Below are 55,975 nucleotides of genomic sequence, written 5' to 3'. Positions count from 1 at the left end.
AGGTGCTCAACAGCAAGGTGCACCGCCAGCTTGAGGTCGAGTACTTGCAGGAGGGTTCTCCTGAACCCGAGACCGAGCACCGCAGGGAAGAGCTGAACGAGGAACTCGATGATAGAGACCTCCTGGACGAGGCCTCCGTCCAGGCGATGGGAAGCTCCGCGGGAAGCGGTACCGGACCCGCGCAGGGGGCATCACACGACTTCGGAGCTTCCAATGCCGGAGATGCTGATCAGCGCAGGTAGACGCTGACCTCTGCCGACTTCACGCTGAAGAATGCCTCCACTCCGGGCTCCACATCAAGCTCCGCCGCCGATGCCGTGGTGATTTCCGCGCTCAGATGACCGGCCCGCACGGTCGTCCGGGCTCCGTGTTGCTCGAGGTCGGTGATCGTCACAGCCAGGACATTGCGCGGGCTGCCCGTTGGCCGTGCCCGGTGCACCGCCACCGCCCGTGGACTGAAGATGGCAGCGGCTTCCTCCCCGAGGGGAAGTTCCTCGTCCATCATGGCGGCAAGATGCAGGCCGGTGGGTGTGAGCACACCGTCGGGGACCGTCGTGCCCGTTATCAGGTTCACGCCCGCCAGACTCGCTGCGAAACTGCTTCTGGGCCGTTCCAGGACTGATCGGGTAGGCCCGTCCTCCACAATGCGCCCCCCGTCAATCACGATCACCCGGTCCGCGAGCAGCAGGGCGTCCACCATGTCATGCGTGACGATGATCGCGCTGCGACCATCAAGCACCCGTCGCAGGGTCCTGCGCAGCATGGGGGCAACCGATATGTCCAGTGCAGCCAACGGCTCATCCAGGAGGAGGAGCGAAGGTTCGGTCGCGAGCGCGCGCGCCACAGCCACCCGCTGTGCCTGCCCGCCGGAGAGGCTCGCCGGCCGGCGGTCGGCGAGTGAGGCGGCATCGACCTCGCCCAGCCAGCGGTGTGCCCTCGCACGGGCCAGCTTGCGCGGGACACCTGCGCACCTCGGCCCGAATGCGACGTTCTCCAGAACGGAGAGGTGCGGGAAAAGCAACGCCTCCTGCGCCAGGAGCCCGACCCCGCGTGCATACGGCGGCAGCGACGCGCCGCCGTCGTACAGGGTTTTTCCATCAAGCACGGCTGAGCCGTGATCGGGGCGGACAAGTCCCGCCAGTACACCGAGGAGGGTCGACTTGCCGGCGCCATTGGGACCCATCACCGCAACCGTCTCGCCTGTTGCGACAGAGAGGCGTACGTCAACGTTGCGTGCATCGATCCTCGCGCTGCACTCAAGGCTCACGGGCATCGCCCTCCTGAATACGGTGTGCCAGAGCGACCACTATGACGGCGACAGCCACAAGCACGAGGGACAGTGCGACGGCGGCATCCGCATCCGTCTCACGCTGCAGGTAGATCTCAAGCGGCAGGGTGCGGGTGACGCCCTGCAGGCTGCCGGCGAAGGTCAGCGTCGCTCCGAATTCACCAAGAGCACGGGCAAAAGACAGCACCGCACCCGCGACGATACCTGGCCCTACAAGACGAAGGCTGACCCGGAGGAGGACCGTGGTTGGACGTGCGCCTAGCGTCGCTGCGACTGTTTCGTACCGGGTGCCGGCTGTGCGCAGGGCTCCCTCCAGACTGAGCACGAGGAAGGGCAGGGCGACGAAGGTCTGGGCGAGCACGACGGCGGTCGTGGAGAACGCAATGTCCACACCGAGGACGCGCAGTGACTCCCCGAGCAGGCCCTGGCGCCCGAAGGTGTACAGCAACGCTATGCCTCCGACCACCGGCGGCAGCACCAGGGGCAACAGGACAAGCGCACGTAGCACGCGCTGGCCCCAGAAGCGTGTTCGGGCGAGGGCGAAAGCCAGGGGAACGCCGAGAAGCACACACAGCACGGTGCTGGTTGCCGACGTCTGGAGGCTGAGGAGCAAGGCAGCGGTGGAGGAGTCGGACGTGATCAACTCACCGAAGCGCAGCCACTCCACCCGGAGCACGATGGCTGCGAGCGGCAGGACCAGGAACAGGGCTCCAGCTGCAGCGACGGCGATGAGCCACCGGGGAACGCCGGAGTAGGCTGCATTCACTGTTTCTGGTTCCCGAAGCCATAGGCGGAGAGAACATCCCGCCCGCGCTCGCCGGCTACCAGGTCCGCGAATTCCGTCGCCAGGTTTCCCGGGCGGACCACCGCGATGGGGTACAGGTTCTCGGCCTGCTTTGCTTCATTGATCGGCACCGCATCGACCGAGTCTTCGGCAGCCTTTGCGTCGGTGACGTAGACCAGACCGGCGTCGGCCTGGCCGGAGGATACCTTTCCAACCACATCGGTGACGGAGGACTCCTCACTGACGGGGTTGAGGGAAACGGCGGCCGCCTGTTGCAGTGTCTCCGCCGCGCTGCCGCAGGGCACCTGCGGGGCGCACAACACCACGGAGACTGCTGGATCGGCCAGCGAGTCCAGGGAGTCGATGCCGAGTGGGTTCCCCTCGCCCACGACGATCGTCAGCACATTCGTAGCGAAGACCCGCGCAGGGGAAGCGAGCAGGCCCTCGTCGGAAACGCGCTCCATAGTGGCCGGATTGGCCGAAGCGAAGACGTCCGCGGGCGCCCCCGCGATGATCTGCGTCGCAAGATCACTTGAACCGGCGAAATTCAGCTGCACGCTCACCCCGGGATTACTGTCTTCGAACTCCGATGCGAGGTCAGAAAAGGGGGCCTGGAGGGAAGCCGCGGCGTAGACGTTCAGAGTCTTCCCGGCCGCCGGTGCGCTACTGCCGCACCCGGTCAGCAACAGAACGACGACGGCGCTTACGGCTGTGGAGCGAAGCGGTCGCCTCATCGCGCACTCCTTGGTGAACGAGGCTCGAGGATCGCCTCGATGGGGGTTTCCACGATCACGTTGGTGGCCTTGACGATGGCGACCGCGACGACGCCCGGCTCTATACCCAACTCCCGCACCGCCTCAGTGCTCATCAGGGAAACAACCCGGTGCGGGCCGCACTGCAGCTCGACCTGGGACATCACCCTGTCACTCACCACACCCGTCACCAGACCGACAAAGCGGTTGCGGGCAGAGATCGCCACACTGGAGGGGTCCGAGGGGAGAACAGCGCGATCACGCGCCAACTGCGCCAGTTCCAGCCCGTCCACGGAAAGCACTCCCGAGGAGCGTGTGGCGTGGAGAGTCCCATCATCGATCCACCGACGCACCGTGTCCGAGCTGACCCCGAGGAACTGCGCCGCGTCGCGTACACGTATTTGAGCCATAATGGTAATCTTACAGCCGCGGATGCGTCGCCGTGCCGACTTTTCCGACCGATTCGTCCTGGTGGCGTGAGCCCATCGGCGAGTGAGTTTGGGGCGGGGCTTCGTTTCGGGCTAAGATGGTTCGTCGGTCATATGTTCTACAGGAGTTTTCATCAAAAGCGATCTCAGTTCGCCCCTGGTCTTCAGTGTCAGGGATCTCGGGCGTAGCCCGGGAACCATGCGGACAGTCGAAGAACATGTGCCCGCACCGAAGGATTTTGGTGTGGCGCTCATCGGCGTTCAGGCAGGTTCCGACATGGAGCTGGACCTGAGGTTCGAAGCTGTACACGAGGGAATCCTGGTATCGGGAACCGTGGACGTCGAAGTATCCGGCGAATGCGGTCGATGCCTTGATCCACTCAACTACGGCAGCAGCGTCGATGTGCAGGAACTCTTCTACTACGACGCCCCTGAGTTGGCGGAGGATGAAGAGGAGGATGTGCAGCGCGTGGTTGAGAACGATTCGATCGATCTCGAGCCTGTGCTGCGGGATGCGGTAGTGACTTCACTGCCGTTCCAGCCGGTTTGCCGGGAGGACTGCCAGGGTTTGTGTGCCGAGTGCGGCGCACGTCTGGAAGAGGACCCCGGACACCAGCACGAGATCCTCGACCCCCGCTGGGCTGCTCTGACAGGGTTGGCCGGCGCAGCCGCCGGCCCTGAGGCAGCGGAACCAGAAGTTAAGACAGAGTCAGACAAGAGAGAAGAGAGTTAGTCGTGGCTGTTCCCAAGCGGAAAATGTCCCGCTCGAATACGCGTGCACGCCGGTCCCAGTGGAAGGCTGTTGCTCCCAAGCTGGTGAAGACGGTAGAGAACGGTCGCGTCACCTACAGCCTTGCCCACCAGGCGAAGGTTGTCACCGACTCCGCAGGCACCGAGCTGTTCCTTGAGTACAAGGGCCGCAAGGTAGCCGACGTCTAGATGCTGACGGCACCGCCCTGCGGTGCTGCCTGCAACGATCGCGAAAGCGTCGACCGCGTGGAGAATTCCGAAGATCTTTTGAGGCGTCTCGGTGTCAGTATTGACACCGAGACGCTTCGTCTTGCCCTGACACATCGCTCCTACGCCTATGAACAGGGCGGCATTCCGACGAACGAGCGACTCGAATTCCTGGGAGACGCCGTCCTCGGTCTGTCCGTGACGGACGCTCTGTATCGGGACAATCCGGACCTGTCGGAGGGTGAACTCGCCAAGCGGCGTTCCGCCGTCGTGAGCACCCGCGCCCTCGCCGAGATTGCCCGCGGACTCGACCTTGGAAAACACATCCTCCTGGGACAGGGGGAGAAACTGACCAATGGCTGGGACAAATCGTCCATCCTCGCCGACACCATGGAGGCCATTATCGGGGCCACCTACCTGAGCAGCGGCATGGAAACTGCTCGCTGCCTGGTCATGCGGATCATCGGCCCCGTGCTGCAGGATGCTGCTGCCCTCGGAGCCGGGACGGACTGGAAGACCAGCATTCAGGAGATCGCAGCCGCGCAGCGCATGGGAGTGATCGATTACCAGGTCACCGGCTTCGGTCCTGACCACGACCGCCGTTTTGAGGCGATCCTGATCATTGGAGGATCCGCCTACGGTTCAGGATCCGGAAGGTCCAAGAAGGAAGCCGAGCAGGAGGCTGCAGCAGCCTCCTGGAAGCTGCTGCAGGCGGCGGGCGCCGACGCTCAGGCGGGCGTGGATCAACGCCAGTCCACGTGACCCCAGGCCTGCGCCATGCCTGAACTTCCTGAGGTGGAGGTAGTCCGCCGTGGGCTCGCGCGGTGGGTGCGCGGACGCCGTATCGAAGCGGTCGACGTTCTGGATCCACGTTCTATCCGCCGCCACGCAATGGGAACCGAAGACTTCATCGGCAACCTCGTGGGTGCCTCAATCTCGGATGCCGTCCGCCGCGGAAAATTTCTCTGGCTGCCGCTCACCGGCCCGGATGATGGCGCAGCCCTCCCTGACATCGCCGACGACGCCGAATCGGACGCAGCATTGTCGAGTGGCTTGCTTGCCAGCGGGCAACGGCACGGCGGATCCGCCGTTGCGTTGATGGCTCACCTGGGTATGAGCGGCCAGCTGCTGGTCGAGGATTCCCACCAGCCCGACGAGAAACACCTGAAAGTACGCCTCACGCTTTCGTCCACTGGCGGAGCCGATCCGCTGCCGGAAGAACTCCGCTTTGTCGACCAGCGAATCTTCGGGGTTCTCTTTGTCACCAGCATGGTGACGACGCCGGATGGTTTTCCCGGCGGACTGGGGGAGGACCCGGCGCCGTTGGTGCCTGTTGAGGCAGCACATATCGCCAGGGACCCGCTGGACCCGGCTTTTTCCTTCGATTCCTTCTTCGGCAAACTGCGCGCCAGGCGTACCGGGCTGAAACGCGCGCTCCTTGACCAGACACTTATCTCCGGTGTGGGCAACATCTATGCCGACGAATCGCTCTGGGCCGCAAAGCTTCATTATGCGCGAGCTACGGATACCCTTCGCCGGGCGGAGGCGTCACGGTTGCTTGAGGCGTGCCGGAGCGTCATGAGTCGGGCATTGGATGCGGGGGGAACCAGCTTTGATTCCCTGTACGTCAACGTGAATGGAGCATCCGGTTACTTCGCGCGCTCGCTCAACGCGTATGGCCGGGAGGGTGAGCCCTGCCGAAGGTGTTCTGCGAGCGGCCTGGAGTCGCGAATACGGCGGGAAACGTTCATGAATCGCTCCTCCTACACGTGCCCCCGGTGTCAGCCCAGGCCGCGCAACGGGCGCTGGTGAGCGTCACAGGACGTGACAAAAGTAAGTAAGCTGACTAGATTCGAAACCTGGGTATCCGACACGTCAGGAGAATCGCAATGAAGAACAAGTTGGTATTTGCGGCAGGCATGGCGGCAGGCTACGTCATGGGTGCGCGGGCCGGTCGCGCGAGCTACGAGCAGATCAAGGTCAAAGCGAATGAGCTTTGGAAGAGCCCGAAGGTCCAGGACAAGGTCTCTCAGGCATCCGAGACGGTAAAGGCGAAGGCTCCGGAGGTGCAGGCGCAGGCTGAGCAGGTGTTGAAGAAGGCGCAGTCCGCAATGCATCGCGGCAACGATCAGGACGCTCCCAAGAGCCCCACCGACGAATACAAGATCTGACGCTAGGGCCCTGTAGGGCACGCGGGAATGGCCTCTCTGTGATCGAAACGTGACAATTCAACCAAAGGAATGTAACGTTATGGATACGCCGGGTTCAAAAGCCCGGCTTCCTTCTGGTGGATTTGCCTAATCCTGCCGCCGCTGGAAGGTCCGTTCGCTACACATCGCGGCAGGAGCGGGGGAACCAGATAGTGGGCTTCTTCAGAAGTCCTAGGGGTGAAGACGAATCGGCCTAAGGCTGATTGTCCGGGTGGCTCCCATCCGAATCCGACAGCTAACTCCGCAGGCATTGGGAGAGGCAATTTCCGTGTCCAAAAACCGTCATATCGCGCGCCACCGTGCAACTTCGCCCAGCACCATGCAGCTTGTGTCCAAGGCCGTCAGCGCTCACGCTGGCACCGTTGGCCGGCCTGCGGCCGTTGTTGTAGCAGCTTCCGGAATTCTCTTCGGAGCTGCACTCCCGGCAAGCGCGGGAACCACCACCACTACTACTTCGGCTGCAGTCCAGGCGCCTGAGGTCAGCGTTCAGGCGGCGTCCGCCCCCGTAGCGCCGGCTCCTGCTGCACCGGCCCCCGCCGCTGCGGCTCCGACCCACACGGTCAAGTCCGGCGACACCCTCGGCTCGATCGCTGCCAGCTATGGTGTCAGCCTGGACGCCGTGTTCGCTGCGAACGGCCTCGGCTGGGATTCGATCATCTACCCGGGCCAGGTCATCAGCCTGTCCGGTAGTGCTGCTGCGGCTCCGGCCCCTGCTGCGGCTCCGGCTCCTGCTGCTGCTCCTGCACCGCAGGTTCAGGCTGCTCCGGCTCCCGCCCCGGCTCCTGCTCCGGCTCCTGCTGAGAGCAGCACGATGAACATCACCACCGCATCCTCGACCAAAATTCAGGTTGCAGAAGGCTCGGGCAGCGCCACCGGCGCAAGCATCCTCGCTTCGGCTCGGGCCCAGCTCGCGGCCGGTCTGATCCAGGACTGCACCGTCCTGCTGGAGCGCGCACTGGGAACCGGCGACCTCGGCCCGGCACAGTTCGCCGCCTACGGCACCCCTGTCAGCACCCCGGCACCAGGTGACATTGTCATCAGCGCCGGACACGTGGCCGTCTACGCCGGCAACGGCCAGGTCATCAGCAGCGGCATGAACGGTGCAAACCTCACCATGCAGCACCCGCTGAGCGATCTGGGCGCAGTGTCCTTCTACCGCGCGTAGCAGGCACCTGCGGCCACTGTGGCTCGCACCGCATAGCTGTTCAACATAAAAGGGAGAACCGGGAATCCGGTTCTCCCTTTTGTTTCCCACGTGTATTTCCGCCGTTCTGCCATCTGCCAGCATTGCCGTTCGGCTCGCCTGTGCCGTTGAGCGAGGCGGGATCCTCACGGTGGGACGAGGATCAGATGGCAACACCGTAGTGGTCAGCCAGCCGTGCAAAGCCCTCGTCGAGGCTTACCTCAGGGGTCCAGTCCAGAAGCTTCCGGGTCTGGCGCTGGTCAAACCAGTGCGCCGTCGACAGTTGCTCGGCCAGGAAACGGGTCATCGGCGGTTCACCGTCGGCGTTGGATCCGCGCCAGAACGTCTCGACGGCGCTTCCGGCAAGTCGGCCAACCCAACTCGGGACAGACATCCTCGGTCCAGGAACTCCGCCTGCCGCGCACATGCGGGCAAGGAGTTCGCCGATGGGGCGTGGTTCACCGTTCGTGACCACCAAAGCCAGGCCCCGCACATGATCGATCCGGTGCAGAGCGGCCGCAATGGCGGACGCCGCATTGTCCACATAGGTTGTGTCGACGAGTGCTGTTCCGCCGGCGAGGAGCGGAAGCCTGCCGGCACGGGCGCGGCTCAGGACGCGCTCCACCAATTGAGTATCTCCCGGTCCCCACACGATGTGAGGGCGGATGGCAGTGACCGACATGCGATCGTCATTCGCGCCAAGGGCAAGGATCTCCGACTCAGCCTTGGTCCGGGCATAGGATCCCCTTGCTTGCCGGGGATCTGCCGGTCCGGCCGCAGCACCGACCAGTGGCTTTCCGATGTGCGCAACCGAGGGCGAGGATACGTGCACGAACCGACCGATCCCTGCTGTCCGGGCAGCCCTGAGAAGATCAGCTGTGCCGGTGACATTGACGCGGTGGAACTCCGCCGGATCGCCGGTGAATGAAACCTTAGCCGCGAGGTGAACGACCGCGTCCATGTCCGCCACAGCGGTCTCAAGCGTCCTTCGGTCGGTTAGCTGACCGGTCACATCCTCCGCGCCCAGTACGCCCGAAGATCGGCGCTGCAGGGTCCGGACGGTATGTCCGTTCTGCACCAGTAGGGAGGCGACCGCTCCACCCAGCATTCCGCTTGCACCGGTCACCAGGACCTTCACGGTCTTTTCCTTCCGCGTCCCTCGAGCGCCGCGGCAGCCCATTCGGCCACCGCAGAACGGTCGATCTTCGCGTTGTGCCGGATATCAGTGGGCAGTGCGGACACCGTCAGTACGGCAGCCAGTTGCTCACTGCCGACCGCTTGCCTGACGGCGCTGGCCATGGTTGTCGGTGCGAGGCTGATTGCTCCTGCACCGTGGGCGGGCTCCACAACGGCAACCACAGCCTGTGTGCCGGCCGGACCTATTCCAACCACGGCCGCCTGACGAACGTCGTCGAGTCGCTCGATTGCCTGCTCCGGCCCTACGGGCGTCAGGATGCCATCGGCGGATGTGATCAGGTGTGTGAGCCGTCCTTCTACCCACAGCCGCTCCTGAGCGTCGAGGTGTCCGACGTCGCCGGTGCGGTGCCAGCCGGCAGTCCGGGAGGATTCACGTTCAGTCAACCATAACCGGAAATAGCGGTCCTTGACGTGGGGAGCGCGGACGAGGATTTCTCCCGTCACGCCCGGCTCAGCTGTGGGTTCACCCGACGCAACGCCGTCGCGGTCAAGCGCACTGATGCGGATCTCCGCTCCCGGAACGGGCGCCCCGACGCATACTCCGTTGCGGGCACCCGAACACCTCGAGGCTGCTGACTCCCGGATCTGGCCCAAATCGATGTCAGTCACCGGCAGTGCTTCGGTCATGCCGTATGGCGTGTGCAGGACAGCGTTGGGAACAAGGGGCTGTAGATGCTCCAGAAGAGTGACGGGAACGGGGGCCCCGGCAGAGAGAAGCACCTCTATCCGCTCGAGCGCCGCCTTCCCGCGGTCCGAGACGTCGGCGGCTGTAGCCAGAACGTTGCGAAGTGCAGCCGGGGAGGCAAAGACCGTGGTGGCGTCGATGGCGGCTGCAGCATCGGAAAGTGCCCGCGCTGTCAGTGTCCGTGGCGCGGTGACGTCCATATCAGGAGTTACCGACGCCGCACCAAGGGCCGGACCGAGGAGCGCGAAGGGAGCGAAGCCGGCGACCAGTGCACTGCCCGGTGCCAACTGCAGGGTGGCGGCAAGCGTGTCCCGCATGGCCGACAACTGGCGATGCGTGTACACAACGCCTTTCGCCGGCCCTGTTGAACCGGACGTAAAGAGAATCGCGGCGTCGGAGTCAGCGTCGGGATCGGCGCCGTCGTAGGCATTCCCCTCCGACAGGAGATCCTCCAGGCGGTACCTCACCTCCAGCAGTCGCCCCCGCAGGGGGGAGACTGCGCCGGCGCTGATGCGGACACCCGGCCACCCGAAAAGGCGCGCTGCCGCCAGCGCACGTTCGATACCGATCAGGAAGTTCGGGACTGTGCCGCGTACAGCCCGGCTCAGCCCCTTCGGTCCCAGCCCAGCGTCGGCAACCACGATGACGGCGCCGAGTTTGAGACAGGCGTAGATCAGGACGGTCAGGTCAATGCCCGGTGGGACCATCAGGCTCACTCTGCTGCCTGCCGTCACCCCTATCCGGTTCAGAGCCGCAGCGAGGCGGCTGACCCGGGAATCCAGTTCCTGCCAGGAGAGTGAGGCGGCCACGGAACCGTCCTGTCCCATGTCAGCTATGGCGAGCGTCTGCGCTGCGGGACCGCGGCTCCTCTCGCGGATCTGATGCCAGAGCGGTGTGGTTGCCCCGGGAGCCTCGCTCTCGTCGTCGTCCGAGGAGGCACGCACATTTAACCAATCGAAGATCGGCGCGGCGATGTCCCGGTCTTCGGCGACCAGATGGCTCGCGCCTTCGAAGCGGTGCACGTCAGCGTGGGGGAGCCGGCGGATGAGGTCATCAAGATAGGTGTCGGAGAAAATCGGGTCACGCGGCCCCCACAGCATCAGTACGGGTACGTCCAGGGTGCGTATGCTCTCCGCGATCCTCGTCAGTTCGGCATGGGACGGGTGCCCGGGACCGACGGGGATGTCGGCGACGAACTGTTCGATGCCTCGGCGTCGGTCCGCGGTACGGTACGGAGCACGGTAGGCGGCCCGTACGTCGCCGGCAAGTCTCGGCCGCGCCAGGGCGAGGGTCGTGTCGAGGAACGCCGTCGTCGTCGACGTCCCCAGGCGGTGGATTGCTCCGTTGAGCGCCAGTCTCAGCGGAGCGGGTATGGGGGAGCCCGGATCCTGGTGGATGGCAGTATTCGTGAGAATGACCGCGAGGAGGTCGGAGCGGTTCCGCTCGGCGAAACCGAGGCTGACTACTCCGCCCCAATCGTGTCCGACGGTGACCAGCGGGCCCCGGACCCCGGCGGCTGCCACGAAATCATCAAGGTCGGTAATGCGATCAGCGAGCTGCCGTTTCCGGCCGGTCCTGTCGGAGAAACCCATCTCAAGTTGATCGACGGCGACCACGCGCCAACCATGTCGGGCCCCTGCGGCCAATACGCTTCGCCAGAGGTAGGACCAGGTGGGGTTGCCGTGGACACACAGCAGTGTTCCGCGGACCTCCCCGGCTATGGACGGGAGGTTGTCGAGATAGTGCCAGCGGTTGACGGTTCCCTGGGGATCCACGCCGGCAGTTGACGGCACGTCGAGATAGGCCGACCACGCTGGGTCGACGCCGGGAAGTTCTACCACTCAATCTCCAGCATCGCGGTGTTGAGTCCAGAACCCACGCCCATGCACAGCACCCGGTCGCCGGCGGTGAGGGTCTGGGCTTCGGCAGCCAGGGTCATGGGCAGCGACGCCGGCCCCACGTTTCCCCAGCGGGGGAAGGTCTGTGGGACTTTGGCGGGATCCAGATTGACGGCCTCGATGATCGCCTTGGTGTGCGTGGTGCTCACCTGATGGGTGACGTAGCGGTCCATATCCGCCCAATTCCAGTCCTGCTGAGCCTCTGTCCAGGCATCGACCACCAACTCCAGGCCTCCGTCGAGAAGTCCCTGGGCATCCGTATACATGCCGTCGATGCCCCCGACGCAGAGTTCGTGGTGTTCGGTTCCGGCACGGGCAACGCCGCCCAGGACGCGGTGGGATCCGGGGTGGGCGTCCGCCGGCCCGAGAATTGCGGCCGCTGCCCCGGAGCCCAGCGTCAGCGTTGCGAACTCCTGCATGAAGCTTTCCCTGGTTGCCCCCGGCTCGTTAAGTCTGCGCAGGGTTGCTTCCTGGGTGGCCTGTGCGTCTTCGCCGTTCACCACCATCGCGTACTGGATCTGACCTGCCTCGATCATGTTCGCCGCCAACGTCATCCCGTTGACGAAGCCGAGGCACGCGTTCGCAACGTCGAAATTCATCGCTGAGGAGGGAAGTCCAAGTCCGTTGTGGATCTTCACCGCGACGGAAGGCTCGAGATTGGTCCTCGAGACCGACGTGTTGATCAGCAGCCCAATCTGAGAGGCTTCGATCCCCGAAGACGCAAGCGCTTTGGCGCCGGCTTCAATGGCACCGTCCTCGAACCCTGTTCCGGCCGCCCACCAGCGCCGTTCCGTGATTCCGGCGACGCGCTGCAGGAGGCCCTTGGAGAGCCGCAGGCGTTTTAGGGCTGGCGACAGGATGCGATCGAATTCTGCTGAGGTAATGATGACCGGTGCCTCAACACTTTCCACCCCGAGGAGCGCGGTGTTGTGATGTCGGAAGTTGGAATTACCGGTCAAATTTCCTGCCTTGTGTCCGTCTACCCCTTACGGGGCGATCCGCTGGTCCGCTGTTCGCTGCACCGGAACCGATAGCGCTTTGCCGGCAGTGGATGCCAATCTGAAGATGATAAGCATACTTCGGTTACTAACGATCCTGAGGAAAGCCTAGTTCCTCCCGCAGATAACGGCACCTTGGCACGACGACGGAAGGGTTGGGTATGCCTGTGCATATGCAGCTGAAACCGGCGCGAACACAGTAGATTGTGGGGTAACAACCCTGATCGGAGAACCCGAGACCCGTGCACCTGAAAAGTCTTACCGTTCGAGGCTTCAAGTCTTTTGCCTCTGCAACGACATTCGACTTTGAACCCGGAGTAACCGCCGTCGTCGGTCCCAATGGGTCCGGCAAGTCCAATGTCGTCGATGCCCTCGCCTGGGTGATGGGTGAGCAGGGGGCCAAGACGCTCCGCGGCGGGAAGATGGAGGACGTGATCTTCGCCGGAACGTCCGGCAGGCCGCCGTTGGGCCGGGCCCAGGTCTCGCTGACAATTGACAACGCGGACGGCGCATTGCCGATCGAGTATTCGGAAGTGACTATCTCGCGCACCCTGTTCCGTGCAGGCGGCTCCGAGTACGCAATCAATGGAAGCAATTGCCGCCTCCTCGACATTCAGGAACTTCTCTCCGACTCCGGGCTTGGGCGTGAGATGCACGTCATCGTCGGGCAGGGCCAGCTCGACCGGGTTCTGCACGCAACCCCCGAGGACCGGCGCGGGTTCATCGAGGAAGCCGCCGGGATCCTCAAGCATCGTCGGCGCAAGGAGAAGACTGTCCGCAAACTTGAGGCGATGCAGGCGAACCTCACACGGCTCACAGACCTCACGGGCGAGCTCCGCAGGCAACTGACGCCGCTCGGCAAACAGGCCGACATTGCACGCCGCGCCCAGCAGGTGCAGTTCGAGGCGCGGGATGCACGCGCCCGCCTGCTCGCCGACGATCTGGTTCAGCTCACCACTTCGTTCGAGCAGGAGATCGCCGATGAGACCGCGCTGAAGCAACGTCGGGCGGAGGTGGAGGCGCTCCTTGAAGCAGGGCGGGCCAGGCAGGCCGAGCTCGAACGTCTCGCGGCGGAGGCGACCCCACGGCTCAACGCCGCGCGTGATGCCTGGTACCGCCTCTCATCCACCCGGGAGCGCTTCCGCTCCCTGGGCAGCCTGGCGGAGGAACGCCGTCGTCTGCTGGGTTCGGTGGATACAGCAGCGGATACAGGCCGTGATCCAGACGAGCTCGACCGGCAGGCGAAGCTTGTCCGGGCGGAGCAGGCTGAACTGGAAGAGCGCATCGTTGAACGGCATGACACGCTCGAGGATGCCCTGGAGCAGCGCGCAGAAGCCGAGGACGCGGCCGCCGCCGAGGAACAGCGGCTCGCGTCCCTCCTGCGTGCAGCCGCGGACCGGCGCGAGGGCCTGGCCAGGCTTTCCGGCCAGGTGGGGGCGGCGCGGTCGCGGGTCGAAGCGGCAGAAGCCGAGCTCGGGCGGCTCCGCGACTCTGTGGTCGAGGTCGCCGAACGCCGTCGCCGTGCACAGAGTGAGTTCACCGCCCTCGAATCGCAGGTGGCAGGTGCGGAGGAAGGCGAAGAAGGACTCGACGCTGAGTATGAGGAAGCGGGCGCTGCGCTCGAAGCCATTCTCGAATCGTTGGAGGAGCTGCGGGAGCAGGAACGGGCGGCCGAACGCGAACGGGATGCCCTGCAGGCCCGCATCGAGGCTCTGCGGTTGGGCCTGGAACGCAAGGACGGATCCAACTCGCTGCTCGACGCCGGTTCAACCGGGGTATTGGGACCGGTAGCCGAGCTCCTGACGGTTGCGCCGGGCTTCGAGACCGCCATAGCGGCTGCGCTCGGCCCGCTCGCCGAAGGAGTCGCTGTCGATTCGCTGGAGGCTGCCGGCGCCGCCCTCCGTACCCTGAAGGACGACGACGCCGGACGGGTCGGGCTGATGGTGGCCGGGTCCGCTGCCGGGACAAAGGACCTGCCTGCCCTGCCCGACGGCGCGCGTGCGGCCTCCTCCCTCGTCACCACCCAGGACGCACTGGAGGGCGCGGTTCGAACGCTGCTCGCCGGCGTCGTCGTCGTCGCTTCGCTCGCTGACGCGGCAGAGCTGGTGCGCGCGCATCCCCAGCTGACCGCCGTGACGCGTGAGGGTGACATCTACACAGCCGTGTCAGTGCGCGGCGGTACCGCCGCGGCGCCCGGAACCCTCGAAGTACAGGCCGCCGTCGACGAGGCTACCGACGCCCTCCGGGCTGCCACCGAACGGCACGAGCGCGCGCGCTTCGGGATCTCCGCAGCCACAGCGCAACGCCAGGCCGCCCAGGAGCGGGCGGACGCTGCCTTGGAGCGGCTGCACGAATCTGATGCCCGGCTTGCGGCCGTGGCGGAGAAACTGGGCCAACTCGGCTCGATCCTGCGCTCCGCCTCGGGGGAGACAGAGCGGTTGACCCGCCTGGCGGAAGCGGCCGAAAACAATCTCGCCGCTGAGCAGGAACGTTTGGCGGACATCACTCATCGGCTTGTGCAGGCGCAGGAAGCTCCCGCGGAGTCGGAACCTGACACTCAGACACGCGACATGCTGGCGCTCGCCGCCACCCATGCCCGGCAGGCCGAGATGGAAGCCAGGCTCGCTCTGCGCAGCGCCGAGGAACAGCTGAGGGCAACCACGAGCCGGGCCGAATCACTTGAGCACGCTGCGCAGACGGAACGTGCCGCGCGTGCGCAGGCTGCCGAGCGGGCGAGGATCCGCCGGCTGCAGGGCGCGAAGGCGGCAGCGGTAGGGCAGGCAGTCCGGCAGGTGCTCGCCTTCCTCGACGTCTCGGTCGACCGTGCAGCCCAAGCCCGGGACGCCGCCGAGGAGGTACGTGCAGCCTGGGAGAGCGAGCTGGCGACTGTCCGTGGCGGAAACGAGGCTCTCACGGCCGAGCTTGCGGAGTTGACGGACTCGGTGCATCGGGATGAACTGGCCCGCGCACAGCAGAAACTGAGGATCGAGGCCCTGGAGAACCGGTCCATCGAGGAGCTCGGATTGACCGCTGACCATCTGGTCGCCGAGTACGGCCCGGACCAGCCTGTACCGACCGCCGCCACATCTTCCGACAAGTGGGCGGAGCTCCGCGTGGCAGTCGACGACGACGGCAACCCCGTGCGTGAGGGCGTTCCGTTCGTGCGTCAGGAGCAGGAGAAACGCCTCAAACGGGCCGAACGTGACCTGTCGGCACTGGGAAAGGTGAATCCGCTCGCGCTCGAGGAATTTGCGGCACTGGAGGAAAGGCACCAGTTCCTCAGCACTCAGCTCGAAGACCTCAAGGCGACCCGTAAGGATCTCCTCGACATCATCCGCGAGGTGGATGAGCGTGTGGAGCAGGTCTTCAACGCGGCTTACCGGGACACCGCGGAGCAGTTTGAGCGGGTGTTCGGGCGATTGTTCCCGGGCGGCGAGGGCCGGCTGGTGCTGACCGAGCCTGACGACATGCTGAACACCGGCATCGAGGTTGAGGCACGACCCGCGGGCAAGAAGATCAAGCGGCTCTCACTGCTCTCCGGCGGCGAAAGGTCACTGACCGCCGTCGCGCTCCTGGTGGCGATCTTCAAGGCGAGGCCGTCACCGTTCTACGTGATGGACGAGGTTGAGGCAGCCCTGGACGATACGAATCTGGGCCGGCTCATCACCATCTTCGAGGAACTGCGCGAGTCCAGCCAGCTGATCGTCATCACCCACCAGAAGCGAACCATGGAGGTCGCCGATGCGCTGTATGGGGTAACCATGCGTGGCGACGGCGTGTCGACCGTGATCAGTCAGCGGCTGGTGGACGCCTGACCGACTTCACTGGGTCAGCAAGGGTCTCGCGGGCCATCGTCCACATCAGGATGGCTGCCAGGGCGGTCACACCGGTCAGCCCGAAGGCCCAGCCGTAGGAGAACGTGTCGACGAGGAGCCCGGCGAGGATCGGCCCGAAGATGGCTCCCGTGTCAGTGCTCATCTGGAACGTGGCAAGGACCTTGCCGCCGCTGCGGTCATTGCCGACGACGTCGGCCACTGCCGCCTGCTGGGCAGGATTCAGGATGCCTGCTCCGACGCCTGCGATGACCGAGACGACAAGGAAGGTCACGACGTCGCTGGTCAGTCCCAGGCACGCCATCGCGGCACCGTTGACTGCCAGTCCTGTCAGCACGAGCGGCTTCCGGCCCAGTGAGTCGGCGAGGCGTCCCGACACGGTAAGGGCCAGGGCAGTCCCGCCGGCGAAAAAGGCCAGCGATATGCCCGCCACCTCCGGACCGGCGCCCAGCACTGCAGCGGCGAACAGGGGAACCAGCGCCATACGGACGCCGAACGATGCCCAGCCGTTGGCGAAACCTGAGACCAGCGCCGCGCGGTAGGCAGAGTCCTGCATCGCTTCCCGAACGGTCAGCACAGGTTGGGAGGCGGCACCCTTCCGGTGACTCAGCGCCGTGTCCTTGAGCTGGAAGAAGACGACGGCGGCGGCCACCAGCAGTGCCCCGGCATACGCAAGAAACGGCACACGCAATCCGAATCCGGCCAGCAGGCCGCCGAGAAACGGACCCGCGATACTTCCGAGCAGGAACGCCGATGCGTAGGCGCCGGTGACCCGCCCGCGCATCCCCGCCGGGGCGAGCCGCACGATCAGTCCCATCGCCGAGATGGTGAACATGGTGGAGCCGATGCCGCCCAGGCCCCGGAAGATCAGAAGCTGCCAGTAGTCCGCCGCGAATGCGCACGCGGCAGTCGACAGCGCGACGATCAGCAGCCCGGCAACATACACAGGACGCTCGCCAAGGCGCTCGACGAACTTGCCGCCGGCAGGTGCGAACACCAGCCGGGTGAACGCGAACGCACTCACGATCACCGCTGCGGCTGCCGCCTCCACACCGAAGCTCTGCGCGAACTGGGGGAGCACCGGCGCCACCAGTCCGAAGCCGATCGCGATGACGAACGCCGCGGCGATCAGAACCTTGATCTCGCGCGGAAGGCGGAGCCGTGCCTCCGGGCTGGAACCCGTCTGAGCACGTCGGGGAAAGTTTCGAAAAGCAACCACGATTCACGATTCTCCCAGCTTCCGCATGACCTTCGGGCCAGGCAGCCGTGTGAGAAGCTTGGGAGCGTGAATGAGATCCTCCCGATAATTATTTACATACTCGTTGCCCTGGGCGTGCTCGGGTCGCTCGCGGCCCTCCTGGTGCGGTCACGCCGCACCCCGCCGGGCACCTACACCACCACACGTGACGCCGACGACGACGGCGGCATTACCTCGCGCGGGGTAGGCACTGACACCCTCGAAAGGCCAACCGGCCGCGATACGATGCCCGACGTCGTCGTACCCGATGACCTGCGGGATCTCGAGGAAGCCCCCACCGGTGTCGAGACCATACCGGTTGAAACGCCGGATCCGGTGCAGGGCCGGCTTGCGCGTCTGCGCGCCCGCCTCGCCAAGTCGAACAACGCACTGGGCAAGGGCCTGCTGGCCCTCCTGTCGCGCGACCGTATCGATGAAGACGTGTGGGACGAGATCGAGGAGACGCTCCTCCTGGCCGATCTCGGCACCGCACCGACCGGGGAACTCGTGGACGCGCTCCGCGCACGGGTGAAAATTGCCGGAAGCCGGACTCCCGAAGAGGTCAAGGAGATGCTCCGGGAGGAGCTGGTCAAGCTCGTCGACCCCGGCATGGACCGTTCGCTGGCCACGGACCGCCACCTGGACCGGCCCGCAATCGTCATGGTCGTCGGCGTCAACGGCGTGGGCAAGACCACCACGGTAGGCAAGCTCGCCCGCGTTCTCGTGGCCGAGGACAAGGACGTGCTCCTGGGAGCGGCGGATACCTTCCGTGCCGCCGCTGCGGAGCAGCTCGCCACCTGGGGGCAACGCGTCGGCGTACCCACCGTGAAGTCAGACGTCGATGGTGCTGATCCCGCCTCCGTTGCCTTCGAGGCCGTGAAGGCAGGAATCGAGGGTGAGGTCGACGTCGTCATGATCGACACTGCGGGCCGTCTACAGAATAAGGTCGGCCTGATGGATGAACTCGGCAAGGTCAAGCGGGTCATCGAGAAGCAAGGCACCGTCGATGAGGTGCTGCTCGTCCTTGACGCCACGACGGGTCAGAACGGGCTGAACCAAGCGAAGGTCTTCGCTGAAGTCGTGAACATCACGGGAATCGTGCTGACCAAGCTGGACGGCACGGCCAAGGGCGGCATCGTCGTCGCCATCCAGCGTTCACTCGGGGTACCGGTGAAGCTCATCGGACTCGGTGAAGGGGCCGATGACCTTGCACCCTTCGACGCGGAAGACTTCGTTGACGCGCTGCTGAACTGACAGCGCCGAGTCGAAGGTGAACCCGTAGTCACCGCCACGCCCCGCAAAGGAAGCAACCTACAGCGGGGCGTTCGGTTTTAACAGGGGCCTCCGGCATTTATCGGGTTGCGAAACACGACTGAAATCCGCCGGATATGCATTCTTTACGTCAGTGAACTCGCCGTAACGTCCCGGCAACACAATTCCCAAGGCGACGAAACACGCCGTTGCGAGACTTTTTCCCAGCGGGAAGTGCCCGCCACTCGCGAGAGGACGTAAAAGATGGATCTGACAGCAGGTCACGTCTGGGTCATGGTTTCCGCCGCCCTGGTATTGCTCATGACCCCCGGACTGGCATTCTTCTATGGGGGCATGACCCGCGCCAAGGCAGCCCTGAACATGATGATGATGAGCTTCATCGCTGTTGGCCTGGTGGGCATCGTGTGGGTGCTCTGGGGTTACTCGATGACCGGCGGCGACGGCGTCGCCCAGCTCTTCGGCAACCCATTCGCCTCATTCGGGCTTGAGGGTCTCATCGGAACCGAAGACATGATCGGCGCTGGCTACGGGGTGACCTTCGCGATCATCACGGTTGCCCTGATCAGCGGTGCCATCGCGGACCGAGCCAAATTCGGCGCCTGGTCACTGTTCGTGCCGATCTGGGTGACGGCCGTGTACTGCCCGCTGGCCTTCATGGTCTGGGGCGGCGGACTGCTCAGCGCAGAAGGAGCCATCGGTAGCGCAGTCGGCGAAGCCATTGACTTCGCGGGCGGCACCGTCGTCCACATCAGTGCGGGCGTTGCGGCCCTGGTTCTTGCGATCATCCTCGGCAAGCGTCAGGGCTTCGGCAAGGATCCGGCACATCGTCCCCACAACGTCCCGCTTGTCATGCTGGGCGCTGCGCTGCTCTGGTTCGGGTGGTTCGGTTTCAATGGCGGCGCCGCCGGCACTGCTGAAGAAGCCGGCCTGATCTGGGTGAACACCATGGCGGCTCCTGCTGCAGCGATGGTTGGCTGGCTCGTCACCGAACGCTTCCGCGACGGACGTCCCACTTCCCTCGGTGCCGCCTCCGGTATCGTCGCTGGTCTGGTCGCGATCACTCCGGCCTGTGCAAGCGTCAGCCCGATCGGTGCCATCGGCCTCGGACTGGTTTCCGGAGCCGTGTGCGCCCTGGCCGTGAGCCTGAAGTACAAGCTTGGCTTCGATGACTCGCTCGACGTGGTGGCTGTTCACCTCGTGGCTGGCACGCTGGGAACGGTAGCCATCGGCTTCATCGCCCTGCCCGTCGACGGTGAGGGCGGCGGTCTCTTCTACGGCGGCGGCGCCGGCCAGCTCGTGGCCCAGGTGGTCTCCGTGCTCGTGGCAGTCACCCTCTCCGCGGTGATGACGGCCCTGATCGGCCTCGCGATCCACAAGACCATCGGTTTCCGCGTCACCCCCGACAACGAGGTATCCGGTGTTGACCTGTCCGAGCACGCAGAAACTGCCTACGAATTCGGCGGGCTGGGAGTCGGAGGCCAGTTCCAACCATTCCACCAGTCCGCCCAGGCACCCGCAGCCGAAACGGCACAGCAGAAGGTGAACTCATGAAGCTCGTTACAGCCATTGTTCGTCCCGACAAGCTGGACAACGTCAGGGGAGCCCTCGAGAACTACGGGGTTCAAGGACTCACCGTCAGCCAGGCGAGCGGTTACGGTCGCCAGCGTGGACACACTGAGGTCTACCGGGGCGCCGAATACACAGTCGATCTCCTCCAGAAAGCCAGGGTCGAGGTTCTGGTGGCGGACGCGGCGGTCACCGACATCGTCGATGTGCTCGTCTCCACTGCCAACACGGGCCGTGCAGGTGACGGCAAGGTGTGGGTTCTTCCCGTCGAGGACGCCGTCCGTGTACGGACGGGTGAGCGCGGGGACGCGGCGCTCTAAGGCTATGAACTCAGGAACGGGCCACGTGGTTTACACGTGGCCCGTCCTTCGTTTTGACCATTGACCCCGTTTGACCATTTACTGTCTGACGATTGACGACATCACCAGTTCGACGGTCCCGCCGATCCGGCCGCGTACTCGTCCATTGGCACGTCGTTCCGTTTCCATGCTTCCAGCACGGGCTCCACAATGCGCCAGCAATCTTCCGCAGTGTCACCGCGAACAGACAGGGTGGGGTCTCCCGACAAAACGCCGTCAAGAACTTCGCCGTAGGGGAGGAGTTCCGAGGCATTCAGCTCCGCCTGCAACGTTGCGCGATCCAGACAAAACACGTCACCGGGACCATTCACATCGATGTCCAGCGCAAGGGTGTCCGGCCCGAACCCGATCCGCAACCGGGTAGGCGAGTCGACGCCGGTGAAGCCCTCGGGGAGATGGTTCACCGGTTTGAAGGTGATCACTGCCTCCTTGCGCGTTCGGCCAAGCGACTTCCCGGACCGCAACCGGAAGGGCACGCCCGCCCACCGCTCGTTATTAATCGAGACGACAATTTCAGCCAGAGTTTCAGTTCCCCGCGAAGGATCAACCCCGTTCTCATCCACATAGTTGGGTACCGCCTTGCCGTCGATGGTCCCCGCGCTGTACCGGGCACGTCGGGTACTGGTGCTGAAGTCGGGGTGTACCGAACTGGCCCGCAGCACGGTCCCAATGTGATCGCGAAGGTCTCTCTCGTGAAGGGTCGATGGCGCGTTCATGGCGATAAGGGCCATGACCTGCAGCAGGTGGCTCTGAATCATGTCCTTCAAGGCACCGGCGCCGTCGTAATAGCGCGCACGGTTCTCGAGCGTGAGCTTCTCGTCGAAGATGATGTCCACAGAATCGACGTGCAGGCTGTTCCACACCGGTTCCAGCAGCCGGTTCGCGAAACGCAGCCCAAGAATGTTGAGGACGGTCGCCTTGCCCAGGAAATGGTCGACGCGGTGAATGTGGTCCTCCGGTACCAGCCGGCTGAGGATGGTGTTCAGCCGTGCTGCAGATTCCCGGTCCGTGCCGAATGGCTTCTCGAGGACGAGCCGCGAGCCGTTGGGCAGGTCGCCGGGCTCCAACGCCGCGCACGCCTTTTCGCTGACCGCCGGCGGCAGCGCGAAGTAGATGGCGACCGGCCCTTCGAGCCCTGCAAGCAGCTCAGCCAGCGCGCCCTGTGCCGTTACGTCCACTTGGTGATAGGTGCTGGCGGCGCAGATCCGGCGCAGGGCGCCGCCGTCGTCCTGTGCACCGGAGACGGGTGTCGCGGCAGCGAACGAGGTTGCCAGGCGAGACTGCCAATCCTCGGCTGTCCACGGATCGGAACCAGCTCCCACCAGCGTAATTTCCCCCGCTTTGCCGTGCCTGATCAACCGGGCAAGACCCGGCAGCAGCAACCTGCCGGTCAGATCGCCGGAGGCACCGAGAATCAACAGCGTACGGATTGCCTGTCCCCGGAACTGGTGCCCGGATGCCTGTTCATCAATCGCATGAGTAGTCACCCCTACACCCTGCCACTGTCAGGGGGCGGCTGTCTGCTGCCCTCCGGGGGTGAAGCCAGTTGATACCCTAGATAGTTGAATCCACTCCGCTCGAGGAAAGCAGTTCACGCACCGTGTTCAATTCACTCTCAGACCGGTTGACAGCGACCTTCAAGAACCTTCGCGGCAAGGGCCGCCTGTCGGAGGCCGACGTCGACGCAACCGTTCGCGAGATCCGTCGAGCGCTGCTCGACGCAGACGTCGCCGTGCCTGTGGTGCGTGCATTTGCGGCGCAGGTCAAGGAACGCGCCCTCGGGCTCGAGGTATCACAGGCGCTGAACCCGGGGCAGCAGGTTGTCAAGATCGTCAACGAGGAGCTTGTCGGTATCCTCGGCGGCGAGACCCGGCGGCTCCGGCTCGCCAAGAACCCGCCGACCGTCATCATGCTCGCCGGCCTGCAGGGAGCGGGCAAGACCACGCTTGCCGGCAAGCTGGCCAAGTGGCTGAAGGGCCAGGGCCACAGCCCGCTGCTGGTGGCATGTGACCTGCAGCGCCCGAACGCCGTCAAGCAGCTCGAGGTTAACGGACAGCGAGCGGGCGTTCCCGTGTTCGCTCCCCATCCTGGCGTCAGCTCCGAGTTCGAGGCTGCCACCGGTGATCCGGTAGCGGTCGCCCGGCAGGGTGTCGCTGAGGCCCGCGCCAAGCTTCACGACGTCGTCATTGTGGATACTGCAGGCCGTCTGGGTATCGACGCTGAGCTGATGCAGCAGGCGTCCGACATCCGTGACGCCGTGAACCCCGACGAAGTGCTCTTCGTCATTGACGCAATGATCGGCCAGGACGCAGTGAACACTGCGCAGGCTTTCAATGAAGGCGTCAACTTCACCGGCGTGGTGCTGACGAAGCTCGACGGCGACGCCCGCGGTGGCGCGGCGCTCTCCGTTGCGTCTGTGACGGGCAAGCCGGTCATGTTCGCCTCCACCGGTGAGGCTCTGACGGACTTCGAGGTTTTCCACCCGGATCGCATGGCATCGCGGATCCTCGACATGGGCGACATCCTCACCCTGATTGAGCAGGCCGAACAGGCGTGGGACAAGGACGAGGCAGCCCGGATGGCGAAGAAGTTCGCCGACCAGGAAGACTTCACGCTCGATGACTTCCTTGCCCAGATGCAGCAAATCCGCAACATGGGCTCGATGAAAAAGATGCTCATGATGATGCCCGGCGCTGCGAACATGCGGCAGCAGCTGGAGAACTTCGACGAGCGGGAAATCGACCGTGTGGAAGCGATTGTGCGGTCCATGACGCCCCATGAGCGCGTTGCCCCCAAGATCATCAACGGCTCCCGCCGCGCCCGTATCGCACGCGGCTCAGGTGTCCACGTCTCCGAGGTGAACGGGCTGCTCGAGCGGTTCGGGCAAGCACAGAAAATGATGCGCAAGATGGCCGCTGGTGGTGGCATCCCCGGAATGCCGGGAATGCCTGGTCCGGGCGGCTTCAACGGCGGCGCCCGGAAGGGCAAGGCCACTGCGAAGGGGAAGAAGAAGCCCCGCTCGGGCAACCCCGCCAAGGCTGCGCAGGAGGCCGCTGCCGCCGAGGCCCGCCGGAATGCCCCACGAGCATCGGTCCCAACAGGTGCCGCGTTCGGTCAGCAGAACGACTTCGACCCCTCCTCGCTCAACCTCCCGAAGGGTTTCGAAAAGTTCCTCGGAAAATAGGCTGGTCCGGCCGCCGCTACTGGGATGACTCGATGTCAGAGGCGGCGGCTAGGTTGAAGTCATGAAAAGCGATCGCGTCGTGTTTGTGCATGGCGCAGGAACCTTCGGGGCGGCGGCATGGCCGCGGCAGCATGGAATGGCTCTGGAGTTTGACTGCCTGTTTGTCCGCCGGCATGGATTTGATCCGGTCGCGGCTCCGCTGGCAACGGACTTCCTCGCGGATCAGCGCATCCTCGAGGAAGCACTGGGGCGCGGCGGCCACCTCGTCGCAGCGTCGCAAGGTGCTGTTTCCGCCATGATGCTGGCCGTTGAGCGCCCTCACCTGGTGAAATCACTTGTCCTTGCGGAGCCGGCGTGTCTATCCCTCACCGAGGAACTGCCGGCAACGAAGGCGCACCGCGCCCGGGTGGAACCGCTCTTCGCACTGGCTGCTGAGCTCTCCGATGAAGAATTCAACCGCGAGTTCGCCCGGGCAGTTTCTGCATCGGAGCCGCCGCCCCTGCACACCGCCGAGGACCGCCATCGCGCGCACCGCCTGCGGCTGCAGGCTCCCACCTGGACGGCGCCGCTCACCATCGTTCCCGGTGTCCCGACCCTCGTCCTGACCGGTGGTTGGGAACCGCTCTATGAGGAAGTAGCTGACTACCTCGCCGGAACCGGGGCAGTACACCGGGTCGTCGGAGGCGGGCACCGTCCGCAGGACACGGAAGAGGGCAACGGTCTCATCCGTGAGTTCATCCGGAACCATGCCCAGCCGGGGTTTGAAAGCGGCACCTGACTCCTTGACCCGGGGAGCCGGCAGGAATAACTTTAACTTTCAAGTAGTTGGAACAGGTGACCCCGATACTTGGAGGACAACATGACTGCACCGGACCTGCTTCCCGCGGATACTGCAATGGGCACCGTGATGCTCAGGGTCGGAAACCTTGAACGCATGGCCAATTACTATCGGAGCGCGCTTGGCTTGGTCGACGTCGAGGAGTCCGACGGCGGAATCTACCTCGGACGCGGAAACGAGCGCCTGATTCATCTGGCCCCAGCAGCCGGTCTGAGGCTTCCAGAACCCACCGAAGCCGGGCTCTTCCATACCGCACTGTTGTTCGGTGACCGCGCCGATCTCGCGGCTACCGTGGCTTCCGCAGCACAGGCTGCACAGTCGGCGGAAGGTCGGTACGTGGGAAGTGCGGACCACCTGGTGAGTGAAGCTTTTTATTTCTCCGACCCGGAGGGCAACGGGATCGAGCTGTACTTCGACAAGCCCCGGGACACCTGGAACTGGACCGAGAGCAATGGCCGGCGCACCGTCGTCATGGACAATGTGCCTCTGCCGCCACGGCAGTATCTCGAGAATAATCTCACCGAAGCGTCGGTTGCCGGTCAGCAGCAGGCGTCGGCCGACGTCGGCCATATCCATCTACAGGTAGGGGATGTCCAGACTGCCGAAGAGTTCTACGTCGGCACGCTCGGATTCGAGCGGACCGCCGGGTGGCACGGGCAGGCGCTGTTCGTCTCCGCGGGCGGATATCACCACCACATGGCCATGAACGTGTGGAACAGCCGTGGAGCCGGTCCGCGAAAGGACACCCTTGGACTCGGGGAAGTGCTCATTCAGGTGCCTCTCGCCGACGAGGTCGGGGCGCTGGCCGACCGTCTCAAAAGTGCGGGCATCGCACACCACCACACCGGCCAGGAACTGCGCTTCGAGGACCCCTGGCGGAACAAGTTGAGGGTAGCACTGCGGTAAAGACGGGCCAAGTCGCTTGTTGGGTCGAACTTCTGGCACAATAGTGCGGTACCCAATCTGCGCAGCCCCTCTCTCTGCGTGCATTGTGTCCTCTGAACTCCCCAATGTATGGCCCGCCCCACGGGTGCAGAAACCGGAGTTCGCCCTTTTGATCAACAAGGAGTGACCACACAAGTGGCCGTAAAGATTCGCCTTAAGCGCTTCGGTAAGATGCGCGCACCGTACTACCGTATTGTCGTCATGGACTCACGCGCCAAGCGCGATGGCCGTGCCATCGAGGAAATCGGCAAGTACCACCCCACCGAGGAGCCCTCGTTCATCGAGGTCAAGTCCGAGCGCGCGCAGTACTGGCTCGGCGTTGGTGCACAGCCCACTGAGCAGGTTGCCGCGATCCTCAAGATCACCGGTGACTGGCAGAAGTTCAAGGGCATCGAGGGCCAGGAAGGCACCTTGAAGACCAAGGCTCCCAAGGAGGCCTTCACGGCTCCTGAAAAGGGCTCGGTCATCGTTCCTGAAGCCATCACCCCGAAGAGCAAGAAGGCTGACGAGCCCGAGGCTGAAGCTACCGAGGCTGAGTAAGTTGCTTGCTGAAGCGCTGGAGCACCTCGTCCGCGGCATCGTGGACAGTCCTGATGATGTACGGGTTTCCTCGAAATCGAACCGTCGCGGTGAGACTCTTGAGGTGCGCGTCCACCAGGAGGACCTTGGTCGTGTAATCGGCCGGCAGGGCCGCACAGCACGCGCTCTGCGCACCGTCATTTCCGCTCTGGCGGATGGCGAACCGGTGCGGGTCGATGTCGTGGATACCGACCGCCGCCGCTGATCAGCAGCACTCATGCCTGAAGTCCGGCCCCATCACGCAAGTGTTGGGGCCGGGCTTTTTTGCCCTCCACCACACGCAACCCATACACCGGAGAACCCATGGATCTGCAGGTAGCCCGCATCGGAAAGCCCCACGGTATTCGCGGGGAGGTAACCGTCCAGCTCTTCACTGATGCGCCCGAGGAGCGATTCGAGCCCGGTGCAGTTTTCCGGGTGGAGCCCGCCGCACAAGGGCCGCTCACGATCGCCAGCGCCCGCTGGAACAAGGAGATCCTGGTTCTGGGCTTCGAGGAGGTTCCCGACCGTAATGCAGCCGAACTGCTGCGTGGCGCGAAGCTCTTCATTGAGTCTGAGGAGACCGATGACGACGACGACGGTTGGTATGAGCATGAGCTGGTCGGCCTCGAGGCGCGCGTCGGAGACGAAGTCATTGGGAAAGTGAGCGCGCTGCGCACCATGACGGTTCAGGACCTGCTGATCATCGAGCGGCCCGACGGTGAGGAGATCCTGGTGCCGTTCGTCGAGGAAATTGTGCCGGATGTCGATGTCGAGGCAGGCTTCGTGGTCCTGACTCCTCCCGAGGGCTTGCTTGAGCTGAACCTGCCGGGCTCCAACCAGGCGGAGTCCGACCAGGCGGAAACTGAACGAACGGCTGCCGACGATGATATTGAGAACGTCAGCGCTGACAAGAAGGCTGACCACAGCTAGTGCGTATCGACGTCGTCAGCATTTTCCCCGAGTACCTCGCGGCCCTGGATCTCTCCCTTATCGGGAAGGCGCGGCAGGACGAGCTGCTTGAGCTCACTGTCCACAACCTCAGGGACTTCACAACCGACCGCCATCGTACCGTCGATGACACACCGTACGGCGGGGGTGCCGGCATGGTCATGAAGCCGGAGCCGTGGGCGCAGGCGCTCGAGAGTGTGCAGACCGGGCGGCGGCCGGTGCTGATAGTTCCCTCACCCGCCGGAGCTGTCTTCACCCAGGCAATGGCACATGCTCTTGCGCAGGAAGAGCATCTGGTGTTCGCCTGCGGGCGTTACGAAGGAATCGACGAGCGGGTCCTCGAGTGGGCAGCTGAATCTTTTGATGTCCGGCCACTCAGCCTTGGTGACTACGTGCTCAACGGTGGGGAAGTGGCTGTCCTCGCCATGGTGGAGGCCGTGGCGAGGCTATTGCCCGGCGTGGTGGGCAACCCTGAGTCGCTCGTCGAGGAGTCGCATTCCGACGGGCTGCTGGAGTACCCGGTGTATACGAAACCTTCCTCCTGGCGGAACCTGGACATCCCGGACGTGCTTTTGAGCGGCAACCACGCACGCATTGCGCGCTACCGGAGAGACGAGCAGCTGCGTCGGACCGCCACGCGAAGGCCCGATCTGCTTGAGAAGCTCGACGTGCAAACGCTGACTGCGGCCGACCACGCCGTCCTCGCCGCTCAGGGATACGCAATAGTCGACGGGAAAGTGGCTCCTGTTGCGCCGTCGTCGTCGGTTTCACCGTCCTCTGACGCATAGTCGGAGCTGCCACGGCAAATCAGTGTGCGCCGTCCATTCGGGGGAAGCGCGCCGCTGTGGCATAATTGAAGCTCGTGCCAACTGGTACGCGCCTGCCACAGGGGGAGCGTAACCGACAGGACGGCACACCGGAATGCGCCGAAGGCGCGTCGGTATCTAAACTTCAACGGCAATTGCCTGCTTGCAGGTCTTCGTCGTTGTGACCAACGTGAATGACCTGCGGCGTTCACCAGGAGTAATCAGATGCATATTCTCGACAATGTGGACGCAGCCTCCCTGCGTAGCGACGTTCCCGATTTCCGTGCGGGCGACACCCTGAAGGTCCACGTCAACATCATCGAAGGCAAGAACACCCGTGTTCAGGTCTTCCAGGGATTCGTTGTCGGCCGCCAGGGTGACGGCGTTCGCGAAACCTTCACTGTCCGCAAGGTCAGCTTCGGTGTCGGCGTTGAGCGTACCTTCCCGGTGCACTCCCCGGTGATCGATAAGATCGAGGTAGTCAGCAAGGGCGACGTGCGCCGCGCGAAGCTCTACTACATGCGTGATCTTCGCGGCAAGGCTGCAAAGATCAAGGAAAAGCGCGATCCGAAGACCGTCAAGTAATTCCTTTCCTTTCCCATGCCTGAATCTTCCGTTGTGCGGAAAGCCTCCAGGCAGCAGTCGAAGCGCTGGCCCGGTATTGCGGGCTGGCGCTTTGCCTTTTATTCTGTCGCCGTCGTGTGCGTTGTGGTTCTCGGCGTACGCGCGCTCCTGGCCGATGTCTTCTACATCCCATCCGGATCCATGGAACCGCTGCTTGCGGAAGAGGATCGCGTACTTGTCTCGCGCACGGATTATGTATTCGGTGAGATCAGGCGGGGTGACGTCGTCGTCTTTGACGGGAGGGGGTCATTCGCACCCCTCGGCGAGGGCGGTGTCCGGCAGGTCGCCTCGGACCTGGCACACTTCTTCGGCGTCGGAACCTCTGACACAACGTACGTCAAACGTGTGATCGGCGTAGGCGGGGATACCGTGGCCTGCTGCGACACCACTGGACGGGTCTCGGTCAACGGGAACGCCATCGAGGAGCCCTACGTTTTTCCCGGGGACGCTGCTAGTGAATCCAACTTCGAGGTCATGGTTCCAGAGGGTAAGTTGTGGCTCATGGGTGATCATCGATCGGAGTCCTTTGACTCCCGCAGCCTTCTGGGCGCCCCGGGCGGCGGACTTGTCTCTGAGGAGAGGGTCATCGGCCGGGCGACCTACGTAATGTGGCCCTTCGAACGCTCAACCAGCATTGCACGGCCGGCGGATGGCTCGTCGTCAGCCGAGCGTACCCCGAACGTACAACAGAGGAATTACAGATAATGGCTAAAGCCCACCCGGGGACCCCGAACGACGGCGCGGACGAGTCCGCAGACACGCCACGTTTCGATGGTCCCGGCGAGGACTCCTCCTCTGGCCGGTCAGCAGCCCGCAGTTTGGGCAGTTGGGCCAAAGAAGTGCTCATCATCGTGGCCGTCGCGTTGCTGCTGTCCTTCCTCATCAAGACCTTCCTCTTCCGAGCGTTCTTCATTCCCTCAGGGTCGATGGAAAATACCCTGGAGATCGACGACCGCATCTTCGTGAACCAATTGGTTCCTGCACCCTTCGAGCTGAAGCGCGGTGACGTCGTCGTCTTCCGCGACAGTCAGGGGTGGCTTCCTGAGCCGGCAGCAGGAGCTGTCACAAGCAACTGGTTCAAGGACACGCTCATCTTTGTCGGGCTTCTGCCCGACGAGTCCCAGCAGCACCTCGTCAAGCGGGTCATCGGCATGGAAGGTGACCGGGTGATCTGCTGTGACGCGGAGGGCCGCATCACCGTCAACGGTGAAGCCCTCGACGAGCCGTACCTGTTCCCGGGGGCGAGCCCTTCAGATACGCCCTTCGATGTCACGGTGCCCGATGGCAAGATCTGGGTGATGGGAGATCACCGGAACGCCTCCGCAGATTCCCGCGCCAACACCGACAAGCCGGGCGGCGGTTTCATCGACGTCGATGAAGTCGAAGGGAAAGCAGCCGTGATCGCCTGGCCTCTGGACCGCATGGGCTTCCTGGGCAACTACCCCGATGTTTTCGCGAACGTTCCAGATGCTCCCCAGACCAGCACCGGACGGGAACAGACGTCACCGTGAGCGGAAAGGCTCCCACACTTCGCTACGAAAGGTCCTTCCTCACCGAGGGCCATCGCTTTCTGGCCGGCTGTGACGAAGTGGGCAGGGGAGCGCTTGCCGGACCGGTCAGCGTAGGGCTGGTTGTCATTGACCTGGCCGCGGTGAAGGGACTGCGGGGCGTTCGGGACAGCAAGCTGCTCAGTGCCCCCGAGCGTGTAGCGCTGGTCCCGAAGATCCAGCGCTGGGCTGTTGCTTACGGTGTAGGTCATGCATCGGCTGCGGAAATTGACGCCGTCGGTCTCATGGCGGCACTGCGAACAGCAGGCAACCGTGCGTGGTCGCAGATTCCGGTGGAACTCCGGCCCGATGCGGTCATCCTGGACGGCAACCACAACTGGTTGGCCCCGGCCTCCCAGGGATCTCTCTTCGACGCGGCCGAGACCCTTCAGGTGAGCTGTGACGCCCCCGTCCATACCCGGATCAAAGCGGACCTGCAATGTCTGAGCGTTGCAGCAGCGAGTGTTCTCGCAAAGGTAGAACGCGACCGTCTGATGGTCGAATTCGCCCAGGAGTATCCGGGTTACGGCTGGGAGATCAACAAGGGCTATGCCACTGCTGCTCACCGCGCAGCGATTGATGAGTTGGGCCCCTGCGTGGAGCATCGCCGGACGTGGCGTCTGGGCAGTACGGCAGCGGGTCCCGACGTGCCCGCCGTCGAAATTGGGGGATGATGGGTTCATGAGCGCCGAAGATCTCGAGAACTACGAAACTGACATGGAGCTGCAGCTCTACCGTGAGTACCGCGACGTAGTGAGCCTGTTCAACTACGTCGTCGAGACGGAACGGCGTTTCTACCTTGCGAATCACGTGGATCTGCAGGCCCGGTCAGCGGACGGCGAGATCTACTTTGACCTCACGCTCAATGATGCTTGGGTATGGGACGTCTACCGATCGGCCCGTTTCGTCAAGACGGTGCGCGTCATCACGTTCAAGGACGTGAACGTTGAGGAACTTGCCAAGACAGACGATATCCCGCTTCCCAAGGACGGTTCCCTGGGGGGCTGACTCTTCCTCCCCATCTCCACGCCTTACCTGCAGTTGCCCACATAGCAGGACAACACCGCACCTCCGGTCACCAGCCAACGCACGCTGGTACCGGAGGTGTTTTCATGAGAACCAAGGATGAGTTGGGCAGACGGGGAGAGGCGCTTGCTGCCTGCTTCCTGGAGGACGCAGGGATGCGGATAATCGACCGCAACTGGCGGTGCTCTCTGGGAGAGATTGATCTCGTAGCGGTTGAGGGTGCCACGTTGGTGGTCGTTGAGGTCAAGACGCGGTCCTCGGAAGCGTTTGGTCACCCGCTGGAAGCAATCACTCCTGGGAAACTGGAACGGCTCTACCTGCTGGCGTCGCGGTGGGCGCGGGCACATGACCTTCGGTTCTCCGGCTTCAGGGTGGATGCGGTCGCCATTGTCGACGACGGCAGCGGACGGCCCGTCATCGAGCACCTGCGGGCGGTGAGCTGATGCCCCTCGGACGCACCTACGCGGTGTCCCTGGTGGGACTGAACGGCTACATCGTTGAGGTCGAATCAGACATCGGCCAGACGCTGCCTGCCTTCGTCTTGTTGGGGCTACCGGACGCATCACTTTCGGAGGCGAAAGAGCGTATCCGGGCGGCCGCGCGCAACGCAGGTCTCCCGCTCACCCGGCGGAAGATCACGGTGAACCTCGTACCGGCTTCACTGCCGAAGCGTGGGTCGGGATTCGACCTGGCCATCGTCATGTCCGCGCTGGCAGCAGCCGGAGACGTGAGTAACTGCGGACGCACTGTCTTTCTTTCCGAACTGGGGCTGGACGGTCGCCTGCGGCCTATCCGGGGAGTGCTTCCGGCAGTCATGGCGGCAGTGGAGGCAGGCTTCACCCGCGTGGTCGTGGCCAGCGGCAACGCGGCCGAAGCCGCACTCGTGCCCAGTGCGGAGGTGAAAAGCTACGGCTCGCTTGCGGAGGTGGCCCTTGCCTTCGGAGCTGACCCCGCGTGCCTCGAGCTGCCGTCACCGCAAATCTTCGAGTCCGCAGCAAGCGTCCAGCGGAACGTGGCCCACGTGCCAAAAGACATGTCCGATGTTGCGGGACAGTCGGAAGCACGCTTCGCCGTCGAAGTAGCGGCGGCGGGTGCGCACAATCTGATGATGGTGGGCCCGCCAGGAGCGGGGAAAACGATGCTGGCCGAACGTATCCCCGGCATACTTCCGGATCTGACGGACAAGCAGGCGATGGAAGTGACAGCCATACATTCGTTGGGAAATGCCGAGTCCTGCAGAGAGCTGCAGCGCAGGCCGCCGTTTGAGAGCCCGCACCATACCGCAAGCGCGGCATCGATCATCGGGGGAGGCAGCGGCATCCCCCGTCCGGGAGCTGCCTCGCGCGCTCACCGTGGGGTCCTGTTTCTCGATGAGGCGCCGGAATATCAGCGACGTATCCTCGACGCGCTCCGGGAACCGTTGGAGAGCGGAGAACTGGTTCTACACCGTGCGGCCGGAACAGCCACCTACCCGGCACGCTTCCAGCTGGTTCTCGCCGCCAATCCTTGCCCGTGCGGGTTGGCAACCGGCAAGGGATTGGACTGCAGCTGTACTGCCCAGCAGCGTCGGCGCTATTTCGACCGGATGTCCGCGCCGCTTCTCGATCGCGTGGACTTACAACTGGCAGTGCACCGCGTCGGCCTCCAGGACTTCGCGGGCACAGCCTCCGCAGACTCCAGCGCGGCCGTTGCAGCGCGGGTCGCAGAAGCGCGTGCTGCGCAACGTGAGCGGCTGTGCACATGGGACCTGACCACCAACGCAGAGGTTCCAGCTCGACTCCTGCACAACGAGCTGAGGCTCACCCGGAAGGCGACCGAATCAGTGGACAAGAAGATGGAGCAAGCCGCCATCACCAAGCGCGGCTATGACCGCGTGCTCCGCGTAGCGTGGGCACTAAAATAGCGTATGTGCAAGCAATCGTGTACCTAAGAATCTCTCAAGACCGTACTGGCCTAAAGGCAGGCGTATCCCGCCAGCGCGAGGACTGCCTACAGCGTGCCAAGGAGCGCGGCTGGGAGGTGGTTTCTGTTCTAGAGGACAACGACGTTAGCGCGGCAGGCAAGCGTAAGCGCCCCGGCTTTGAAGAGATGCTGCACTTGGTCGAGATGGGTGGAGCGGGGGTGGTCATTGCATGGTCTCTGGATCGCCTGCAACGAAACCGCCGCGACGAAGTGCGCCTCTACGAGCTATGCCAGAAACATGGGGCCAAACTCTCACTCGTCAATGGTGCCGACCTAGACTTCTCGACAGCGGCGGGCCGATACGTGGCCGACTCTCTGGGCAGCGTGGCGCGGCTGGAAATTGAGCTGAAGTCAGACCGGCAGGTTGCGGCGCAGAACCAAGCAGCCCACGCGGGTAAGCGTGTAGGCGGACGCAGGCCCTTCGGTTACGATCAGGACGGCGTCACCGTCAAGGAGGACGAAGCGGCAGCGGTGAAAGCCGGTTACGCCTCCTTGCTGGCGGGCGTGCCGCTGGCGCAGATTGCCCGCGACTGGAACCGGCAGGGGTTCTTCACTGGGCAGGCCAAGCGGACGGGGGAGCCGTCACCGTGGGCGGCATACAGCGTGCGTCAGGTGCTCCGGAATCCCCGCTACATGGGCAAACGACGATACAACGGCGAGATAGTGGCCGACGCTCAATGGCCGGAGTTGGTGGATGAGACAACCTGGAGGGCGGCAGACGCCATATTCAGCGATCCTTCCCGCCGACACCAGCCCCGGACGACTGAAGGCTACCTACTTTCTGGACTGGCCAAGTGTGGAGTCTGCGGTGCTCCTTCGCAGTCCGGCGGGAATGCTCGCCCCGGCGTGCGTGGCTACAGGTGCAGTGCGTCGTTCGGGCACTTCGCCCGCATGGCTGACCCCGTGGACGCCTACGTCGCGGCGGTCGTTGTGGCTAGACTGTCCCGCCCGGACGCCTCCGACCTCTTGCACGATGAAACCAAGCCGGACATTGGCGCTCTCCGTGATGAAGCCCAAGCGCTACGTGGGCGGCTGGACTCGCTAGCGGTGGAGTTCGCTGATGGTGCGATCGACGCCTCTCAATTACGGACTGGCACGGAACGGGCGAGGCATGCCCTACAAGTCGTCGAGGGCAAGATGGCTGACGCTGGCCGGGTGAACGTACTGGGGCCAATGATTCATGCCGAGGAAGTGCAGGACGCATGGGACGCCGCCCCGATAGCTCGCAGGCGAGGGATCGTAGACGCGCTGATGCAGGTGTCAATTCACCCACCGGGGCGCGGCACACGCACGTTCCGTCCAGAAACCGTGCAGATTCAGTGGAAGAGCAGCTAGGTCACCGGGTCCCGTAGCTACTGTCTAGCTGCGTAGTAGTTTTCAGCGAAAAGTGCCGCTGACTAGGAACGACACGCCGAGAGGGCGGGTTGTCAGAGCTCTCGGCTCGACTATAACCTGAAAGTACAAATTAACTGAGTGCGCTGTAAACCCGTAAACCCGTGAACACGTAACACCGAAATAGCACTCCTATTCCAATGGGAGAAGTTACGTGTCCAGGGACCCCGTATATGCCGCGCGTTCGCGGCTAGCCGTCGCTACTCGAAGGCGTGATACGCGCGCCGCCGAAGAAGCCCGCCGCGACCTACATGCCGCCATGCTAGAGCGGCGAATCAGGGCGACCCTCGCAGCGTCCCCACCTATCAGCGCCGACCAGCGGGCGCACTTGGCCCGACTGCTCCGCGGCGGTGAAACCGCATGAGCACGGCCAAGAGCGAATCGTTGAACGAGCACGCCGCCCGCGTCGCGGCTGAAGCGCCACCGCTCACTCCTGCACAGCGCGACCGCATCGCAGTACTTCTGCGGGGCGGTGGTGATTCGGCATGAGTCCCCCAACACGAGAAAGCCGCCCGGCGTGCAACCGGACGGCCTTCAACTCAGCACTACACCGCAGCGACCAGTACGACGCTACAGAGGCAAGTGTAAGTCCGGCGCAGGGTAGCGCGCTCGCTATTGCTCGCATACTTGTCGACGCGGGCATCCCGGTCTTCCTGGCACGTCCGGCATTGGACGCTGACGGCGCGTGGGACCCCTGCGGCGGCAGCGGGGGCAGCGGTTATGTTCTCCCGCCCCGGTGGCAGCAGAGTAAGGCAGACCCCGCCGTGTTGGACGATTATCAGCCGGGTGACGCCCTCGCCGCTGTCACGGGCCATACGGCGGACGTTCTCGATGTGGACACGCACAAGGGCGGCGATGCTTCGAAGCTGGACCTCCAGATAGGGGGCGTGTGGCCGGACGTGCTCGGGGTTCAACGCACACCTAGCGGGGGCACTCACGACTTCATCAACCCGCTGCGTGTGGGAAGCCGCGACGGCTTCACCAAGGGCATTGACCACAAGGGCGGCAGGGCTGACGGTAGCGGGCGCGGTTTCGTGTGGATTGGTCCCACCAAAAAGCGTTCCAAGGTGACCGGAGAAATCGAGGAGTACCGCTGGGAGACTGTTCCGGACCCCGCACTGATCGATTCCACCGACACTAGTGGGGAGGGCATCGCCCGGATCATCGAGGACGCGCGTGGAGCGAAGGGCACCGCCGAAGCCGAAGTCGGCGCGGAAGCTTACGACGCCATGACGCCGGAGCGCCGTGCTCAGGTGGACCGCTACATCAATTCAGCGGTCGCCGGAGTGACTAATGAGCTGACATTCAGCGACAGCATGAGGCCGGACGCTCGGGACGCTCGCGGGCGTGGCTGGGAGAAGATACAGGCCGACGCCGCTAAGCGACTAGGGGCACTTGCTCGTGCCGACTGGAACGCCTACACCCTTGCGGACGCGCAGAAGGATTTCGAGGAAGCTGCCCCGACAGACACGGGCTGGACCGCCGCCAACGTGCGCGAGAAGTTCAAGGCGCAGGCTCACCGTGGCGAACCAGCACCAATGCCGCAGTTGAACGGCGTGGACCCCGACACCACCGAGGATCCGGAGGACCGGCTGGCTCGCGTCCGGGAGAGGTTTCCCCGGTTGGATATGGCCGCGCTGTTGGACCCGGACAGGCCGCGCCGTGAGTGGGTTATCTCAGGACTCATCCCTGCTGGGGCCTCAGTTGCGTTCGTGGCGAAGGCAGGGTCCATGAAATCGCTGCTGCTGCTCGCACAGAGTCTGGCTGTTGCCCGTGGCGACGACAACTTCGCTGGCCTGACGATTCCGCGTCAGCGCCGCGTTTGTTACGTGGACATGGAAAACACCGAGGACGACCTGGAGGAGCGCATCACCGATCTAGGGGTGCGTCCGGAGGACATGCAGGAGTTGATCTATCTGCACCTGCCCAGCCTCACCGCACTAGACGTACGGGAAGGCGGGCAGCAGATAGCGGACGTCTGCGACGCCTACGGGCTGGCCAAGGGCGACATGGTGGTGCTGGACAGTTTTCAGCGCGTGGTGGATGGACCCGAGAACGACTCGGACACCTACCGGGACTTCTACAAGCACACGGGCTTCCTCCTGAAGAAGCGAGGGTTGACCGTCGTTCGCACCGACAACACCGGCAAGGACGAGTCCAAGGGGTCCCGTGGTTCGTCGAGCAAGCGCGATGACGTAGACATCGAGTTCATCATCAGGCGCGATCAAGTGGAATCAGCCCTCCACATTGCGCCCGGCAAGGTCCGCATTAACGGCATCAAGTCGCTGTCCCTAACGGTGGTCATGGATGAGGACAACCAGCTGACATTCACCAGCGCGGGCGATCCGTTCCGAGATCAGGTGGCCGAGGCCATGCGGGAGCTTGACGGGCTTGGGCTTCCCGACGATGCAAGCCAGCGCAAATGCGAGCAGGCGATGAAGAACACCCATTCGCGGATACCGCGAGAGGCGATCCGTCAGGCGGTCAAGGAACGCACGGCGCGGGCCAAAAGTGCGCGGCGCACCCACGGCGCACCCAATTTTCGGACTGCGCCATGAACGCGCGGCGCACCACGGCGCAGTCCGCCCCGATGGACTCCTTTTCCCTCGCCACCAGAGGGAGACGAGTGCGCCGTCCTTCACACGGCGCACCACGGCGCATCCCCGAGCGGCACTGCGCCGCGCCACCTCCTCCTTATAGGAGGTGGCGCGCGGTGCGCAATGGCCCGCCAAAGAGAACCCGCTAACCCATCCAACTCCTACACACCCGAGGACAGAGAAATGCAGTGTTCATCACCTACAAGGAAATCGAAGAAGGCGAAGCCGCCCGACGCAAGCGGGCGACCCGCCCGGACCCGAAACCGGACCCCAGAGACGTTCCCTACTACCGCCCCGGTAAGCCCAGACAAGATCAGCTGCTCCGGCACTGGCATGCAAGGGCGCTGCGAGCAGAAGCCGAAGTGAGGATGTGGCGGGAATTGGAACAGATCAGGCAGAGGAAGAAGGAGCAATGACACCGGAAACATGCCCCGAGTGCGGAGCCGCCAGAGTCAGGAACTGGGTCTACGACCATTCCCGCGCGAACCCGGCCTGCACCATTGGCGACCGTGAAGACGCCACACAAGCGGCCGACCACGAGAAGTTCCGCCACGGCTGGCCGTGGACGCCCGCTTTCATCAGGCCGGCGACGACCGCCGAACTGGAATTGGTGGGGGTAGCCCAGCCAGCCGGGGACGAGAAAACCCTCGTCCGACAACTAGCGGCTGGTGCCCACCACCGCGTAATCGCAGGAGTTGATGCCAAGTGAAACCAACCGTCCATGAGATCGCACAGAGAGTGATGCACGATCCGCGGTATCAGAACGAGCAGGTGAAGGGTGATTTCGTCGCACTGCTCGGGCATATCGGGGGTCTGCAGGAGATAGCGAGTACCACCGAGAAGTTGGATGAACTTCGTGCCCTGCGCAACCAACTGGAAACCCTGCAAGCGAACTGGCCGCGTCCGCAGCTCTGGGCCGTCGCTTGGCTGGATGCGCACGGTGCAGAGCAGCGAGAGTTTTTCCCGGCTGAACAGCAGCGTGCAGCGGAGATGCTCTACGAACGGCTCGACGCTACCGGAGTAAGGGTCATCGAGATGTCGCAGATATTCCTCACTAAAGAGAAGAAGGAGGGCTAGCCATGCCCAAGAATGATCAGCAGGGGTCCGCGCAGGACGCCCAGGAGGTAAACACCCCGACACCCGCCCAGCAGGACGTCAAGCCCGACCAGCCGGAGCCTGCGGAGGACGTCAAGGGCGGCAACAAGGAAGCCGCCAAGTACCGCCGCCAGCTTCGGGACACTGAGGCCGAGCGGGACGCGTTGGTTGAAACCGTGGCAGGGCTTCAGCGTCAGCTCGTGGCGGGCAACCTCCCGCCCGGTTCCAAGATGAACGCCGAAGCACTGTGGACGGCGGGGCGGAAGCCCGGCGACTTTTTCGAGAACGGACAATTGGACGCGGAGAAGCTGAAGATCGCCGTGAAGGAGGTTCACACTGAACTAGGAGTCAGATTCGGCCCGGACCCGATTCACGAATCCGGCGGCGGCTCAGGGCTGGGGCTGCGGGAGAAGCCCGCGACACTCGCCGATGAAGTACGGAAGCGGCGGGGTTGATCCCGCCATTTGGAAAGGCCTCGGAGTGCGAATTCCGAGGCCTTTTCTATTTCCAAAGCGTACATGAATGAACGTGATTTCCCCGTCCTGGGGAACAAAGAGAATCACGGGGGTATATCCCGCTATGCCGTGGGGTGCGGGCGGCCCACGGGGGGCGGGCATACCCCCCACCCCGAATATGAACAGCCTTATGAACAGGGTTATGAACAGCTTGGAATCGGGTACCGGAAAGGTAATAGATCGGCCGCAATTCCTTTCCAAAGAAATGCTTGCTCATTTTCTGAAAGGGGGAGTAGCTTTGCTTTCCCCAGCACGCAATACACAAGTTAGGAACCCCAGAATGAGCACCATGACCAGCACCAAGCCAGCCGTAACCACTAACACCAAGGCGGCACCCAAGACGGCACCCAAGGCGGCACCGAAGGCCAGCACCAAGCCAGCCACCAAGGCCAGCGCGACCAAGGAAGCTACCGCCACCGAACTCCGCAGGAACGCGGCCCGTAACGCGGACCGGATGCCCGATCTGGGTGACTACAAGGAGGGCGACGAGGTGGCAACTGCAGACGGCCGCGAGTGGACCGTGGTCGGCCCGGCGCAGGGCAACACCACGCTGAAGCTGACCCGCGAGCAGGACGGCAAGAAGGAGTCGGTGTTCCGCTTCGCCCGCAACATCAAGCGCGTAGGCAAGTAGCACCAACCGAAAAAATCCCCCGCTACGGCGGGGGATTTTTTGTGCCTGGAATCCGGTAGCCCCGGCTCCGTGTGTGGTCCGTAGGCGGTCCCGTGGTGGCTGGCTGCCCGTAGGTGTCGTGCGGGGGCTGGCGGAGCCGCTGGCGGACCTGCGGGCGCTCCCTCGGACCGCTTACCAAGCGCGCGTAGTCCGCAGCGGCTTACACGCGGGCGGAAGAGTCCGTGGATTCGGGCGATTGCCCTTGGACTGGTTGCAGCGGCGGCAGATCACTTGGACGTTGTCCAGCGTGTCCGTCCCGCCCCGAGCGTGCGGAATGATGTGATCCGGCTCGGCCGAATTGGGCTGACGGCTGACCTCGTAATCGAGCAGAACGCGGCAGAACGGACACCGCAGCTGTCCCCGTGCTTGCGCCTGCCGTAGTGCAATCTTGGACAACTTCAGCCAGCCGGTTGTCCCGGTGCGACTGGTGACCATGAGAACGCCCTTGCAGGTTGGAAGCCCTGCCGCGCGAAGGAAGGGAAGCAACGCGCGGCAGGACTGGCTTATGCGGTGATCGTGATCCGGTTGATGACCGTTGGATGCGGGAACCCAAACCCGATGCGGGCGGTCGAACGGATAGCGATTCGATCGCTGGTGAAAAACGCGTCACCACTGATCGCCATTTCCAAGTCCTCGCGGAGAACCGTCATGGCTGTCGTGGAGTCAACACCCCATGCCGTACCCTGCGGGACGTTGGCGTTCACGAAGACCGGGCGATCCTGGATATCCCGTGGCGTCTGCGTCAGCGTCTGGTTGCTACCGGTGGCCGTTTTCAGGGTTGCCACCGTGAGCGCGTCGGTTGGGTTGAGAACCCAGCCGGTGATATTTCCGCCCGCGTTCTCGGCGTTAGAGACCGCTGCCGCGAACGGGTCCAGATTCACCAGCCCGCCGGAAGGCGTGACTACGACCGACGTGGTCAGTGAAGCTAGGCCCTTCGGCGCTGGTGCGGCGAGGTTGCCCAACCATGCGGCGTTTACCTGCCGAACGATGGACCGAGCCAGCCCGTCAGCCACGATCTGCACAGCGTCGGGGCTGGAATCCCTCGCCAGTTCCCTAGAAATGATCGTGAGTCCGGCGACCTTGGCAGGCGTCACGGGCAGTTCGCTGAGCACCGGGTCGTCCGGGATAATCTCGCCGCCTTCGACGACCCACGATGCAGCGGCGTCCTCATCCACGATGGGAATATTGAACGTGGCGCTACTGGTGGTGACCAGCGATGCGAGAGCGGGATGGAATGGCAGCGCTTCGGCGGCGATAGCCTTGATAACCAGATCGCTGTATTCCTGGGGAAGAATTCCGTTTGCTGCGGCTTCCAGAAGTGTCATGGCAGAATTGCCTTTCAAAGAGAAACGAATTGATTTCTCTGGAAAGGCACCGCCATTTTCCAGCTGCCCCACTGGGGCGGCGTGACGCGGAATAGGCCACAGACCAAGAATTCGGCGTCGAGTGAAGGTTACATCTCATTCAAGTCGTTTGAGTGCTTCTGTGGCTGCTGCCGCAAGTTTGCGGTAGGACTCTGTGCGGTGCTTGAGCGATACCACTGCTTTTGAAGCCGCCTCTACAACCTGTTCATGAGTCAGCCCCTCGACATTTGAGATTGCAGCTACGGCTATGTCATGCGGAATCTCAATCGCTTGCCCCCAAGTAGATATCTCCCGAAGCCCTTCCCTAGCGGCGTTCTTGAGGACGTCCTCTTTGACCGCGAAGTCAGCGATCAGGTGAATGGTAGCAATCTGCTCACCAACCCCGACTCCGTCGCGACCGTCGGAGGGGCGACCGTGTGCCGCAGCAAACAAGCTCACGAACTGCTTGGACGTTTCTAGTCGGCGGCGCATGCCCAAGTCACGGAAACCGAGAGCGGCTGTCAGGACCGCAGCGCCGGACCCGATCAGGGTTACTACCAGAACCTGCCAGAACTCCATGCATTCCCCCTCTTCAGCGCTAGCCCAATACGCACGCTGCACCAAGAGTACTAGCGGCATACATCCCCAAACGGCCTGCCCCGTCGGATGGATGCCTATGGCATGGCGTACATTCGCTGGCGGCTAGGATCAGCCCATGGATGAATGGGGGATAGCGCTAGTCGCTTTCTTCGGTGCGATCGTCGGGGCAGTAGTCGGTTTCATCGGGTTGGCTTGGCAACACTCAGCAATGCGGGATGAAGACGTGCGAAAGGCGGGTGCCAAGCTGCTGTACCACGCTGAGGTCGTCAAGAACGGCTACGTCCTGTACAGGCAGGTCATGTCCCGAAGAGGTCTAGCACACCCCGAGCCGCCCCAAAATGTCAATGAATCCGCTAATCAGGTTGGCGAGTTGCTGCGCTACATCGAGATTGCGGCCAGCACTGATTTATACATCAAGGTCGTGGAACTTACGACGAAAACCGGCGAATTACACGCGGATATGCTTCACGTGGCGAAGTCGAATAGCCAAATCGCAGAAGACCGTCTGGAAGACCTGATCCACCGGTGGTTCGTCGCGAGGAACATTCTCGCAGTGGAGTTGCGACATCCTGGGGCGAAGCCGATCAGATGGCGAGTGCGCCAGTTGAAAGAGCTACTGTTCCGCCGCAATTGAGGCCGAGAGTGTCAGCGGCATGCCATACACTCGCGGGCATGCCTACAGAACACGTCGCAGAGATGGACCCTGACGAGATCGAGTACAGCAAGCACGTTGTGAAGCTGCTCAAGCGGGTGGATGAGATCAGCGGCGAGCTGAACAAGCACGTCGATGCTCCCGGAGGGTCCAAGCTGGCCCTGGATGATTCCCGGTCACCTTACTATCCCGTATCAAGCTATGGCTATGTACAGCTTCTGGTGGCTGTTGGCTGTCTGGAATCTTTAGGACAGATGATCCTCCGCGAGGATGAGAAGTCGATTGAGCTAACGGCGGGACCTTATGGCTCCTACGCCCTTGTGCGTAATGCTCTCGACTGCGCAGCAACCGCTCTCTGGCTACTTGAACCCCACAGTTCCACTCTGAGAATCAAGCGTCGGGTAATGCTCGAAGTGGACGAGACAAGAAATGCGGCCGCGCTACGAGAGTCCACCGGAGAGCGAGGTCGGCAAGATAAACTGGCGCGCCGCTGGGAACGGCTCCGGGAGGTGGTCGGGCTGGCAGAGTTGGCGGATTGGGACCCGCTCAGCAAGTCAACGAGGCTGCCTAGGATGACCGACATTCTCAAAGCTATCGAGCGGCACCACCATGAACATGATGGCGTTGTGATGCCGTGGCTTGCTGCGTGGCAACTGGCAAGCGGGCATGCCCACGGGAAGGTGTGGGCTCAAATCGCCTCACACCAGATGGACGAGATCGCGGACACGCGGACGGAAACCGGCGCCACCTTCCGCGTGACCATAAAGTTCGGGATGCTCGCAGCGTTGTTGTTCGAGACGGTTCAACTCATCGAGTCCGCAACAGCACGCTATGTCGCGCTGCTGCGGGCAGCCTGAAAGGGCTAATGGCAGCACCTAAGCTATAGCGTTGCCCACCCGGTCGCGTGGACGATTGCTGACCTGGCTGGAAAAACTGCTCCCACCGGCGATGATGTCACGGCCGCGCTTCTCTTCCGGACCAGAGAGGACGCAGCATGAGCGCCTCTCAGTGGAGTGAAGAGCAGATCGCCCGTGCTGCCCTTGCGCGCCTGTTCGAATCGTCTGACAATGTCGGGCTGACCCTGGTAACCGCTGCTGGGCCGGTGGAGGCGTTGCAGATTGCGACGGGTAAAAAGCCGTGCAGCCCTCGTTTACACCGCGCGTTGCTCGAACTGCTGGCCGCCGGTGGGCACAGGGTGGGCACAGATGCACTCGGACAGTCCATCGACCGGTGGCGTGCACGCGTGGACAGTCTGGCGCCCCTGCGGGATCTGGAAACAGTTCGGCGTTTTGGGGGGACGCTGCTGACGCCTGAATCGGACTGGTGGCCGCAGGGCCTTAAGGATCTGCAGCTGGATGAGCCGATGTGTTTGTGGGTGCGTGGGGAGCACCCGGTGCCTATTCCATCGCCCGATCATTCGGTGGCTGTTGTCGGCTCTCGGGATAGCACTGCCTACGGGGCCGAAGTGACGGGCGGCATGGTGACCGGTCTGGTCGCACGTGGCTATACGGTCGTATCGGGCGGCGCTTACGGGATCGATGCGCAAGCCCACCGCAGCGCGCTGGCTAGGGCAAGGGAGGACCACCCGCTTCCCACTCTGGGTGTCCTGGCAGGCGGAATTGATCGCTATTACCCGGCGGGGAACGAGAATCTGCTGCGCGAAGTCGCCCAGCGAGGACTGCTTGTGTCGGAAGTTCCGCCCGGATCAGCGCCCACGCGTTATAGGTTTCTACGGCGTAATCGGCTGATTGCTGCACTCAGCTCAGTCACCGTCGTCGTTGAGGCACGGTGGCGTTCCGGAGCGCTCAGCACCGCGCACCACGCGGCAAACCTCGGCCGCGCTGTGGGGGCGGTACCTGGGCCGGTCTACTCCGTGAACTCAGCCGGGTGCCATCGGCTTCTCCGGGAGGGCAGCGCCATTTGTGTTACGGATGCTGCCGAGGTCGCAGAACTGGCTGGTCCCTTCATGGTGGTGAGCGGGGAAGACCGCGACGAAGCGCCCGCCCTCCACGACGGCCTGACCGTTGAAGACCTGCTGCTGCTTGACGCACTGCCGGTCCGAGCGTCCTCGACAGTCGACAAGCTCGCTGTGGTGGCAGGCCTCAGCGTGCCCGGTGTCCTTGCTGGGCTCGGTCGCCTCGAAACTGACGGTCTTGCAGAACGCACCGACGACGGTGGTTGGCGAAAGCGGCGGAAGTGAATACCTCCGGCAAGGCCCCACAGATATCGCTCGATGAAACATGAAAGGAATGAATATGAACACCTTCACGATCATGGACAGCCCGATCGGGGGACTGGTCCTCGTCGCCCGCGGTGAAAAACTGGTCGGTGTGTATCACGAATACCATTCACCTGAACCCTCGCCGGTTTTTCTTGGCCTTCCCTTCACCGAGGGTACACAGCCGGGTCCGCCCCCCGGCACGGACGTGTCAGAGTTGCCGGCGTTCAGTAAGGAAGCCGTTTCAGGGGTGTTCCGTGAGGCGAGTAGATGGCTGCATGCATACTTCAGAGGATCGATGGAGGAACCGGTGGGCTACGAACTGGTTTCCGGAACTGACTTCCAGCGCTCAGTCTGGGACGCCGTATCGAAAATCCCCTATGGTGAAACACGCACCTACAAGGACATCGCACACGCTCTGGGAAATGACTCGATGGGTCGGGCGATAGGCGCGGCGGTGCGTGCCAACCCGGTATCCATCCTCATACCGGGACACCGGGTCGTTGGCTCAGGCGGGGCAGTCACCGGCTATGCCGCAGGCGTTCCCGTCAAGCGGGCATTGCTGGAACTGGAAGCCGCTGTCCGGGCCGGGGCCGCTGCCTGATTCCACTCCGTCGGGGCACGTGCCCGGGATTCTGTACACCACGCCCTGCATGGGATGTATCGGATCACTGGCACCGCACGGTGCGCCTCCTTGAGCGACCCAGCCTGCTGACGGAGAGTAGTCCATACAAGATCCGGACACCGTGTGGAGGCAGGCAATGAGCGAACCCGGCCGCGGCGCCCCGCGGGACCCGTTCGCCCGGGAGGTGGACGGATTCCTCCGGTACCTGTCCCGTGAACGGAACCGCTCAGCCCATACCGTCCGCGCCTATCAGGGAGACCTGGAGGACTTTGCGTCGTTTTCGGCAGCGTGCTCAGTCGACACGCTCGACGGAGTCGATCTGAGTTTACTGAGGTCATGGCTCGGGTCGCTGGATGAGAAGGGCCTCTCCCGGACAACAATCGCAAGACGAGCATCGACGGTCCGCAACTTTCTGGCCTGGGCCTCACGCGAGGGCTACATCCATGACAATCCCGCACTTCGGTTGAAGGCGCCGCGCCGGCGGAACGGGCTGCCCGATGTCCTGTCCGTTCCGCAACTCGACCCGCTGTTGACCGCCACTCAGAAGGCAGCAGTGGGAGGTGATCCTGCCGCCCTTCGCGCACGTGCAGTGCTGGAGTTGCTCTACGGCTCGGGCATCCGGGTCGGCGAGATGGTCGGGCTGGACATCGACGATCTGGACCATGACCGGCGGGTTGTCCGGGTACTCGGTAAGGGCAACAAGGAGCGCACTGTGCCATACGGCGTGCCGGCCGCCCAGGCATTGAACGACTGGCTCACCCGCGGCAGGAACCGTTGGGTGGGGCCTGAGAGCGGACCGGCTCTGTTCCTCGGTCCTCGGGGCCGCAGACTAGACCAGCGTCAGGCGCGTGCAATTGTGGAGAAGCTGCTCGCGACGGTGGAGGGCACCGCTGCGAGCGGGCCACACGCACTTCGTCATACGGCTGCTACCCACCTGCTGGACGGCGGCGCTGATCTGCGGGCGGTTCAGGAGCTTCTCGGGCACCGGAGTCTGGCTACGACCCAGCTTTATACCCATGTGTCCGTGGACCGTCTGCGCCGCAGCTACGAGCAGGCCCATCCCCGTGCATGAATGGCAGGGAACCAAGCGGCACCGAATACTCCGAAGGTAATCACAGTGGCGTGATTTGCCTTCATGGGGCAGAATGAAGCGTAATTCAATACGTGTGGTCTGAGAGCAGCACCCGGGCAACAAGGGCAGTACCTCACCAAGAGTTGAAGGTCGTTGGGGAAGACGTACCTACAGCTATGGAGGATGGAATGTCTGTTGTGATGGCGCGCGGTGTTTTGTATATACACTCAGCCCCTTCTGCGTTGTGCCCTCATATCGAGTGGGCCGTCGGGTCGGTTATTGATCAGCGGGTAGACCTGCAGTGGTCCCCGCAGCCAGCCGCGCCCGGAATGTTTCGTGCGGAGCTTTCCTGGGTTGCAGGGCAGGGCTCCGGCGCTAAACTGGCGTCCGCCCTACGAGGCTGGGCTCATTTGCGCTACGAGGTTACCGAAGAGCAGAGCCAGGGTGCTGACGGCGGTCGCTGGTCCCACACGCCCGAGTTGGGGATCTTCCATGCCACAACTGACGTTCACGGTAACGTCATGATTTCGGAGGACCGTATCCGGTACGCCTACGAGGCCGGCGCCGGTGACCCGGCCGCTGTGTACCACGAACTTTCCCTCGCGCTCGGAGAATCATGGGATGAGGAACTGGAGCCCTTCCGTCACGCGGGCGAGGGCGCACCTGTACGCTGGCTGCACCAGGTCGGCTAGCAACACGACCAGAAACGCGAAGAAGGCCCGGGTTCCGATTGGAATTCGGGCCTTCTTCCGCGTCTAAGGGCAGATCAGGCGTTCCTCACCACGATGACGGCATTGTGGCCGCCGAATCCGAAGGAGTTGCTGAGCGCGACGATGTCGCCGGACGGCAGATCGCGTGCTGAGGTGACCACGTCCAGCGGAATCTGCGGGTCCTGGTTCTCGAGGTTGATGGTCACCGGGGCACGGCGCTCATGGACGGCCAGAACAGTCATCACCGCCTCAACTGCACCTGAGGCACCCAGTAGGTGGCCTGTTTGCGACTTCGTGGCAGAGACTGCGACCGAGTCGACCTGACCGCCCAGGGCGGTCTTCAGCGCGACGTACTCCGGCTGGTCTCCCACAGGCGTGGACGTCGCGTGCGCATTGACATGCACGACGTCGGACGCTTGAGCACGCGCATCGAACAATGCGGCCTTGAGGGCGCGGGTGGCACCAAGGCCCTCGGGGTCCGGCGCGGTGATGTGGTAGGCGTCGGCGGTGACGGAGGTTCCCGCCAGTTCTCCGTAGATGCGGGCGCCGCGAGCCAGGGCATGTTCCTCTGCTTCAAGGAGCAGCGCTCCCGCACCCTCACCCATCACGAAGCCGTCGCGATCGACGTCGTAGGGGCGCGAGGCATGTTCAGGATCGTCGTTGCGGCGTGACAGGGCCTGCATGGACGCAAAGGCAGCGATCGGCATCGGGTGAATCGCAGCTTCGGCACCGCCGCACATGACTACGTCGGCTTTACCGGAACGGATCAGTTCGAGTCCCTGGTGAAGGGCTTCGGTGCCGGACGCGCAGGCCGATACGGGGGTATGCGCACCGGCGCGGGCGCCAAGGTCCAGACTGACCGCGGCCGCCGGACCGTTCGGCATCAGCATGGGAACGGTCATGGGCAAAACACGACGGGGGCCCTTGGCCTTGAGGGTGTCCCAGGCATCGAGCAGCGTCCAGACGCCGCCGATACCGGTGGCGAAGGCGACAGCTAAGCGATCGTGGTCCACATCCTGTATGCCCGAGTCGCGCCACGCCTCACGGGCAGCAACGACTGCGAACTGGGTTGAAGGGTCCATCCGCTTGGCCTCAACCCGTGTGAGGACTTCACTCGCAGGAGTCGAAACCTGGGCAGCGAAGGTGACGGGGAGCTCGAACTCGGCAACCCAGTCGGCCTCGATGGTGCGGGCGCCTGAGACGCCCTTTAGTGCGTTCGCCCACATGGTGGGAACATCGCCGCCGATGGGTGTGGTGGCGCCCAAGCCGGTGATGACTACTTTGCGTGCCATGGTTCACTCTCTGATGCGTCGTTGTTTCCGTGTGGAAGGTGCCTGAAGATGCGGCGATGGCGAAGTCGAGTGCCATCGCCGCACACGACTAGGACTGAGCGTTGGCGATGAAGTCCACAGCGTCACCGACGGTCTTGAGGTTCTTGACTTCCTCGTCGGGAATGCGCACACCGAACTTCTCCTCGGCGTTGACGACGATGGTCATCATGGAGATGGAGTCAATGTCGAGGTCGTCGGTGAAGGACTTGTCCAGCTCTACGGATTCGGGAGCGAGGCCCGTCTCTTCATTCACGATTTCAGCCAGTCCTGCGAGGATCTCTTCGTTGCTAGCCATGATGGCTCCTTTTCTATGTGTTCCGGTGCATACCGGATCGGTTCGATCGGGCCGCGGTTACGGCTCGAAGCGGAAAACTACGGGAGGACGACCACCTGGGCGCCGAACACCAGACCGGCGCCGAAGCCGATCTGCAGTGCAAGGCCTCCGCTGAGCTCCGGCTTCTCGGAGATGAGGCGGTGCATGGCGAGCGGGATCGATGCGGCCGAAGTGTTGCCGGCGTCGACGATATCCCGGGCAACGGCCACCTGATCGGGCAGGCCGAGCTGCTTCACCATCTCGTCGATGATCCGGATATTCGCCTGATGAGGAATGAATGCCACGAGATCTTCAGCGCGGACGCCTGCTGCATCGAGTGCTTTCTGGGCGACTTTGGCCATTTCCCAAACAGCCCAGCGGAACACGGTGGGGCCATCCTGGAGCATCGTCGGCCAGATTGCCGACTCCGCGGCTGAGGACAGTGCATCGGCGCCCTGGGACAATGCAGCCAACGACAGGTCACGCACGTCAAGGAGCGAATGCGTCATCCGGATGGATTCATGCTTGCTGCCGTCGGAACCCCAGACAGATGGCCCGATTCCGGGGGAGTCGGACGGTCCGATGACGACGGCGCCGGCGCCGTCACCGAGTAGGAACGAGATGGTGCGCTCGGTGTTGTCGATGAAGTCAGAGAGTTTCTCGACGCCGACTACGAGGACATAATCCGCGGTGCCCGCATGCACGAGGGCATCCGCCTGAGCGATGCCGTAGCAGTACCCTGCGCAGGCTGCCGAAATGTCGTACGCAGGTGCAGGAGTAGCACCGAGACGGTCGGCAAGCTGCGCAGCTGCAGAGGGGGTGGCATAGGGGTGCGTCACGGTGGAGACGAGCACAGCGCCCAGTTGCGAGGCCTCGATGCCGGCGTCCTTGAGAGCAGCTCGTGCTGCGGCTTCGCCCATGTCGATGACGCTGGTGTCCTTGTCGGCGCGGTGCCGCGTGGCAATGCCCGTGCGCTGCCGGATCCACTCGTCGGAGGAATCGATCCACTGACAGATGTCCTCATTGGTGACGATGACATCGGGGCGGAAGACACCCAGACCGTGGATGCGCGTGTGCTCACGCAGTGTGGACTGTTTGAGGGTGGGAGTAGTCACGCGTTTCCTTCTGCGATGGGGGCGTTGGCCGGTGGCGCGGTCCGGGAGTGCTCTTCGATGAAGTCCCGAGCGGCGCCCAGGTCATCAGGTGCTTTTACTGCCAGGCTGGCCGTTCCACGCATCCCGCGCTTTGCCAGCCCTGTCAGGGTACCCGCTGGAGGCAATTCCAGCACTCCGGATACGCCCATGTCCTGCAGACGCTGCATGCACAGGTCCCACCGGACCGGACGGGAAACCTGTGCAATGAGGCTGTCGAGATTCAGTTCGCCGGAAGCTACTGGTTCGCCGTCGTAGTTCGAAAGCAACGTCGCAAGGGGCTCTACCGGAGCCAGGGACGGACGAAGCGCTTCAAGCGCCTCTACAGCCGGCGCCATGTGGTGAGTGTGAAAGGCGCCGGCAACCTTCAGCTGTATGACGCGTGCCTTCTGGGGCGGATCCGCGGCGAGTGCCGAAAGCTGCTCAAGCGTGCCCGCTGCAACCACCTGCCCGCCGCCGTTCGCATTCGCCGCAGTCAATCCGTGCCGCTCAAGGGTGGCCGCGACGTCGTCGGGGTCCCCGCCCAGCACCGCGCTCATCCCGGTAGGAGTGACTGAAGCGGCCGCGGCCATTGACTGTGCCCTGGTGCGCACGAGTGTGACGGCATCCTGCTCGGTCAGGGCTCCGGCAATCGCTGATGCCGTCAGTTCACCGACAGAGTGGCCGGCGACGACGGTCGCTGAAGTGAGCGGTGTGTCACCGAGGAGCACGCGGGCAGCCACTAGCCCGGCGGCAACGATCAGCGGTTGCGCTACGGCAGTGTCGCGGATGGTTTCTTCGTCAGAGACCGTTCCGTGCCGCACCAGGTCGACGCCGGCGGCATCGCTGAGAGCATCAAGGTGCTCGCGCACGCCCGGAAGGTCGAGCCATGGAGTCAGGAATCCGGGGGACTGGGACCCTTGTCCAGGGCAGAGAATCGCAAGCACGTATCAAGCTTTCCAAATGGGCGGTAAGAAGCAGGGTGTTTCGGTGCACGAAGCTCCCGAAGCCACTTTGTAGGAAGTCTACAACGAGGCGGTGCGATCCGACCTAGTCGAAGACCGCTCTGTTGCGCTCTTGGGAGGCGGCGCGAGACGTCCGATAACGAGGGCTGTCTGCAGCACGAAGGCCTCCCGGGGGAGGAGCGGGTCCCATCCGGTGATGTCGCACACGCGTCGCAAACGGTAGCGGACCGTGTTGGCATGGACGAACAATTCCCGGGACGTGGCTTCGAGCGAATGACCCAGCGCCAGGTAGGCGGACAGGGTTTCTTCCAGCCCGTTCTGCGCGCTGGCAAGGGGACGGTAGATGTTGCGCAGGAGCGCTTTCCGCGCGGTGTCGTCTCCGGAGATGACCCGTTCGGGCCATAGATCATCGGCAGCGACAGGGCGCGGGGCAGAAGGCCACGCCCGGGCGGCGGTGAGCCCGGCGAAGGCGGCCTGGGCGGAACCGCTGGCCGCTACCAGCGAGGCCGATTCGGGCCCGTAGACTACCGGGCCGGGGCCGAACAGTTCACTGAGCTTCACGTAGGAGCTGTCGCGGTCCTGCACCCCTCCGAGGACGAGAATGAGCCGATCGCCCTGGATTCCCACGAGTGTGTCTTCAGCCAGACGGCTGGTCGTACGGCGGAGCTCGTTGAGGAACATCGCGTTCGGCTCGGCAGGAGAGCTGCCCACCATAACGGTGATGGGCGCCTGCGACTTCCAGCCTACGGCCGCGATTCGAGATCGAAGCGCATCTGAACTTTCCCCTCGCAGGATCGCATCCACCACCAGGGCTTCCAGCCTGGTGTCCCAGGAACCGCGGGTTTCGGCGGCTCTGGCATAGACATCGGCTGCGGCGAACGCTACCTCGCGCGAGTACCTGAGCACCGCCTCGCGGAGGAGCCCCTGGTCAGCATCCGAGGCGAGGTCGGGCACCTGATCCTCTACCACCTGCACGACGACGCGGATCAGCTGGAGCGCCTTCTGGAGGCTGATGGAGCGCGTAAGTTCCGTCGGTGCCGTACCGAAGACATCGCTGAGCACCCACGCCGGAGAAACAGGTTTCTGGTACCAGTTGACGAAAGAGGCGATGCCCTTCTGTGCTACCAGGCCAAGCGCGGACCGTTCGTCGGGCCTGAGATTGCGGTACCAGGGCAGGGAAGAATCAAGCTGCTTCAGCGTGGCCGTCGAGATAGCGCCAATTTGGGTCCGCAGCCGGTCCACCGTCGTCGGATCCGGAGCGGGCAGGGACGTCCCGCGCGGGGGAGTGGGCAATGCCATGAATCGAGCATACGGCTCCGGCCCCGTGGGCTCCATTTTGTGCAAAGGCTACAAAGAGGCCGTTAAACGCCGAGCAGGACCCGCAGCTCCCCCGAGGGAGCCGACGAGTCCTGCCAGGGTTGGACCGGAGTTAGGAGTCTCCGCCTGCGTTGCCCGTTGTTCCGGCGTTCACGTCCAGGAGTGAGTACTTCTCGATGGCCTGGCGTGGTGCTTCCGGGTCGACTTCGCCCCGTTTGGCCAGAAGCTCAAGGGTGCGTACGACGACGGAGTGGGAATCGATCTTGAAGAAACGCCGTGCAGCGGCACGCGTGTCGGAGAAACCGAAACCGTCGGCACCGAGCGTGGCGAATTCCTGCGGGACGAACTGGCGGATCTGGTCCGGCACTGCCTTCATGTAGTCCGTGACTGCCACGATGGGTCCCGGAGCGTTGCCCAGTTGCTGCGTGACGAACGGTACACGCGTCTCGGCGCCGGGGTTGAGGAAGCCTTCCTCCTCCGCGGCGAGGGCGTCACGCCGGAGTTCATTCCAGGAGGTCACCGACCAGACGTCCGCCGATACGCCCCACTCATCGGCGAGGATACGCTGTGCTTCAAGCGCCCACGGTACCGAGACACCCGATGCCAGGATCTGGGACTTCGGGGTGTTCTCTGCTGCGTGGCCATCCCGGAGCTTGTAGATTCCGCGCAGAAGCCCATCAACATCGAGGTTCTCAGGCTCAACAGGCTGGATGATCGGCTCGTTGTACACGGTGATGTAGTACATGACGTTGGGATCGGAGCCGGAAACAGCGTTGCCGTTTCCATACATCCGCTCCAGTCCGTCCTGCATGATGTGCCCGATCTCGTATCCGTAGGCCGGGTCGTACGTGACGACGGCCGGGTTGGTGGAGGCGAGGAGCGGTGAGTGGCCGTCAGCATGCTGCAGGCCTTCACCGGTGAGGGTGGTGCGTCCGGCGGTGGCGCCGATGATGAACCCGCGGGTCATCTGGTCACCGGCGGCCCAGAAGGAGTCGCCGGTGCGCTGGAACCCGAACATCGAGTAGAACACGTAGATCGGAATCAGTGGCTCACCCTGTGTGGCGTAGGCGGTGCCAGCCGCGGTGAACGCGGCGACTGATCCGGCCTCGTTGATACCGGCGTGCAGGATTTGGCCCTGAATGGACTCCTTGTATGCGAGTACCAGGTCACGGTCCACCGAGAGGTAGTTCTGACCCTTGGGGTTATAGATTTTCGCCGTCGGGAAGAACGAGTCCATGCCGAATGTGCGGGCCTCGTCCGGGATGATCGGGACAATGCGCTTGCCGAACTCCTTGTCCCTCATGAGGTCCTTCAGCAGCCGTACGAACGCCATGGTGGTGGCGGCCTGCTGCTTGCCCGATCCACGCTTGGCCACTTCATACGTCTTGTCGCCGGGAAGAACAACCTCGGCATGCTTCGCGCGGCGCTCGGGGAGGTATCCGCCCAGGGCGCGGCGGCGCTCGTGCAGGTACTGGATTTCGGGAGCGTCAGGCCCCGGGTGGTAGTACGGAGCGTTGTACAGGTCGGAGTCGATCTGCTCGTCGGTGACCGGGATGCGCAGGTGGTCGCGGAAGGCCTTGAGATCAGCGTTGGTGAGTTTCTTCATTTGGTGGGTCGCGTTGCGGCCCTCGAAGTGCGGTCCGAGGCCGTAGCCCTTCACGGTCTTGGCCAGGATGACGGTGGGCTTGCCCTTGAACTCGGTGGCGGCCTTGTACGCGGCGTAAACCTTGCGGTAGTCGTGCCCACCGCGCTTGAGGTTCCAGATCTCGGCGTCGGAAAGGTCTTCAACCATGGCCTTGGTCTGCGGGGTCTTGCCGAAGAAATGATCACGGACGAACCCACCGGACTCGGCCTTGTAGGTCTGGTAGTCACCGTCAGCGGTCTCGTTCATGATCTTCACCAGTTCACCGGTGGTGTCCCTGGCCAGCAGACCATCCCACTCCCGGCCCCACACGACCTTGATGACGTTCCAGCCGGCGCCGCGGAAGAACGCTTCGAGTTCCTGCATGATCTTCCCGTTACCGCGCACCGGCCCGTCAAGGCGCTGCAGGTTGCAGTTGATCACGAAGTTCAGGTTGTCCAGGCCGTCATTGGCCGCCAACTGAAGCAGACCACGCGATTCGGGTTCGTCCATCTCACCGTCACCAAGGAACGCCCACACCTGCTGATCACTGGTGTCCTTAAGCCCCCGGTTATGCAGGTAACGGTTGTTCTGCGCCTGGTAGATCGCGTTCATCGGCCCGATCCCCATCGACACGGTCGGGAATTCCCAGAACTCCGGCATCAACCGCGGATGCGGATAAGACGACAACGCGTGGCCTTCCTTGGACTTCTCCTGCCGGAACCCGTCAAGATCCTCCTCGCTCAACCGGCCCTCAAGGAACGCACGCGCGTACATGCCCGGTGAGGCGTGGCCCTGGAAGAACACCTGATCCCCACCCGAGGGGTGATCCTTACCCTTGAAGAAATGGTTGAACCCGACCTCGTACAGGGTCGCAGCCCCCGCATACGTGGAGATGTGCCCGCCGACACCGATCTCCGGACGCTGCGCACGGTGCACCATGACCGCGGCATTCCAACGCATCCACGCCCGGTACTTCCGCTCGATCTCCTCATCCCCAGGGAACTCGGGCTCCTCATCAACCGGGATGGTATTCACATAATCGGTGGTCACAACGCTGGGAAGACCCACAGACCGCCCACCCGCCCGAGCCAACAGACGCCCCAACACCTCACGCGCACGCTCAGAACCCCGCACGTCGACCAGCTGATCAAAGGACTCAACCCACTCAGCCGTCTCCTCCGGATCCGAGTCCCCACCGGTACCCGTACCCACAATCCCCTGATCAGCAACCATGCCAAACCCTCCCAATCCGCAGATTATGTCTGCGACGTCTACGACTTTGTGCTTCGGGCCGTTGCTCGACGAAGCTGTCAGAACCCGATCGGCGTTCGCCTGACCTATTGATTCACTGTGACACTCTAGCCCTGTGGGAAGTTTGTTGCGTAGCTGGATGGATCCCTGCGGGCTTCGTTACGGGCGCCCGCGCTCTTCACGGTGCCCTACTCAAGCGTCCCACGCGATGGCAACGAGGGGCACCGGCCGCAGCGTCGTCGTGCCGGCCCGGCGTGCGCAGGTTGAAGCGTAGCGCTTAAGGGTGTTGGCTGGTAATAATGCATATCAACGTACTGTGTGCCCGGGGTCAGAGGTATCACCGGGATCAACGCAGCCTTTCGGGAGGAAAAAAGTGAGCGAGGCCGAAGCCGCCACAGCAGGAAGCGTGGCGGGCAAACTGGGTTTCAAGGACGGCGACCTTGTTCAGGAACTTGGATACGACGAGGACGTCGATTTCGACTTCCGCGCCGATCTGGAAGATGAGATCGGCTCCGAACTCCTCACGGAGGATGACCAGGACGTAGTCGATGGTGTGGTGCTGTGGTGGCGAACCGACGACGGCGACCTGGTTGACGCTCTGGTTGACTCACTCACGTGTTTGGACGAGGGTGGCGTCGTCTGGCTGCTTACGCCGAAATCCGGCCGGGACGGCTACGTGGCGCCGTCGGAAATTCAGGAGGCAGCCCCCACCGCCGGCCTTCACGCCACTTCATCCGCCGGGGTCTCGCGGGACTGGGCTGCAACGCGCCTGGTTGCCCGCCGGAAGCAGTAGATGACGCTTCCGCCGACAATCGGTGAACGCCCTCCCGGATTCGAGCTTCCCAACCAGCACGGGGAGCTTGTCTCTCTGGACGCATCGCTGGGTGCGTCCGTGGTCCTGGTGTTCTATCCGTTTGCGTTCTCGCGGGTCTGCACGGATGAACTGGATGAACTCCAGCGACATCTGGACGAGTTCGGCAGGCGGTCAGCGAAGGTCCTCGCTATTTCCGTGGACCACAAGTACGCCCTCCGCACCTACGCCGACCAGAGGGCCTACGACTTCGATCTGTTGGCTGACTTTTGGCCTCACGGTGCAGTTGCCGAACGTTACGGAGTGCTGGACTCAAAGCAGGGGTACGCATGCCGTACAACGTTCTTCATCGATGCGACGGGTGTGCTGGTGAATCGCATTGATGCTCCGCTTGGGCAGGGAAGATCCTTCGACGAGTACCGGACAGTGCTCCGGAATCTGTCTGAGCCGACAGAAACCGCTCCTTCGCTATGACGTCCTCGCCGCTGCCGCATGCCTCATCGCTTCCTGGATTCGGGACGACAGGGCTCGCCCGCTCCGAGGCATCGGCCGGAAGCGCGCTGTCCTCGGCGGAACGTGCTGGCCTCAATTCAGCTGTTGATCTCCTTGCGGGCAAGCGGCTTGCTGTTCTGACCGGGGCGGGGCTGAGCACTGAC

At 63.6% G+C, this 55,975-nt stretch carries 59 protein-coding genes and 1 riboswitch (2 of these 60 cut by a window edge); of the genes, 41 read left to right on the top strand and 18 right to left on the bottom strand.

Annotated elements, in window-relative coordinates:
• Positions 1-242: the 3' portion of a hypothetical protein gene (locus tag M1D74_RS09625; protein WP_309071892.1), read on the top strand. 73 nt of this gene lie to the left of the window's left edge; only the last 242 of its 315 coding nucleotides appear in the window; its start codon lies off the left edge, out of view; the stop codon is at positions 240-242.
• On the opposite strand, the gene M1D74_RS09620 is transcribed toward M1D74_RS09625, so the two are convergent.
• From M1D74_RS09620 to M1D74_RS09605, 4 genes are read right to left on the bottom strand one after another with little or no spacing between them, the layout of a single operon-like run.
• Positions 230-1,267, bottom strand: coding sequence for a sulfate/molybdate ABC transporter ATP-binding protein (locus tag M1D74_RS09620; protein WP_309071891.1), 1,038 nt, complete (start codon positions 1,265-1,267; stop codon positions 230-232). The genes M1D74_RS09625 and M1D74_RS09620 overlap by 13 nt on opposite strands.
• A complete protein-coding gene (locus tag M1D74_RS09615; protein ID WP_458115176.1) occupies positions 1,257-2,054 on the bottom strand; it encodes an ABC transporter permease in 798 nt (265 codons plus the stop codon). Before M1D74_RS09615 ends, M1D74_RS09620 begins: the two co-directional genes overlap by 11 nt.
• A complete protein-coding gene (modA, locus tag M1D74_RS09610) occupies positions 2,051-2,806 on the bottom strand; it encodes a molybdate ABC transporter substrate-binding protein (RefSeq protein ID WP_458115175.1) in 756 nt (251 codons plus the stop codon). The genes M1D74_RS09615 and modA overlap by 4 nt, the downstream gene beginning before the upstream one ends.
• Entirely contained in the window at positions 2,803-3,234 is a 432-nt protein-coding gene (locus tag M1D74_RS09605; RefSeq protein WP_309071888.1) for a TOBE domain-containing protein, read from the bottom strand. Before M1D74_RS09605 ends, modA begins: the two co-directional genes overlap by 4 nt.
• A 217-nt stretch (positions 3,235-3,451) precedes the next feature.
• Here M1D74_RS09605 and M1D74_RS09600 point away from each other — a divergent pair, with 217 nt between their 5' ends.
• From M1D74_RS09600 to M1D74_RS09575, 6 genes are all read left to right on the top strand, one after another.
• On the top strand, positions 3,452-3,985 hold the full coding sequence (locus tag M1D74_RS09600) for a YceD family protein (protein ID WP_458115174.1): 534 nt from the start codon (positions 3,452-3,454) through the stop codon (positions 3,983-3,985).
• 2 nt (positions 3,986-3,987) lie between these two features.
• Positions 3,988-4,191 carry a 50S ribosomal protein L32 gene (gene rpmF / locus M1D74_RS09595; protein WP_056548281.1) on the top strand — a complete coding sequence of 68 codons (204 nt, stop codon included), beginning with the start codon at positions 3,988-3,990 and terminating at the stop codon, positions 4,189-4,191.
• 57 nt (positions 4,192-4,248) lie between these two features.
• Positions 4,249-4,971, top strand: a complete 723-nt coding sequence (rnc, locus tag M1D74_RS09590) for a ribonuclease III (RefSeq protein WP_309071887.1) — start codon at positions 4,249-4,251, stop codon at positions 4,969-4,971.
• Between the two features lie 15 nt (positions 4,972-4,986).
• Entirely contained in the window at positions 4,987-6,021 is a 1,035-nt protein-coding gene (mutM, locus tag M1D74_RS09585) for a bifunctional DNA-formamidopyrimidine glycosylase/DNA-(apurinic or apyrimidinic site) lyase (protein WP_458115173.1), read from the top strand.
• Between the two features lie 77 nt (positions 6,022-6,098).
• Positions 6,099-6,380, top strand: a complete 282-nt coding sequence (locus tag M1D74_RS09580; protein WP_458115172.1) for a YtxH domain-containing protein — start codon at positions 6,099-6,101, stop codon at positions 6,378-6,380.
• 145 nt (positions 6,381-6,525) lie between these two features.
• Positions 6,526-6,683: riboswitch (cyclic di-AMP (ydaO/yuaA leader) on the top strand.
• Between the two features lie 4 nt (positions 6,684-6,687).
• Positions 6,688-7,584 (top strand): LysM peptidoglycan-binding domain-containing protein, encoded by an 897-nt coding sequence (locus M1D74_RS09575; RefSeq protein WP_458115171.1) that lies wholly within the window; start codon positions 6,688-6,690, stop codon positions 7,582-7,584.
• A 181-nt stretch (positions 7,585-7,765) separates the two neighbouring features.
• Here M1D74_RS09575 and M1D74_RS09570 read toward each other — a convergent pair whose 3' ends face one another.
• Genes M1D74_RS09570 through M1D74_RS09560 form a run of 3 tightly spaced genes read right to left on the bottom strand, consistent with a single transcriptional unit; the run spans position 7,766 to position 12,341 of the window.
• The gene (locus M1D74_RS09570; protein ID WP_458115170.1) at positions 7,766-8,740 is read right to left on the bottom strand and encodes an NAD-dependent epimerase/dehydratase family protein; all 975 of its coding nucleotides are present in this window, start codon (positions 8,738-8,740) and stop codon (positions 7,766-7,768) included.
• Positions 8,737-11,325, bottom strand: coding sequence for an alpha/beta fold hydrolase (locus tag M1D74_RS09565; protein WP_458115169.1), 2,589 nt, complete (start codon positions 11,323-11,325; stop codon positions 8,737-8,739). The genes M1D74_RS09570 and M1D74_RS09565 overlap by 4 nt, the downstream gene beginning before the upstream one ends.
• Positions 11,319-12,341, bottom strand: coding sequence for a 3-oxoacyl-ACP synthase III (locus M1D74_RS09560; protein WP_309123893.1), 1,023 nt, complete (start codon positions 12,339-12,341; stop codon positions 11,319-11,321). The genes M1D74_RS09565 and M1D74_RS09560 overlap by 7 nt, the downstream gene beginning before the upstream one ends.
• A 281-nt stretch (positions 12,342-12,622) precedes the next feature.
• Here M1D74_RS09560 and smc point away from each other — a divergent pair, with 281 nt between their 5' ends.
• Entirely contained in the window at positions 12,623-16,195 is a 3,573-nt protein-coding gene (gene smc / locus M1D74_RS09555) for a chromosome segregation protein SMC (RefSeq protein ID WP_458115168.1), read from the top strand.
• Here the strand turns inward: smc and M1D74_RS09550 are convergent.
• The gene (locus M1D74_RS09550) at positions 16,170-17,432 is read right to left on the bottom strand and encodes an MFS transporter (protein WP_375164398.1); all 1,263 of its coding nucleotides are present in this window, start codon (positions 17,430-17,432) and stop codon (positions 16,170-16,172) included. The two genes, smc and M1D74_RS09550, sit on opposite strands and share 26 nt — an antisense overlap.
• A gap of 66 nt (positions 17,433-17,498) precedes the next feature.
• Between M1D74_RS09550 and ftsY the strand changes: the two genes are divergently transcribed.
• The 3 genes from ftsY (at position 17,499) to M1D74_RS09535 (ending at position 20,608) form a co-directional block, all read left to right on the top strand.
• Complete coding sequence (gene ftsY / locus M1D74_RS09545; protein ID WP_309123895.1) at positions 17,499-18,704, top strand: signal recognition particle-docking protein FtsY; 1,206 nt, start codon at positions 17,499-17,501, stop codon at positions 18,702-18,704.
• 261 nt (positions 18,705-18,965) lie between these two features.
• Positions 18,966-20,273: an ammonium transporter gene (locus M1D74_RS09540; protein WP_309071954.1), complete on the top strand. Its 1,308-nt coding sequence runs from the start codon at positions 18,966-18,968 to the stop codon at positions 20,271-20,273.
• The gene (locus M1D74_RS09535) at positions 20,270-20,608 is read left to right on the top strand and encodes a P-II family nitrogen regulator (protein ID WP_309071953.1); all 339 of its coding nucleotides are present in this window, start codon (positions 20,270-20,272) and stop codon (positions 20,606-20,608) included. The genes M1D74_RS09540 and M1D74_RS09535 overlap by 4 nt, the downstream gene beginning before the upstream one ends.
• 101 nt (positions 20,609-20,709) lie before the next feature.
• Here M1D74_RS09535 and M1D74_RS09530 read toward each other — a convergent pair whose 3' ends face one another.
• Positions 20,710-22,134, bottom strand: a complete 1,425-nt coding sequence (locus tag M1D74_RS09530; RefSeq protein WP_458115167.1) for a glucose-6-phosphate dehydrogenase — start codon at positions 22,132-22,134, stop codon at positions 20,710-20,712.
• A 113-nt stretch (positions 22,135-22,247) separates the two neighbouring features.
• On the opposite strand from M1D74_RS09530, the gene ffh reads away from it, so the two are divergent.
• The 21 genes from ffh (at position 22,248) to M1D74_RS09425 (ending at position 39,318) form a co-directional block, all read left to right on the top strand.
• Entirely contained in the window at positions 22,248-23,831 is a 1,584-nt protein-coding gene (gene ffh / locus M1D74_RS09525) for a signal recognition particle protein (protein WP_309071759.1), read from the top strand.
• Positions 23,832-23,892: 61 nt separating this feature from the next.
• Entirely contained in the window at positions 23,893-24,609 is a 717-nt protein-coding gene (locus tag M1D74_RS09520; protein ID WP_458115166.1) for an alpha/beta fold hydrolase, read from the top strand.
• 81 nt (positions 24,610-24,690) lie between these two features.
• A complete protein-coding gene (locus M1D74_RS09515; protein ID WP_458115165.1) occupies positions 24,691-25,575 on the top strand; it encodes a VOC family protein in 885 nt (294 codons plus the stop codon).
• A gap of 174 nt (positions 25,576-25,749) precedes the next feature.
• Positions 25,750-26,154 (top strand): 30S ribosomal protein S16, encoded by a 405-nt coding sequence (gene rpsP / locus M1D74_RS09510; RefSeq protein WP_309071756.1) that lies wholly within the window; start codon positions 25,750-25,752, stop codon positions 26,152-26,154.
• 1 nt (position 26,155) lies between these two features.
• Complete coding sequence (locus M1D74_RS09505; protein ID WP_309071755.1) at positions 26,156-26,398, top strand: RNA-binding protein; 243 nt, start codon at positions 26,156-26,158, stop codon at positions 26,396-26,398.
• A 98-nt stretch (positions 26,399-26,496) separates the two neighbouring features.
• Positions 26,497-27,105 (top strand): ribosome maturation factor RimM, encoded by a 609-nt coding sequence (gene rimM / locus M1D74_RS09500; RefSeq protein ID WP_309071754.1) that lies wholly within the window; start codon positions 26,497-26,499, stop codon positions 27,103-27,105.
• The gene (gene trmD / locus M1D74_RS09495; RefSeq protein ID WP_458115164.1) at positions 27,105-27,911 is read left to right on the top strand and encodes a tRNA (guanosine(37)-N1)-methyltransferase TrmD; all 807 of its coding nucleotides are present in this window, start codon (positions 27,105-27,107) and stop codon (positions 27,909-27,911) included. Before rimM ends, trmD begins: the two co-directional genes overlap by 1 nt.
• Before the next feature lie 243 nt (positions 27,912-28,154).
• A complete protein-coding gene (gene rplS / locus M1D74_RS09490) occupies positions 28,155-28,514 on the top strand; it encodes a 50S ribosomal protein L19 (RefSeq protein WP_309071752.1) in 360 nt (119 codons plus the stop codon).
• 15 nt (positions 28,515-28,529) lie between these two features.
• Positions 28,530-29,258: a signal peptidase I gene (lepB, locus tag M1D74_RS09485; protein WP_458115163.1), complete on the top strand. Its 729-nt coding sequence runs from the start codon at positions 28,530-28,532 to the stop codon at positions 29,256-29,258.
• A complete protein-coding gene (gene lepB, locus M1D74_RS09480) occupies positions 29,258-30,064 on the top strand; it encodes a signal peptidase I (protein WP_309071750.1) in 807 nt (268 codons plus the stop codon). Before lepB (M1D74_RS09485) ends, lepB (M1D74_RS09480) begins: the two co-directional genes overlap by 1 nt.
• On the top strand, positions 30,061-30,774 hold the full coding sequence (locus M1D74_RS09475) for a ribonuclease HII (RefSeq protein WP_458115162.1): 714 nt from the start codon (positions 30,061-30,063) through the stop codon (positions 30,772-30,774). Before lepB (M1D74_RS09480) ends, M1D74_RS09475 begins: the two co-directional genes overlap by 4 nt.
• A 7-nt stretch (positions 30,775-30,781) precedes the next feature.
• The gene (locus M1D74_RS09470; RefSeq protein WP_309071748.1) at positions 30,782-31,108 is read left to right on the top strand and encodes a DUF2469 domain-containing protein; all 327 of its coding nucleotides are present in this window, start codon (positions 30,782-30,784) and stop codon (positions 31,106-31,108) included.
• Between the two features lie 104 nt (positions 31,109-31,212).
• Positions 31,213-31,569 (top strand): YraN family protein, encoded by a 357-nt coding sequence (locus M1D74_RS09465; protein ID WP_309071747.1) that lies wholly within the window; start codon positions 31,213-31,215, stop codon positions 31,567-31,569.
• Positions 31,569-33,029, top strand: coding sequence for a YifB family Mg chelatase-like AAA ATPase (locus M1D74_RS09460; RefSeq protein WP_458115161.1), 1,461 nt, complete (start codon positions 31,569-31,571; stop codon positions 33,027-33,029). The genes M1D74_RS09465 and M1D74_RS09460 overlap by 1 nt, the downstream gene beginning before the upstream one ends.
• Positions 33,014-34,423: a recombinase family protein gene (locus tag M1D74_RS09455; protein WP_458115160.1), complete on the top strand. Its 1,410-nt coding sequence runs from the start codon at positions 33,014-33,016 to the stop codon at positions 34,421-34,423. The genes M1D74_RS09460 and M1D74_RS09455 overlap by 16 nt, the downstream gene beginning before the upstream one ends.
• A gap of 417 nt (positions 34,424-34,840) precedes the next feature.
• A complete protein-coding gene (locus M1D74_RS09450) occupies positions 34,841-34,969 on the top strand; it encodes a hypothetical protein (RefSeq protein ID WP_458115159.1) in 129 nt (42 codons plus the stop codon).
• Positions 34,966-37,038 (top strand): AAA family ATPase, encoded by a 2,073-nt coding sequence (locus M1D74_RS09445; protein WP_458115158.1) that lies wholly within the window; start codon positions 34,966-34,968, stop codon positions 37,036-37,038. Before M1D74_RS09450 ends, M1D74_RS09445 begins: the two co-directional genes overlap by 4 nt.
• Positions 37,039-37,489: 451 nt before the next feature.
• A complete protein-coding gene (locus tag M1D74_RS09440) occupies positions 37,490-37,786 on the top strand; it encodes a hypothetical protein (protein WP_458115157.1) in 297 nt (98 codons plus the stop codon).
• Positions 37,783-38,154 carry a hypothetical protein gene (locus M1D74_RS09435; protein WP_458115156.1) on the top strand — a complete coding sequence of 124 codons (372 nt, stop codon included), beginning with the start codon at positions 37,783-37,785 and terminating at the stop codon, positions 38,152-38,154. Before M1D74_RS09440 ends, M1D74_RS09435 begins: the two co-directional genes overlap by 4 nt.
• Positions 38,155-38,156: 2 nt before the next feature.
• On the top strand, positions 38,157-38,627 hold the full coding sequence (locus M1D74_RS09430) for a hypothetical protein (RefSeq protein ID WP_458115155.1): 471 nt from the start codon (positions 38,157-38,159) through the stop codon (positions 38,625-38,627).
• A gap of 349 nt (positions 38,628-38,976) precedes the next feature.
• Positions 38,977-39,318 carry a hypothetical protein gene (locus M1D74_RS09425; protein ID WP_458115154.1) on the top strand — a complete coding sequence of 114 codons (342 nt, stop codon included), beginning with the start codon at positions 38,977-38,979 and terminating at the stop codon, positions 39,316-39,318.
• Positions 39,319-39,489: 171 nt separating this feature from the next.
• On the opposite strand, the gene M1D74_RS09420 is transcribed toward M1D74_RS09425, so the two are convergent.
• From M1D74_RS09420 to M1D74_RS09410, 3 genes are all read right to left on the bottom strand, one after another.
• Entirely contained in the window at positions 39,490-39,792 is a 303-nt protein-coding gene (locus M1D74_RS09420; protein ID WP_458115153.1) for an HNH endonuclease, read from the bottom strand.
• Positions 39,793-39,860: 68 nt separating this feature from the next.
• Positions 39,861-40,754 (bottom strand): phage major capsid protein, encoded by an 894-nt coding sequence (locus M1D74_RS09415; RefSeq protein WP_458115152.1) that lies wholly within the window; start codon positions 40,752-40,754, stop codon positions 39,861-39,863.
• 63 nt (positions 40,755-40,817) lie between these two features.
• Positions 40,818-41,279 carry a hypothetical protein gene (locus M1D74_RS09410; RefSeq protein WP_458115151.1) on the bottom strand — a complete coding sequence of 154 codons (462 nt, stop codon included), beginning with the start codon at positions 41,277-41,279 and terminating at the stop codon, positions 40,818-40,820.
• A 136-nt stretch (positions 41,280-41,415) separates the two neighbouring features.
• Here M1D74_RS09410 and M1D74_RS09405 point away from each other — a divergent pair, with 136 nt between their 5' ends.
• The 6 genes from M1D74_RS09405 to M1D74_RS09380 all read left to right on the top strand — a co-directional run bounded on the left by M1D74_RS09405 (position 41,416) and on the right by M1D74_RS09380 (position 46,559).
• Positions 41,416-41,934: a hypothetical protein gene (locus M1D74_RS09405; RefSeq protein ID WP_458115150.1), complete on the top strand. Its 519-nt coding sequence runs from the start codon at positions 41,416-41,418 to the stop codon at positions 41,932-41,934.
• Positions 41,935-41,972: 38 nt separating this feature from the next.
• Positions 41,973-42,809 (top strand): hypothetical protein, encoded by an 837-nt coding sequence (locus M1D74_RS09400; RefSeq protein WP_458115149.1) that lies wholly within the window; start codon positions 41,973-41,975, stop codon positions 42,807-42,809.
• Between the two features lie 137 nt (positions 42,810-42,946).
• Positions 42,947-44,152, top strand: a complete 1,206-nt coding sequence (gene dprA, locus M1D74_RS09395) for a DNA-processing protein DprA (protein ID WP_458115148.1) — start codon at positions 42,947-42,949, stop codon at positions 44,150-44,152.
• A gap of 55 nt (positions 44,153-44,207) precedes the next feature.
• On the top strand, positions 44,208-44,774 hold the full coding sequence (locus M1D74_RS09390) for a methylated-DNA--[protein]-cysteine S-methyltransferase (protein WP_458115147.1): 567 nt from the start codon (positions 44,208-44,210) through the stop codon (positions 44,772-44,774).
• Between the two features lie 157 nt (positions 44,775-44,931).
• Complete coding sequence (locus M1D74_RS09385) at positions 44,932-45,867, top strand: tyrosine recombinase XerC (protein WP_458115146.1); 936 nt, start codon at positions 44,932-44,934, stop codon at positions 45,865-45,867.
• Between the two features lie 188 nt (positions 45,868-46,055).
• Positions 46,056-46,559, top strand: coding sequence for a DUF3145 domain-containing protein (locus M1D74_RS09380; RefSeq protein WP_309071742.1), 504 nt, complete (start codon positions 46,056-46,058; stop codon positions 46,557-46,559).
• 74 nt (positions 46,560-46,633) lie between these two features.
• Here the strand turns inward: M1D74_RS09380 and fabF are convergent, their stop codons facing one another.
• The 6 genes from fabF to aceE all read right to left on the bottom strand — a co-directional run bounded on the left by fabF (position 46,634) and on the right by aceE (position 54,490).
• Positions 46,634-47,869: a beta-ketoacyl-ACP synthase II gene (gene fabF / locus M1D74_RS09375; RefSeq protein ID WP_309123901.1), complete on the bottom strand. Its 1,236-nt coding sequence runs from the start codon at positions 47,867-47,869 to the stop codon at positions 46,634-46,636.
• Positions 47,870-47,957: 88 nt separating this feature from the next.
• Positions 47,958-48,203, bottom strand: a complete 246-nt coding sequence (locus M1D74_RS09370) for an acyl carrier protein (RefSeq protein WP_309072588.1) — start codon at positions 48,201-48,203, stop codon at positions 47,958-47,960.
• A 77-nt stretch (positions 48,204-48,280) separates the two neighbouring features.
• Complete coding sequence (locus tag M1D74_RS09365) at positions 48,281-49,336, bottom strand: beta-ketoacyl-ACP synthase III (protein WP_458115145.1); 1,056 nt, start codon at positions 49,334-49,336, stop codon at positions 48,281-48,283.
• Positions 49,333-50,298, bottom strand: coding sequence for an ACP S-malonyltransferase (locus M1D74_RS09360; protein ID WP_458115144.1), 966 nt, complete (start codon positions 50,296-50,298; stop codon positions 49,333-49,335). The genes M1D74_RS09365 and M1D74_RS09360 overlap by 4 nt, the downstream gene beginning before the upstream one ends.
• A gap of 78 nt (positions 50,299-50,376) precedes the next feature.
• Complete coding sequence (locus tag M1D74_RS09355) at positions 50,377-51,615, bottom strand: PucR family transcriptional regulator (protein WP_309072585.1); 1,239 nt, start codon at positions 51,613-51,615, stop codon at positions 50,377-50,379.
• A gap of 130 nt (positions 51,616-51,745) precedes the next feature.
• Positions 51,746-54,490 (bottom strand): pyruvate dehydrogenase (acetyl-transferring), homodimeric type, encoded by a 2,745-nt coding sequence (gene aceE, locus M1D74_RS09350; RefSeq protein ID WP_458115143.1) that lies wholly within the window; start codon positions 54,488-54,490, stop codon positions 51,746-51,748.
• A 391-nt stretch (positions 54,491-54,881) separates the two neighbouring features.
• Between aceE and M1D74_RS09345 the strand changes: the two genes are divergently transcribed.
• The 3 genes in view from M1D74_RS09345 to M1D74_RS09335 are tightly spaced (each overlapping or abutting the next) and all read left to right on the top strand, a layout consistent with a single transcriptional unit that may run on beyond the window.
• The gene (locus tag M1D74_RS09345) at positions 54,882-55,301 is read left to right on the top strand and encodes a DUF3052 domain-containing protein (RefSeq protein ID WP_309070837.1); all 420 of its coding nucleotides are present in this window, start codon (positions 54,882-54,884) and stop codon (positions 55,299-55,301) included.
• Positions 55,302-55,793 carry a redoxin domain-containing protein gene (locus M1D74_RS09340; protein ID WP_309070836.1) on the top strand — a complete coding sequence of 164 codons (492 nt, stop codon included), beginning with the start codon at positions 55,302-55,304 and terminating at the stop codon, positions 55,791-55,793.
• A protein-coding gene (locus M1D74_RS09335; RefSeq protein ID WP_309070835.1) for an NAD-dependent protein deacetylase crosses the window boundary here: on the top strand, positions 55,790-55,975 show its beginning. The gene runs 765 nt beyond the window's last position; the window shows 186 of its 951 coding nt (coding positions 1-186); it begins with the start codon at positions 55,790-55,792; its stop codon lies beyond the right edge, outside the window. Before M1D74_RS09340 ends, M1D74_RS09335 begins: the two co-directional genes overlap by 4 nt.

Source organism: Arthrobacter sp. D2-10, assembly GCF_054161285.1.
This window is presented reverse-complemented; position numbering and strand designations above follow the sequence as displayed.

What these genes read in the sequence shown, in the direction of transcription:
- modA (WP_458115175.1), bottom strand. Translation starts at nt 2,806, where the DNA reads ATGAGGCGACCGCTTCGCTCCACAGCCGTAAGCGCCGTCGTCGTTCTG.
- M1D74_RS09605 (WP_309071888.1), bottom strand. Translation starts at nt 3,234, where the DNA reads ATGGCTCAAATACGTGTACGCGACGCGGCGCAGTTCCTCGGGGTCAGC.
- M1D74_RS09600 (WP_458115174.1), top strand. Translation starts at nt 3,452, where the DNA reads ATGCGGACAGTCGAAGAACATGTGCCCGCACCGAAGGATTTTGGTGTG.
- mutM (WP_458115173.1), top strand. Translation starts at nt 4,987, where the DNA reads ATGCCTGAACTTCCTGAGGTGGAGGTAGTCCGCCGTGGGCTCGCGCGG.
- M1D74_RS09580 (WP_458115172.1), top strand. Translation starts at nt 6,099, where the DNA reads ATGAAGAACAAGTTGGTATTTGCGGCAGGCATGGCGGCAGGCTACGTC.
- M1D74_RS09540 (WP_309071954.1), top strand. Translation starts at nt 18,966, where the DNA reads ATGGATCTGACAGCAGGTCACGTCTGGGTCATGGTTTCCGCCGCCCTG.
- M1D74_RS09535 (WP_309071953.1), top strand. Translation starts at nt 20,270, where the DNA reads ATGAAGCTCGTTACAGCCATTGTTCGTCCCGACAAGCTGGACAACGTC.
- M1D74_RS09520 (WP_458115166.1), top strand. Translation starts at nt 23,893, where the DNA reads ATGAAAAGCGATCGCGTCGTGTTTGTGCATGGCGCAGGAACCTTCGGG.
- M1D74_RS09515 (WP_458115165.1), top strand. Translation starts at nt 24,691, where the DNA reads ATGACTGCACCGGACCTGCTTCCCGCGGATACTGCAATGGGCACCGTG.
- rimM (WP_309071754.1), top strand. Translation starts at nt 26,497, where the DNA reads ATGGATCTGCAGGTAGCCCGCATCGGAAAGCCCCACGGTATTCGCGGG.
- rplS (WP_309071752.1), top strand. Translation starts at nt 28,155, where the DNA reads ATGCATATTCTCGACAATGTGGACGCAGCCTCCCTGCGTAGCGACGTT.
- lepB (WP_458115163.1), top strand. Translation starts at nt 28,530, where the DNA reads ATGCCTGAATCTTCCGTTGTGCGGAAAGCCTCCAGGCAGCAGTCGAAG.
- lepB (WP_309071750.1), top strand. Translation starts at nt 29,258, where the DNA reads ATGGCTAAAGCCCACCCGGGGACCCCGAACGACGGCGCGGACGAGTCC.
- M1D74_RS09470 (WP_309071748.1), top strand. Translation starts at nt 30,782, where the DNA reads ATGAGCGCCGAAGATCTCGAGAACTACGAAACTGACATGGAGCTGCAG.
- M1D74_RS09465 (WP_309071747.1), top strand. Translation starts at nt 31,213, where the DNA reads ATGAGAACCAAGGATGAGTTGGGCAGACGGGGAGAGGCGCTTGCTGCC.
- M1D74_RS09460 (WP_458115161.1), top strand. Translation starts at nt 31,569, where the DNA reads ATGCCCCTCGGACGCACCTACGCGGTGTCCCTGGTGGGACTGAACGGC.
- M1D74_RS09450 (WP_458115159.1), top strand. Translation starts at nt 34,841, where the DNA reads ATGAGCACGGCCAAGAGCGAATCGTTGAACGAGCACGCCGCCCGCGTC.
- M1D74_RS09445 (WP_458115158.1), top strand. Translation starts at nt 34,966, where the DNA reads ATGAGTCCCCCAACACGAGAAAGCCGCCCGGCGTGCAACCGGACGGCC.
- M1D74_RS09440 (WP_458115157.1), top strand. Translation starts at nt 37,490, where the DNA reads ATGACACCGGAAACATGCCCCGAGTGCGGAGCCGCCAGAGTCAGGAAC.
- M1D74_RS09430 (WP_458115155.1), top strand. Translation starts at nt 38,157, where the DNA reads ATGCCCAAGAATGATCAGCAGGGGTCCGCGCAGGACGCCCAGGAGGTA.
- M1D74_RS09425 (WP_458115154.1), top strand. Translation starts at nt 38,977, where the DNA reads ATGACCAGCACCAAGCCAGCCGTAACCACTAACACCAAGGCGGCACCC.
- M1D74_RS09420 (WP_458115153.1), bottom strand. Translation starts at nt 39,792, where the DNA reads ATGGTCACCAGTCGCACCGGGACAACCGGCTGGCTGAAGTTGTCCAAG.
- M1D74_RS09410 (WP_458115151.1), bottom strand. Translation starts at nt 41,279, where the DNA reads ATGGAGTTCTGGCAGGTTCTGGTAGTAACCCTGATCGGGTCCGGCGCT.
- M1D74_RS09405 (WP_458115150.1), top strand. Translation starts at nt 41,416, where the DNA reads ATGGATGAATGGGGGATAGCGCTAGTCGCTTTCTTCGGTGCGATCGTC.
- M1D74_RS09400 (WP_458115149.1), top strand. Translation starts at nt 41,973, where the DNA reads ATGCCTACAGAACACGTCGCAGAGATGGACCCTGACGAGATCGAGTAC.
- dprA (WP_458115148.1), top strand. Translation starts at nt 42,947, where the DNA reads ATGAGCGCCTCTCAGTGGAGTGAAGAGCAGATCGCCCGTGCTGCCCTT.
- M1D74_RS09390 (WP_458115147.1), top strand. Translation starts at nt 44,208, where the DNA reads ATGAACACCTTCACGATCATGGACAGCCCGATCGGGGGACTGGTCCTC.
- M1D74_RS09385 (WP_458115146.1), top strand. Translation starts at nt 44,932, where the DNA reads ATGAGCGAACCCGGCCGCGGCGCCCCGCGGGACCCGTTCGCCCGGGAG.
- M1D74_RS09380 (WP_309071742.1), top strand. Translation starts at nt 46,056, where the DNA reads ATGTCTGTTGTGATGGCGCGCGGTGTTTTGTATATACACTCAGCCCCT.
- fabF (WP_309123901.1), bottom strand. Translation starts at nt 47,869, where the DNA reads ATGGCACGCAAAGTAGTCATCACCGGCTTGGGCGCCACCACACCCATC.
- M1D74_RS09370 (WP_309072588.1), bottom strand. Translation starts at nt 48,203, where the DNA reads ATGGCTAGCAACGAAGAGATCCTCGCAGGACTGGCTGAAATCGTGAAT.
- M1D74_RS09355 (WP_309072585.1), bottom strand. Translation starts at nt 51,615, where the DNA reads ATGGCATTGCCCACTCCCCCGCGCGGGACGTCCCTGCCCGCTCCGGAT.
- aceE (WP_458115143.1), bottom strand. Translation starts at nt 54,490, where the DNA reads ATGGTTGCTGATCAGGGGATTGTGGGTACGGGTACCGGTGGGGACTCG.
- M1D74_RS09340 (WP_309070836.1), top strand. Translation starts at nt 55,302, where the DNA reads ATGACGCTTCCGCCGACAATCGGTGAACGCCCTCCCGGATTCGAGCTT.